The sequence below is a fragment of the Anaerosporobacter faecicola genome (genome assembly GCF_012070565.1).
In the GTDB taxonomy this organism is placed as follows: Bacteria; Bacillota; Clostridia; order Lachnospirales; family Lachnospiraceae; genus Anaerosporobacter; species Anaerosporobacter faecicola.
In genome coordinates this window covers 1-57671 of sequence record NZ_JAAQRO010000024.1, presented here as the reverse complement: position 1 = coordinate 57671, position 57671 = coordinate 1, and the positions used below count along the sequence as shown (strand labels likewise).

The window sequence follows — 57671 nt, the reverse complement described above, 5'->3', positions numbered from 1 at the left end:
GCGATTTTGCGCATTATGATGAAGAGATTGATAGTTTAATTACTTTACTCGAAGTTGGTAATGGTGAAGGAGCAATTGGTAGTGATGGTTACTTCCCTTCTTATGAATACTATACTCGTGCACTTGATAAGGGATGGCATGTAGCACCAACAAACAACCAGGATAACCACAAAGGATATTGGGGAGATGCCAATACGGGAAGAACCGTAATCCTTGCAGATAGTTTAACAAGAGATAATATCTACGATGCACTTCGTAACATGAGAACCTATGCAACAGAAGATAATGACCTTGAAGTACAATACACCCTGAATGGGGAAGTAATGGGAACTGTTTTAGAAGATACCCCTGCAGAAGCAGATATTAAGGTACAACTGAAAGATCCAACCGATTCTTCCATTGGTAAAGTAGAAGTAATCGTGAATGGTGGATTAAGTGTTGCTTCAGAGAATGTAACAAGTAATACAGCAAATCTGGAATTCAATCTTCCTGCAGATTATTCGTATTACTACATTCGAATTACACAACCAGATAAGGATACAGCAGTAACTGCTCCTGTTTGGGTTGGTAAAGTAGAAGCGGTTGGTATCTCGAGTATTTCAACAACGGCTGCATTAACAGTCAAAGGGGAAGCACTGGATGTTAACTTAGAATTATTCAATAATGAACCAGATGAATTACAGATTGATTCTATTACGTATAGTATAGAGGATGAAATCATTCATACAGTGGACCTTGCAAAAGCTGGATTAACTAGTCTTGCTTCTTGTACAACAGGAACATATTCCTTTGATTACACATACAACGGAACAGGCGGAGTTAATCTCTATGTTACTGTTAATGCAACATTACGTGGTGTTAGCAAAGTTTATAAGAGTGTATTACAGTTAACCTATGTAGCACCAAGTATGGTAACCAATGTCGTGATTGACGGTACCCATGATAACGATTATGTAATGGGATATTACGGTGCAAACATGTCAAACTTTACGAAGATTGCAGCAGATGAGAATGTCAAAGTGACCATCGTGAAAGATACCATGACAAAAGAAATTCTAGATACCTGTGACCTGTTAATCATCTCTGCACCAGCCAAGAAGAATGGTTCAGCAAATGCAGGTGCATTTACAATCAGCCATTTTGAAGATTCTTTCCTTGATTTAGTAAAAGAGTATACAGACCGTGGAGGCGAATTAATCGTCTGCGGAATTGCGGATTACCAAGATACAGCGGACTGTCAAACTTCAACAGAGCAGAACAAATTACTTTCCTATATTGGCGCCACTACTCGTATGAACAGTGATGAAGCATATGATGAAGTCAACAATGGTGGGCAAGCTTACCGTCTGTATCCAACAAACTATAATACAGAGTCCGCTTATACGCAGGGAGTTGTAGATGGACAAAAATACAGTGCATACAGTGGCTGTACCGTATTACTTGATAATGCAGCAGTGGAAGCAGGAAAAGCAGAATATCTGATAAAAGGCTTCGATACAACATACTCAATTGATAGTAAGAAGTTAGACAGCAATTACAAGGATATTGAAAAAGGAAATGCAATCTTATTAGCAAGAGAAGAGCTTGCTGGTGGTGGTAATGTATTCGTATCAAGTACGGTATTCATGTCTGATTTTGAAGTAAAAGCAGAACAAGATAATATATGGGATTTACCATATATCAATAAAACCATTATTGTAAATATTATTGATCATGTAAAGAAACAAATGGATTTAAGCAACATTGCAGATGTAAGAAATGGAACAATGGGTGATATCTATTGTGTAGAAGGAACAGTTACCGCTGGTACAGTATCAGGAAATGCATTCTTTGATACCATTTACATTCAGGACGCAACCGGCGGAATCAATATCTTCCCAATTAATGAAGGATTAATCGAAGTTGGACAGAAGGTAAAAGTAGTTGGTTCTTTGGATGAATATCTAGGCGATATGGAACTTCGTGTAATTACAGCAGAAGTGATTGATACGGAGAAGAACCCAATTGCACCTACGAAGATGACAACGAAAGACGCAATGGATTATCAAATGAATGGTGGTAAACTTGTTAAAGTAGAAGGTGTTATCACCAAGGTAATCTTAAAGAATGATATTGTGGAAACAATCATGGTTAAGGATTCCTCTGGTGTTGAGGCAAGAGTATTTATTGATGGATATGTATTGAATTCAGATGCCACAGGTCCTGCATTAGAGAGTTTTGTAAAAGCAGGTAATAAAGTATCTGCAGTTGGATTGGTTTCATACGATCCAGATGGAGAACGACTTCGTGTACGTGACCGTTCCGAGATTGTACTTGTATCACAACAAACAAGTGATAGCAGTGCATCAGGAAGTGAAGCGAACGATACAGATAAGGGCGTAACGACCGTAACAGAGGACAAAGAGAAGAATACGCAAACCACAACCAATGTAGTAACAGAAACGAATGCAAATAATACGACGATCGTTACAACGACAGAAGTTGTAATTGATAAAGAATCGGGTGCACAGATTTCTAATACAGTGAAAATCGAAGCAACTACACAAAGTCAAACACAAGATGCACAGGCAATCATCACAAGAGATGAAAAGAATGTTGTACAGAAGATTGATGCTGTTGTAGCTCCAAAAGAATTAAACAGTAAAGAAACAGAAAAAACAGCAATTCTTTCTACTACAATCGCAGAAGACATCCTTCTTGCAGCACAAGAATATGCAAGTGAAGAAGTACCAGTAGAAGTTACGATTGAATTACCATCTACTGATATTCATAAGCAGATTGATAAGAAAGATATCAATAAAGTACAGATTGTTGTTACCATTCCAGCTAGTATTCAAGAGCAAGAAAAAATCATCATTAATGAAATGAATATTACAAAACCAGTGATCAGTAATGCTAAAACAAGTAAAAAAGATATTGAAGTTATGATCACAGATGAAAAAGGAACGGAACAATACTCATGGTTGTTTAGTGGAGAAAACCTAAAGAAATCCAACAAAAAAGTTACGGATGTGAATACGGCAATCAACATTACAACTGTTGACCAGGTAGAAAAAATCGATGATCTTCTAGCAGAAAGTATGACAAAAGAAGAAAGAGAGACAGGTCTTGTACTTGATTTCCAACATAGCGGAATATTACCAACACAGGCATCTGTACGTATCTATGTTGGCGATACAATGAAACCTGGTGAAAAAGTTTACTTATACTATTATAATGAAAAAGCAACTACAGGAACAAAACGTAAGAATCAAGCAAGATTAGAAGCAACGAGCAAAGTGGCATACAAAGTAGACAAAGATGGATACACCACGGTAACGATTAAACATTGCTCTAGTTACGTATTGCTTCCAGCGAAGGCAAATACAAAAGTAGTTGCAACGTTATTCGAACAGATCAAGGCAGTGTCCAAGAAGACTATCAAAGTTAAGAAAACAGCAGACTTGGCACTAACGCTCCCAGTTGATGCGGAAGATGCAAAAGTTGTATATGTAAGCTCCAATAAGTCAGTTGCAACCGTTAATAAAGCTGGTAAAGTTACGGCAAAGAAAGCGGGAAAGACAACAATTACAGCGAAAGTAACGATTAATGGAGTAACAAAGAGTTATAAGACAACAGTAACTGTTAAATAACTTATCTGGGTGTCAAAAGCCTCTTTTGCCCCGCTGAAGTTTGTAGTGGTACATAAGGCTCTAAACTACAGAGCCAAAGTACCAACGACTTCATACAGTTGCTCATCAAACGATGTTCTACATTACATGAGAGAAGTTAATGCTTGTGTAAATTGACAAAAGAAAGTTTTACGAAGTGCTTTTAACACTTGAAATATAGCGCAAACTTCGCACCTGCAGTTTTTAAAGTGCGAAGCTTGCGTTTAATAAAAGTTGAAATTATGTGATGTAAGGAAGTTTCATGAAATTGAAGGAATATGAGAAGTTGTGAAGGAGAATAGCAGGTTATGGCGAAAGCAAATAATACAGATCTTCCCAAGAAAAGGATATCATTTTCGAAAGTTAGTTTGACAAAAATCATAACATTTCTTATTGCCTGTTTGGTAATTGGAGCTGTTGTTTTACATATAGATGATAGTAAGATTCAAAGCGAAGAAAAGAATATGCATTATTATAAAGGGGTCGTTCAGAAGGTTGTCGTTGATAATACCCAAGAAGACCCTGCTACAGAGGGAGTTCGAAGAGGTTCCCAAACGATTCAAGTCAAATTAACCAATGGCCCTTACAAAGGGAAAGTTGTTTCCATGGAAAATTATCTAAGTGCCCAATTCAATGTATACGCCAAAAAGGGAACAAAGATTATGGTTCGTGCCATCTTATATGAAGATGGTCCGAATTTCTCTGTCTATAATTATGATCGTTCCTTATTAATCTATGGATTTATCGGGTTGTTTATGGTCTTGCTTTGTGTCATTGGTGGAAGGAAAGGATTTTTTGCTTTACTAAGTCTTGTGCTAACCTTGTTAGCCGTGGTCAAGATTCTTCTTCCACTTCTATTACTGGGATACCCTACCTTACCTACAACCATTGGAATTATTGCATTTACAACAATCATCAGTTTCATCTTAATCGATGGAATCAACAAGAAAACATCATCTGCCATGATTGGTACGATAGCAGGAGTTGTGTTGGCAGGATTTTTAGCATATCTGGTAGGGAAAATTGGACATATCAGTGGGTATCAGATGCAGGAGGCGGAGTCTCTATACCTGATTGCGGGAGGAGACAGTGGAATACAGATAACCAATTTGTTAACAGCTGGAATTCTCATTGCTTCCCTAGGAGCAGTAATGGATGTTGCCATGAGTATTGCGTCTGCCATTCATGAATTGAAGGAAGTAAATGAAGAGTTAACGACCAGCCAATTGTTCCGCTCGGGTATGAACATCGGAAAAGATGCGATGGGGACAATGGCGAATACGTTAATCCTTGCATTTACTGGCTCCTCATTGAATCTGTTACTGATGATTTATTCTTATGGTATTCCCTATGAGCAACTGCTGAATACCGATAGTATTGCCATTGAGATTATACGCGGAATCGCAGGAAGTATCGGAATTGTGTTGACCGTTCCAATTGTTGCATTGATTAGTGCCAATATTGAGAAGAATAAAAAGCATAGATATACGAAGTAGAGTTTTCGATATGCGAAGTTTGCGTTAGTAATTTATCGATATAATAATTTGTGCATGTATTTGCACCTCCAAGTGACTTGTTAGAGAGACTGGCACTTGGAGGTCTTTTTTATGGTAGAGGAAATTGCAAACTGTACAAGAAGAAAACAATGGGATAAAATAGAAACAGATGATGGAATGCAGAGCAAAATAAACCGAGAGCGGAGAAGTAAAAGAAAATAGTAAAAGAAAACAGTAAAATAAAGGAACGCATTGATATAAATAGAAAAGCGAGGGGGCGGCAAGTGTATGTATAAGATTGTTATAGTTGAGGATGATGAGAATATACGAGAAGAGTTGCAGCAACTATTGGTGAATGCACTGTATGAAGTGAGTTGGATTGAGGAATTTCAAAGAGTTGCAAAACAGATTCTTAATCTGAATCCAGATCTCGTATTATTGGATATGAATCTACCGAATCAAGATGGGCTTGGAATCTGTGGCGAATTGAGAAAAACCTCCCAAGTCCCTATTATATTTGTCACAAGTAATGTTACATCGATGGATGAACTAAACTGTATAACCCGTGGTGGCGATGATTATATAACAAAACCATATCAGCCACCAATCTTACTAGCAAGAATTGCAGCGGTACTAAAGCGTTCTGCTCCCAAGAAGGAGGAGCAGGAAGTGCAGCTTACCTATCGTGAAGTTACATTGGAACTGTCTACGGGTAAGCTCAAGAGAGAGAATGTGAGTATCGACTTAACAAAAAATGAGATCAAAATTGTATATTATCTCTTCCGGAAAGCAGGATGCATCATTGCCAGAGAGGAATTGATGGATTATCTGTGGGACAACCAGATCTTCATTGACGATAATACGTTAAGTGTGAATATAACAAGAATACGTGCAAAATTAAAGGAACTAGGGGCAGGCGAATATATTACGACAAAACGTGGGCTTGGTTATCTGTTGGAGTAATACGTATCTTGCGGTGAATGCTTAAGGAAAAGCAAAATTCTTGTTGGCATTAATTGAAAGGAATGACGTAAACGATGAGTTTAGAATATGAAGAAGAGTTTGTAGAAAAGTTCTTAACAAAGAACAAAAGAGAGCGACTGTTATTTGAATTATCAAGTACTAAAAAGAGAGAACATGCAATTGGCCATTTTTGTCATAATACACTTGATTATATTGATGAAAACAAAATCGTTTATATGGGAAATACATTAAGTAATAGTGAACTAATCAAGAAACTTAGAAGTTACTCAATGAAATCATTGGTTTATATTATATCCTGGAATGAGAATCTTGATGGTAGTTTGATGGAAGTAGATAAAGCAATTAATGAAATTGAAGAAGAAGGAATGGCTTCAATTATTATGTTGGGTAATGCAATTTTAATTAAAACTGAGCAGGAACAAGGAGCGGCAGTTAACTATATCTTATACTCAAAGAATTAAGAAGACAGTTTTTGTATTTTCTAGATAAGCATAAAGGAAGGAGGTATATATGTTTAAGAAAATCAATGTAATTAAAAAGTACTTGGAGAAGGATTACAGCCATATATGTTAATTAATGACTCAAATTATTCCACTTATTTGTAATTCCAGTTGCTTCAAATCATCCTTTATAAATCAGCACTACTCTAATGAGTAGTGCTGATTTATTGTACAATTACTTATGTTTTAATAGTTTGTAGATACTTAATACAATATAAATAAAAAATAAAGTTAAAAATCCTGCTAATATAATATTAGTAATAGTAAGTTGTTTTGCAATATCAGCATTTTGCTCAGCTAAATATTCAATTGTTTTTCTTAATGCAGTATCATTAAACATGTCAATATCCTCCTAAAAAATATATATATTTACATTTTACATTATATGTAATATTATGTAAACATAAATTTTGAAGGAGGAATTAAATATGAAGAAATTCAAACTATTAACCTATTTGTTTATTGCATCCTTAATTATTATGCCTAGTAACTTGGTTAAGGCTGCTGAATCAATTCCTACTAATGAAGATATTTCAAATACTGAAGATGATACACTTGATCTTAGACTAGATAAAATAGTGGTACATACAGATTATAACACCGATGAAGTAAATGTAGTAAGACAAGCTACAATAGACGGTGTTACTACAGTTGAAATTGTGGACAAGAATACAAATGCATTAATAGAAACACTTACGGAATACGTAGAAGGTAGTACACAGAACCAGCTTTTAAGAGCAAGTGGTGTAAATTCTAATATTGTTGTTAAACGTGACCAATACAAGGGACCATTCGTACTTTCTTTTGTTATGCATCTTAATGTATATCAAAGTGGTTCATTCAGACAGATTAACTCAGTATTATCAAAAAATTACTATATTACATCATCTAGTAGTTTTACTTTAGAAAATGTTGATGCATCAGTATATGCCTCATCTTTTCCAACTACAGAAGTAAAATATTCTGGAAGTGGTGTCTTAACTGGAGAAGTTTATTTTGAAGCTGGACATTCTACGAGTAATGAAGGTGGATTTACTATAGGTGAACTCATAAGTGCTGGTTTTACAGTTAGTGAAGAGTCGTCTTCAGTATTTGGAATAAATTATTATGTAAGAGGATTTGTAAGTATATCTGGAACATATAGTGTTTATTAAGTTTAAAAAAAGGAAGGGGGTGTTGCAAAATGACTTTTTTAGTCATGGAGCAACGCTCCCTTGTTCTTTTCAGATATTTAATATTAATTTTATTACATAATCTAATTATACCACTAGCAGGTGCTTCGGCACCTGCTTTTTACTTTTTTACGCAAAAAGAGCCATTGCTCCATAGCTGATTTTACTCAACTATTTTGCAACAGCCCCTTCCTTTTCCTTTTGGCATCTAATGAATTTTCTTTCATTCTTTTCTACCAGTGTGTTTCTAGCATCCTAGTTATATACTTTTTTGTTTTTGAAGTCAATCAATTAAACCAAATAATTACAATAATACTATTGATAATTATATCACTGTGGTATATTATAGACTATATCACAGTGATATAAGGAGGGAGAATATGAAACTATTATTTGTTAATGCAAACTTAAACGGACATATTAACCCAACGCTTGGAATGGTTAAAGCGCTTACACAAAGAGGAAACCAGGTTGACTATTTTTGTTCTGCATCATTTTCAGAACAAGTGAATCAGATGGGAGCTAGAAGGATTGGATATAGTAACGACTTGGATATATTTTTTAAGAATTATCGTCCCACAGATAGGCATCCGTTTTACATGTTGCTAGAATATATTCTTCTATACGATGAGGTAGTGTTACCAGAAATCATGGATATTGTAGATCATGAGCAGTATGATATGATTATATGTGACTCAATCTTTGGAGGCGGTTGCTTCTTGAAACAGATGACAACAGTCCCAATTGTTTGCTCACATTCTTCTTTTGCTATGAGTAAAGCACCAATACCCGAGAGGATGTTTGCAAGAGGGTTTCATCCACAATTAGATCATTGTTATGAAATTGTAGCGCGAATTTGTGAAAAATATAATATACAACAACCATCATTAGAGCAAGTTTTCACAAGTAAAGGAGATTTGAATATTGTATACACTACTCGTGAATTTAATGGAGATGAGGGGGTAAATGAACCGGAATATATATTTGCAGGTCCATCAATCAATCGCCAGTTGGAAGAGTCTGATTTGGATTTATCAATATTAGATGACAAAAAACTGATCTACATATCATTGGGAAGCATTAATACAGACTTTTTGTATTTTTATAAAATGTGTATTGCTACATTTTGTGATACCAATTACTATGTGTGTATGTCAATTGGTAAGAAGATTAATCAAGCTGAACTCGGGGAAGTACCGTCTAATTTTATGGTGAATCGTTTCCTTCCACAGTTGGAAATCTTAAAGAAAGCCGATGTATTTATTACACATGCAGGTTTTAATAGTGTGAATGAAGCACTATATTATGGGGTTCCTATGTTGGCTTTACCACAAGTCAATGACCAACATATGGTGTCGAAACGTCTTGTCGCAATGCAACTTGGAATCACAGAAGATATTAAGGTACTGACGCCGGAATTGCTGAGAGATAAAGTAGAAGCACTTATATCTGATAAGAAAATAAAAGAAAATTGTATGCAGATTTCATTACAGATGAAAAATGCTGTTAAGACGGAGCAAGTGGTATTGAGATTGGAAGAATATATTAACTGAAACTTCGCAGTTCAATTTCAGTCCTGAAAGGTTATCCTAAGGCATTTTTCTGATGAAAGCCAGAAAACTCGACATAAGAAAAATAGGCACAAAATGAAATGACTTTTTGGCTCTTGTATCATAAAATAGGAGAAAATAAGAATGGCATTAACAAATAAATCAATGTATGCAATATTAGGTATATTGAATATATCACCAAGTACAGGCTATGATATAAAAAAGTATAGCGACAAGGTTTTATCTGGTTTTTGGAATGAGAATTTTGGACACATCTATCCAACATTGAAGAGGTTGTTGAAAGAGGAAATGATTGAAATCATTTCAACCGAAAAGGATAAAAAGGTGTTGTACGGGATTACTGAAAAAGGGAAAGAGGAACTCAAGACATGGCTCATAGCAGATACCGTGCAGCAACCAGTACGTTCAGAGTTTATGTTGAAATTATTGTTTTCAAGTAATCAACCAGTGGAAAAGATAATACAAATGATGAAAAACTATAAAGAAATCTATGTAGAGAATAGAATGAAATATCTCAAAATGCAAGCGGAGTTGGAACAAGGAATTAAAGAAGTAGCAGAGGAGAGGTGTTTTTTTCTTAATGCTGTACTAAGAAGAGGAATTCTATCGAGTGAGGCTGTTATTCAGTGGTGTGATGAGACGATAGAAGAATTGGAGATGTAGGTATGAAATTAGGTGATTTTTTAAAGGATAAACTGTTTGTACTATTGTTACAATTAGCGGGAATGCTTGCTTTGACTTGTTTCCTTCGACTGGTGGGGAATTCCTATGGTGTAATCTTTCTAATTTTGACAGCTTGGGTCATTGGCAATGTATTCGTTTATGGCGTAACGTATATACAGAGAAAGAAGTATTTTCAGGAGATTACACAATTACTCGATGAATTAGATAAACGGTATCTGATTGGGGAAGTAATGCCAAAATCCTATCGTATCGAGGATCAATTGTATCGACAAATCATTAAAAAATCCAACAAAGATGTTATTGAGAAGATTAACGAATTAAATGATGCCAAACAGGATTATAAGGAATATATCGAAGGCTGGGTACATGAGGTGAAGACGCCACTGGCTTATCTAACGTTATATGGAGCAAATCATAAGGAACAGTGGAACCAGACGGTAACAGCTGAATTGAATAAAATTGATACATACATCGACATGGTGCTCTATTATGCCAGACTGGATTCCGTTTACAAAGACTATCTTATTCAGAAGATGGATCTGGCGGAGGTGGTGAAGGACACCATCAGCAAGAACAAACCGTATCTGCGACAAAATCAAGTGCGCTTATCCATTGCATTTGAGGAAACGATTGTATCCAGTGATGCCAAATGGATTGCATTCATATTAAACCAAATCATTCGAAATGCCGTTCAATACAGGAGAAAAGAAGGGGCGGCTATTCTGTTTTCTACAGAAGAGAGAAAAGATTGCGTTGTGTTGACGATTGAAGATAATGGAGTGGGAATTAAGGAAGAAGAGTTAGGAAGAATCTTTGATAAAGGCTTTACAGGAAGCAATGGAAGAAAAGATCAGTCGAAAGCGACAGGAATTGGCTTATATCTATGTCAGAAATTAAGCGAACGAATCGGGATTAGGCTGCAGGTAGAGTCAAAAGAAGGAGAATATACGAGAATCCATATGCTTTTTCCAAGGTCTAGCCTTTTTGAGTAAGGAACAAGTTATCTTTCAAAACTGTAAGATAACTGTAAAGGTAACTCATACCATGATGTTCAATAATTCGTTATACTGTTAACAAGAAATCCAAAGAAAAGAGAAACAGCGAATACAGGATTCATGAAGGAGACAGAAACGGTTACTTGTTACGATAAAACGGTAATTAGAAGAGAGGTATGATTATGAGTGAATTTATTAGAATTTGTGATGTAGAGAAATATTATGGACAGAGTAATGCGGTTACAAAAGCAGTAAATCGGGTTAGTTTTACGGTAAATCAAGGGGAGTTCATAGGAATCATGGGTGCGTCAGGCTCAGGTAAAAGTACACTGTTGAATATGATTTCAACAATTGATACGGTAACTGCAGGACACATTTACTTTGAAGAGACGGATATTACAGAGATGAACGATGACCAATTGTCTGATTTCCGTATGAACAACCTGGGTTTTGTCTTCCAGGACTTCAATCTGTTGGATACGCTAACAATGGAGGAGAATATTACCCTTGCCATGTCGCTTCATAAAGAGTGGAGCGGTAAGAAGAATGAGATTGGAAAACGCTGTACGGAGATGATGAAGACGCTTGGAATCGAAGAGATTGCAGGTAAATTCCCTTATCAGGTATCCGGAGGACAGAAGCAGCGATGTGCCTGTGCCAGAGCATTAGTTAATGATCCAAAACTAATCTTAGCGGATGAACCAACTGGAGCATTGGATTCAAAATCTTCTCGTATGTTACTGGATACGTTTCAGAAGATGAACGATCAACTACATGCGACGATTTTAATGGTAACCCATGATGCATTTTCAGCAAGTTATTGTAAACGAATTCTGTTTCTAAAAGATGGAGAAATCTTTCATGAGATGATTCGTGGAACAAAAAGCAGAAAAGAGTTTTTGGGAGAAATCTTAGATGTGCTATCCCTTACAGGAGGTGACACTTCTGATGTTGAGTAAATTATCATTACGAAATGCAAAACGTTCTATGAGAGATTATCTGGTGTATCTGCTTACAATGATTATGGTAACAGCACTGATGTTCAGTTTTAATAGTATGATATTCTCAAAAGATGTAAGGAATATGTGTTCTCAGGTAATGATTCTCGCATGTATGCTAGGACTTGCAACATTTTTTATCATAATTATCATTGCTTGGCTTATCAATTATATGATTCGGTTTATGATGGAGAGGCGAAGCAAAGAGTTCGGTACGTATCTTTTGCTTGGAATGAAGAAAAAGACTATTTCAAAAGTGTATTTTCGAGAGAATATAATTTTAAGTATTGTTGCATTTGCATTTGGAATTGTAGTAGGGCTAGGGTTAGAACAATTTATCATGACAATCTTTTTCAAGATAATGGGCAGTAGTTATCATATTCACGTAGAGGTAAGTGTATGGGGGCTATGCATGACCTTTCTCTGCTATAGTGTATGTTTTCTGTTAGCATTACTACGAAGTCGGAAAAAGATTAAGAAGATGAATATCGCGGATTTTATGAAAGCAGAGAAGGAAAACCAATCAGTAGAAGAGAAGCATATGGGCTGGACTAGATGGTTACTGTGGCTATCAATCCTTTATTTCATACTATTTTATCGATATGTTTTCTTTGGAACCTATACACCATTGGGGTGGATCTCACGAATTGCAGGTTATGTAATCGCCATATATGGAACATATGTAGGTGTTGCTTCTTGGGTTTCCTGGTATGTGACCAAGAAGGGAAAGGGAATGTATCGTGGGACGAATGTCTTCTTATTACGTCAATTTTCTTCTAAGATAAAAACGATGCAGTTTACCATGGGAACCTTGAGTGTTTTGTTCTCTGTAGCATTGTTTGGATGTACATTTGCAATGATGTTCCATGATTATCAGAGAAAACAATTACCAGTCAAATTCCCATTTGACATCATTATACATAGTGAGGAAACAGACGAAGAGTTTTTAGAAGAACAGGAAACCATTGAGGAATGGGGATCAATACAGACAAAATTGGTTTATCGGGTTTATTCCAATGGAACAACGAAGATGAATGAGGATCTGCTAAGCCTAACCAATGTTCATGGAGAAGCATATTATCCATATGATACGTATATGGGAATATCTGATTTTAATACGTTGCGGCAAATGATTGATCTAGCGCCAATTTCCTTGCAGGATGATGAATATGCAGTCGCCATAAAAAAGGGAATATATAATCGGTTAAATCAAGAACAAAAGGAAAAGGAACTAGTATGTGGCAACAAAACGTTGCATCTAAGTGCCTACTATACAGAAGAATTCTCTTTAGATGGACAAAATGGAGCAGACTATGTGATTGTTGTACCAGATGATCGAATCAAACAAATGACACCAATGTATAGCCAAATGGCAGTGAAACTTGAACAAGAGGCAGAATATGGACTTCAAGAAGCATTACTTGCCGTTCGAAAAGAGAAGATTATAAAAAAAGAAGATGCAAAAAATGACACACTTGAAACTGCAAAAGATAAGGAAGAGGATGAGGAAGAGAGGGACTATGATACGTTCGAGTACGGGTATGGATCAAGCCAGGTGATGGTATATGTAAGTAATTGTATCGTTAAGAAAGATGTCATGATCGACATGCGATTTGTAATGTCTGCTTGTACCTTCCCTCTTATGTATATTGGATTTGTGTTCTTATGTGTAGCGTTGACTATTCTAGCGGTACAGCAATTAAGCGACTCCACCAAATACAAGTTCCGTTATGGTGTTTTAAGCAAGTTAGGATTGAATAAAAGACAGATTAATCAATGTGTATTTCGACAACTATTGCTGTATTACCTATGTCCAATCCTTATTTCTATTATAACAAGCTGTGGAATTGCACTATTTGCCAGTAAGAAATTCATCTTTTATACAGGTGTGGAGACATCAACGCTCCTGTATTATGGTGTAGCACTTGGCGTATTTGGTGGTTTTTATATCATTTACTTCCTTGCAACATATATTGGATTCAAACGAAACCTTTTCCTGAATTAGTGGATAGGACTAGACAACCCACCCAAGAAACGCTAAAATGGTAGCATTAAAAAACATGTATGAAATAGGGACATAGGTGTGGGTATGGAGAAAGTAAAAGAAATAACTGTCAGATTAGTAAAGGTTGTGTTGAGCAGAATATTTATCGTGGGTGTAATCTTAGCTTTACAAGTAGGTTGGATGATCCTATTTCTTGTAAAGCTAAGTGAATACTCTGCCATGATTTCGGCTTTATTCAATATCATTAGTGCTTTAGCAGTGCTGTATATTATTAATAAACAGGATAACCCCGCTTATAAGTTAGCGTGGGTTGTACCTATTCTATTATTCCCATTGCTTGGGGGACTCTTATATGCTTCTATGGGAAACAAGCAGCCGTCTAGAAGATTACGTGCTAAACTTGATGCAGAGTACAACAAAATGAATCCCAGTCTCGAGCAATCGGCAGAAGTATTGGAAGAATTGGAGAAATCCAATAAACAGGTTGCCCTGCAGTCCAGATACATTCATAAGGTAACCAATTTTCCAATCTATAAGAACACCACAGCCAAGTATTATAAATCAGGAGAAGATAATTATCCTGATATGCTACAGGAATTACGGAAAGCAAAACATTATATCTTTTTAGAATATTTCATTATTGACGAAGGAAAGATGTGGGATCAGATTCTTGAAATTTTAGTAGAAAAAGTAAAGCAGGGTGTGGAAGTTCGCTTAATCTATGATGATTTTGGATGTCTTCGAACACTACCTTATCCGTATTATCAAAAAATGGAGCGTCTAGGGATTAAGTGTTTTGCGTTCAATCCTTATATTCCAATCTTCTCTGTTGTTATGAACCATCGTGACCATAGAAAAATCCTTGTTATTGATGGACATACTGCTTTCACGGGTGGAATTAATCTGGCAGATGAATACATCAATCATATTGAACGATTCGGTTACTGGAAAGATGCTGGTATTATGCTAAAAGGGGAAGCAGTATGGAATTTTACCGTCATGTTCCTTCAGATGTGGAATGCCATGCGTCCAACGGATGAGGATATCTCTGTATTCAAACCACATATTCACTTCGATGAGGTATTTGAGTCTGATGGGTATGTACAACCATATGGAGATACCCCATTGGATCAGGAGGTCGTGGGTGAGAATGTATACCTAAACCTGATCAATGGAGCAACTCGCTACATTTACATGTATACGCCATATCTGATCATCGATAATGAAATGATGACAGCACTTTGTCTGGCTGCAAAGAAAGGGGTAGATGTTCGAATCGTTACTCCTGGAATTCCGGATAAGAAGTATGTCTTCTGGTTAACCCAATCCTACTATTCCCAACTGGTTCAAAATGGAGTGAAGATCTACGAGTATCAACCAGGTTTTATTCATGCCAAATGCTTCGTCTGTGATGATGAAGTAGCGACCGTAGGAACTATCAATATGGATTATCGGAGCTTGTACCTTCATTTTGAATGTGGTGTATTCTTATACCAGTCGAATGTTGTTAAACAAGTAAAAGAAGATGCAATGGAAGTCTTTTCGGTTAGTAAACGAATTACAGAGAAGGATTGCCATCGAAGATTGCCGATGCGACTCATTCAGGCAATATTGCGGTTATTTGCACCACTGATGTAAGACATATGGATTTACTTTGGAGATACAGTGCGTTTCTCATATAGAATGACACTGCCATTGGAAGCAGTTCCTATTTGTTGATAGCCCAGTTTTTCATAGAGATGTCGGTTTCGGAAGCAGAAGGTGGGTGTGGACAACTGCCAAACCGGATTCTCTGGAAACTGTTCCTCTATAAGATGCAGGGCAGCTGTGCCATATCCTTTGTTTTGGTATGCAGGCAGGATGCAGAAATCTTCAAGAGTAAGAGAACTCGCTTCCTCTTGGTGTAACCAAAAGATGCCGATGGGCTTGTCCTGCAATAGGAGTAGGTAACAATCATAATTCTCGAATAAACGAAGCGCTTCTGCTTCATCTGGAATACATAATCCTGTATACCAAGTACCGTAATACCAATCAGGAATTTGGTCTGGTACGGGAATGGATTTGCTGCGGTCGTCATCATAGGCCGCAGCTTTTATAGTTGCAAAGAGAAGACTGTCTTTGCTTTCTGCTTTTCGTAGGGAAAGCAGGTCTGTTGTTTCTACATTTCTCATAGTGGTTTTTCCTTTCTTGTATGTAACTCAAAATTGCATGTTTTGAACGAGTATCGTAATCATACCAACGACTCATATCACTCTGTAGTATAGATAAAAAAACGCGAAAAAAGTAGACTGTAAATCCATGAAATGGTAAACTATACTTAGATTGCATGAAAAATATATTTTACGGATTCGAATTGCGAAGTTGGAATTGGCTAGGGTTAGTCAGAAAGCAAAACCTTCTCGATTTTCCCAATGTACATATAATGAAAATCGTTTTCTGGGAAACCCTTTTCTGGAACGGAGGCATCCAGAAACCCTTCGCCAGTAAGCTGTTGTACATATACTTTCTTACAGACGAAAACCGTGTTCGCTTCCTCAAAGTAAGGGGTATCGATCGTGTGTTGAAGGGTTAGATTGGACTTCTTAATCTTGTCTTCGTCTCTTCCTGATACTTTACCAAAATAGGCTAGAATATCGTGGTAAGACGGAGAAAAGAAATTAAGGGAAAAGGTATCGGATTGTTGAATCAATTCCTGCGTATACCGTTGAGGTCGAACGAAGATAAAAGCCACAGGACCATAAGGATAGAGGACACCAATACCACCACAGGAGGCTGTCATGGCATTGGCTTTTTGACCAGCCTCAGTGGCAATAAGTGCCCAGTCTTTTTCAAACATAGGGAAGATACTCTGATTAAAATCATTCGCTTGTATTTCTTTAAAATTTTTCATAGTGTGTTCTCCTTTTCTTGATAAATGTGGCATCCCAATCGAATTTACTTTTTGATACTTTATTCTAGGCAAGTAGCGTAAATGCGAGGGGATTGCAAATGCTTTGTTTGATTCTTACATCATCATTATAATAAACAATCTGATAATGAAAAGTATGCACTTTAAAGTAAGATACTTACGGGGAGGTGAGTATTGCCATGGAGGAAGAAATTAAAATTAATTCAAAACCATTTGAATATACCCTTTCGTTGTTCAATGGAAAATGGAAGATGACCATTCTATATTGGTTGAGTCATTATCCACAAATCCGATATGGACAATTAAAAAGAGAAATCAAAGGAATAACACATAAGATGCTGTCACAACAGCTCAAAGAATTAGAACAAGATGGGATTATTGTTAGAAAAGAGTATGGGGAAGTACCACCACGTGTGGAATATACACTTTCTGATCGGGGCAAGACACTAATGCCAATCTTACATGAGATGTGTCGCTGGGGACATGAAAATATGCCAGAAAATAAAGATGAATTGTCCAATTAGATACAGACAACGAGATCCAATACATAAGAGTAACACGTCTTTTGTCATAAGAGAAAAGGCGTGTTTTTCTATATTACGATATACTCTATGAAGTTGTTGGTGCGTTGGTTCTGTAGTTTAGAGTTGGCTTTTGATACCTTGGCTAGATTGTCATAATTTCGTCATACTTTTAGCAAGCTTACGTAAGAGCTGTATGTTACCATTGTATGTAGAAAGAGCAAAGAGTATAGAAAGGATTGGTTTCATGTGGTTTAAAAAGTTACGATATCGAAAACGACAATACATAATGATTGGTAGTATTCTTCTGTTCACTGCAACAATTTTAACAATGTGTGTTGGCTTTGTTGGTGAGCTAGGAGCGTATAGCAAAACATGCTATACACGGAAAACTTGTCCAGACGTATATCTTTATACAGCGGGGAAATATGACTTGGAACAGGAAGTGGAACAAGAAGTGGCGCAGAATATAGAGAAAATCCACCAAGTGGATTGCACGATTTTGCAAGTTCCCATGAAAAGTAATGATAGGAATATTATGGTTAACACCAATTACCTGACTTCCGGTGAACAGTTTATGAAATTTGTTGATGCGGGGTATGTCACAATTGATAGCGGCAAGTCTGCCTATCCCAAAGAAGGAGAAGTATGGATCAGTAAAGCGCAGGCAAATCCAAACAGTATAGAAGTAGGGGATACCATTCAATTTGGATTTGATACAGTAGAAGAACTTACGGTATCTGCTATTTATAATGGTTCCTTTTATACAAAAGGGAAAGGAATCACGATTGTAAATGAAAGCTTTTTCAAGAAACATCAAATTGTAATGGACCGTTCTATTGATGCGGTAAATCTAAAAAACGCAACGAAAGAATATAGTAAGGAATTTAAAGAAGCAACGGGAGTTATTGGACAGGCCTACACAAGAGCGGAATTAATGAGCGAAGGAAGCAGCGGATCCTCTGTGATTGGTAAGGTAGGGATTATTGCTTCTGGTATAGTATTTATCTTAGCGTTGGCTGTCATTGGTTACTTTATTCGAACGACAATTATGAAAGAATACAAAAATATAGGAATCTACAAAAGTCTTGGTTATGAAACCAAGGAAGTTGTTAGTTTATATAAAAAAGGATATCTATTTGTTAGTGCCATTGCACTTCTCTTAGGAAGCTTGATTGCGTTACCATTGATCAAAATGGTTTGTTTGGCTGCAACAACGTATTTACCAGGGTTTGAGCTATCCCGTATAAGCGTAATCAGTGTGATTGTAATACCAATTATACTAGAAGGTATTTTATGGGTAAGTTTGAAAATTGTGTTCAAAAGATTGAATGAGATTACACCTGTTGAGGCAATTAAGGATGGGAATACAGCGAGTACCGACCAGATTAAAAAATCGGTTATTACCAATGCCAAATCTTCGTTTGCAATGGCAATCAATCATATGTTTCAATATAAAAAACAAAGTATAACGATTATTGCAGTTATGACATTTGCAATTACTATGTCATTCTTGTTTATCATGACGTATTATTCTTGCGATAATATGGATACAAACTGTAATGGTTGGTTTTCCATACCAAAGGGCGATTGTTATGTGGTAGGAAATATTGATGAGACGGTAATTGATTATCTAAAGCAGAATCAGGAGGTTAAACAGTTTGTCTATGGTTCGATTCTTCATACGCAGGTTGATGAGTTTATGGGTACCCATGATATTATAGGCTGCAAATTAATCATTTTAAATAATACGGCAGAGCAAATAACAAATATCAAACCTCTTCAAGGGCGTCTTCCGAGCGCAAAGGATGAAATTGCTTTATCGATTGTTTCAGCCAAGCAACAGAATCTAGAGATTGGAGATTACCTTACAATAACATTAAATAATATAGAAAAAGAATATTTGTTAACGGGATATTTTGGCACGATGGATGATGAGAATGAGGGTAGTATTAGTGGAATGTTAACATCGGAGGCAATGGAAGAGTGTTTTCCTACATATAGAGCAACATTAGCGGTGATTACCCTAAAGAAGGGCGTGGATATGCAAGCATTCCGTAATCGTATGGAACAGGAAGTACAAGGGGTGAGTGTGGATCAAGTATACATGGCACTTTCAACATCAATTAGTTCCATTGAAGACATGTTACGAAATATTTGTCGAATTCTAATTATAATATTCCTATTGTTTGGATTCGTTATTATCCTTAATGTATTGCTTATGCAGACGACAAATTGCCAAAGACAGTATGGGATTTTGAAAGCACTTGGATTTACTACGGGATATATTATACGGCAAAACTTATGGGAATATGGAATCTTAATGACGATTAGTACAGCAATAGCCACGATCTTGCATAACCTGTTTAGTACAGCGTTACTTAATATGGTATTACAGATTAATGGAGCGAGAAACTATACACCATATACCGTTACGCTAGCGTTAGGTGGATTGGGCATGGTATGTGTGGTTACAATTTTGTTATCATTACCAATTAAGAAGATTGCACCAAAGAATTTGATGGAGGAGTAAACGATATGAAAAAATGTATTATTCAAACAAAGGATCTTTGTAAATCCTATATTAATGGAAAATCAGGTAATCATGTTTTGAAAAATATAAGTGTTACATTCTATGAAGGCGATTTTACAATTATAATGGGATCGTCGGGAAGTGGGAAATCTACATTGCTATATTCTATTAGTACAATGGATAAGCCAACTGGCGGTAGTGTGAATCTGCTAGGACAAGATATTACGAAAATCGGAGAACAGGAAGCGGCAAGGATTCGTAATAAAGAGATTTCCATGGTGTTCCAAAGTATTAATCTTCTTCCGGATTTAACAGCAAAAGAAAATGTAGCATATCCAGGATACCGCGTAGGGAAAAAACAAGAGATTAATGAAAAGGTGGATGAACTATTTGCATCATTTGGGTTAACGGATCAAAGCAATAAACACCCAGCAGAGATGTCAGGGGGACAACAACAACGTGTTGCAATAGCCAGAGCATTGGTTACGTCTCCGAAGATCCTTTTTGCAGATGAACCGACGGGGGCATTGAACTCCTCTTCCTCAGAACAGGTTTTGGATCTCATGACAGAGATTAATGAGCAAGGACAGTCAATAATTATGGTGACCCATGATATTAAAGCTTGTGCAAGAGGAAATCGCCTTCTTTTCTTATCCGATGGACACATAACAGGGGATATCACATTGGGAAAATATAATCCAGAAGAAAAAAAGGAGAGAGAAGAGACAATCTTTCAATTCCTAAAGGAGCATAATTGGTAAACATGCTGATTGGAGAAAATAAAAATAAACGGTGTTCGGATGGAACGATTCTATCTGTTAGGGGAGATTTATGCTATACTAGCAATATAGTTGCAACAACTTATCGTATTTAGCAGCGAGAAGAATGTCATAATCCATTGGTAGGATTATGGTGAGGAAGAACAGCTCATATAGGGGGGATTCGATGGCAGATAAGATATTACTAGTTGAAGATGATCAAGACCTTTCAGAACTAATGAAACTATTCCTTGAAAATGAAGGATATGAGGTAATTATTATACACTCTGGTATGGAAGCGATGGAAGCAGCAAAAACGGAAAAACCAATTCTTGTTATACTGGATCTTATGCTTCCAGGTGTGAATGGCATTCATGTATGTCAAAATATTCGTACCTATTCGTTTATACCAATTATCGTAATTTCTGCAAAGAAATCAGATAGTGACAAGTTAATCTCATTGGGAATGGGTGCAGATGACTATCTTACAAAACCATTTTCTATGGTGGAACTGGTTGCGCGGGTTAAATCACAAATTCGAAGATATACGACATTTACAAATGGAGGAGAGAAGGAAAAAAGCCAAAATCCGATTCGTGTATTCGGAGACCTTGTGATAAATATAGATGAGTTTTCAGTTACCATGAATGGGAAGGAGCTTTCTTTAACCGTAAAGGAATTTAAGTTAGTCGATTATTTTACAAGAAATGCGAATAAAGCCCTAACAAAAGAACAGATTATGGAGAGTGTGTGGGGAACGAATGAGTTCCTTGAAGAGAATACCATAGCAGTACATATTGGAAGATTGCGTGAGAAGTTAGCAAAAGAGGGTGTATATTGCATTAAGACAGTCTGGGGGGTCGGATATAAGTGGGATATGGAACGAACAAATCTTTCATAAGAAGGCATAGAGATTGTAGGGCAATTGACCAAATCTTATATAAAAAGGGACTGGGAGTATTATTTATAAGTATACTTTTGATTTTATCCAGTATTCTTGCAACCAAATACCTTTACAAAAGGAAGGTAGCAGGAGAGGTTAAGGTTGATTTGGCTTTAGCAGTGCAAGCAGCAGAAAAACAGGAGTATCAAGTATTAAAAGAATATGCATGTGCGATTATTGACACAAAAGGCAAGGTACAATTTTCTACCTTGCCTGATTTTGTTGTAGATCAACAGATCAATCTTCATCGGTTAGCAATATTACAGAAAAAGGAAGATATGAGTACGTATGTGTATTCCTCTCCGATTATATGTGATACAGTGCAAAGCGGTACGTTACTTATAGAATTACAGTGTGACAAGTTGACATATGATCCGTTAGGACTTCTTTTTGTAGGAATAGCGATTGGATTATTTGGTATATTCCTTGTACAGATGCTAAAGATATATAAAATACTGCGAGGAGATATCTTTCAACCAATCTATGAACTAGATTTTATTACGAATAAAATTGCGCATGGAGATTATGATACGAAGATAACATATCAAGCAAACACAAGCATTGGGGTATTGTGTCAACAGTTAGAATTAATGCGGGAAGAATTAAAACTAGGGAGAGAACGGGAATGTAGTTTAAGAGAAAAAGAAAAATTGATAACGGCAAGTTTATCACATGATTTAAAAACACCAGTAGCTACAATCTTTGGTGCAGCAGAGGCCATTAATAAGGGAGTAGTAAAAGAGAAAGAAATGCTCGAACATATATCGACAATTATAATGAATAAAGCGAATTTCCTGACAAAGATGATTAACGATATATTGGATTCAGTATCCGTTGAACTTGATGAACAATCCTTTGCTATGGAAGAGACCTACATAAAAGAATATATGGAGACCATATTGGTTGAATTAAGAGAGGATGTGGAAACTGCAGGAAGAACACTAGAAGTAGGAACAATTCCAGAAATGCTGCTGATGATATCTAGGGAACGAATGCAGCAGGTTATGCAGAATCTTGTAGGGAATGCAATTAAATACACAAATGAAAATGGAGTGATCCATATTCGGTTTCGTACAACGAATGATTATTTTATTGTGCAAGTAGAAGATGATGGACAAGGAATTGCAGCATGTGATATCCCATTTATATTTGATAAGTTTTATCGGGGAGAAGAAGCTAGAACCCAAAAAGAGACATCTGGTTCTGGACTAGGACTGTATATTGTTAAAAGTGTAATCAATAGACATGGAGGAATGGTGGAATGTGACAGTGTATTAGGGAAAGGAACAACAATACAATTTACCTTACCAAAGATAATTACATGAGATCTAATTCTTGAGGTAAGAAGTATGAATACATGAAAAAAAATCTTGACAAATACTATATGAACCAATATACTTTGATTATCAAAGTAATTTGTAAAAAAAGTTTTGACTTAATAGAGGGATACTGGCATAATGAGTATGTATCGTATCATGGTGTATCTATTAAGGAATGGCAGAAAGGCATGGTACATGACATGGAGATGAGATTTGTCAGTACAGGAAGTTACCTACCAGAACAAGTAGTAGATAATGATTTCTTGTCTCGTATCGTTGATACAAGCGATGAATGGATAAGTAGCCGAACCGGGATCAGACAACGAAGAGTTGTTACTGCAGGGGAAGGAACCGCATGTATGGCAGCAAAGGCAGCAACAAAAGCAATAACAAGAGCTGGTATTGATCCACAGGATATTGATCTTATACTTGTGGCAACAATGTCACCGGATAACTATCTGCCGAATACGGCTTGTGAAGTGCAGGCTGAAATAGGAGCAGTGAATGCTGTTTGTTATGATCTGAGTGCAGCATGTACAGGATTTATCTATGCGTTAAATACGGCATATGCATTTATCAAAGCGGGAATCTACAAAACTGTGTTGATCATAGGATCAGAGGTACTATCTAAGATGCTAGATTGGAATGATCGGTCCACGTGTGTTCTTTTCGGAGACGGAGCTGGAGCAGCGATTGTTCAGGCGACGGACATTGGTCTATTTGAGTCTATTTTGGGTTCAGATGGAAAACGAAAAGATGCGTTAACATGTGCTAGTCGATACATAGTAAATCCATTGGTCTCGAAAGCAATATCACTATCTGACAAGGAATCTTTGGACTATGTGAGGATGGAAGGTCAAGAAGTATTTAAGTTTGTTGTCAAGACGATACCAGGGACGATACAACAAGTAATAGAAAAGGCTGGATGTACGAAAGAAGAGATTCGTTATTATGTATTACATCAAGCGAATCAACGAATACTGGAGTCAGTTGCAAAGAAACTGAAGGAACCAATAGAGAAGTTCCCAATGAATCTAGATAAGTATGGGAATACATCTTCAGCAAGTATACCAATATTACTTGATAAGATGAATAAGAAAAACAAGTTGAATCGAGGCGACAAGATTATCTTGTCGGGATTTGGTGGTGGACTCACATGGGGAACCACATTAATTGAATGGTAGTTTAGGAGGAATTAGAGATGAATTTAGAAGAATTAAAAGAATTAGTTGCAGATCAATTAAACGTAGGTGTAGAAGAATTAAAAGATGAAACAAGTTTCATTGATGATTTAGGTGCAGATTCCTTAGATTTATTCGAACTTGCTATGGCAATGGAAGAAAAATTCGACATTGAAATCCCAAGTGAAGATTTACCACAAATCAAAACGGTTGGTGATGCAGCAAAATATATCGAAGCAAAATTAGCATAAGAACAAGAAATAGAATATAGGAACAAACTGCCCTATGGTCAGAGTAAGGGAATACAAATGAAAACTTATTCTGCTAATTAGGGCATTTTTATAAGAAAACAAGAAAGGATATGTAGGTGTTTGTATGAGTAAGACAGCATTTCTTTTTCCAGGCCAGGGTGCACAATATGTGGGAATGGCAAAAGATTTTTATGAACAGATAGAAGAAAGTAAAGATATATTTGAACGTGCGAATCAAGTATTAGACTTTGATGTAATCAAGATGTGTTTTGAAGAAAATGAGGAACTTAATCTGACAGAATATACGCAAGCAGCAATGCTTACTGCCTGTGTAAGTATATTACAAGCGGTTAAGAAAAAGGGAATCAAAGCAGAGATCACGGCAGGTCTTTCACTCGGTGAGTATGCAGCATTAGTTGCTGGAGATGTACTTTCTTTCGAGGATGCCGTTAAACTGGTACGAAAAAGAGGAATCTACATGTCAAGTGAAGTGCCAAGCGGAGAAGGAACGATGGCTGCAATCTTAGGACTTGATGCAGAAACCATAGAAAAAGTCTGTAAGGAAGTGGAAGCGCAGACAAAGCAGTGTGTACAACCGGCAAATTACAATTGTCCAGGACAGATTGTTATATCAGGAAAGAAAGAAGCCGTTTTAGAGGCATGTGACCGTCTAAAAGAAGCAGGTGCAAAGCGAGCGCTAGAACTAAAGGTAAGTGGACCATTTCATTCCGCATTGTTACATGGAGCAGGTGAAAAGTTAGGAAATGAACTGAAGAATGTCAAGGTTAATCCAATGACCATTCCATATATGTGTAATGTGAAAGCAGAAGTTGTAACAGATGTTGCAGAGACCAAGGAATTACTAGAAAAGCAGGTGTATTCTCCTGTACGTTGGCAACAGACAATGGAACGCATGATCGCGGATGGTGTTACAACATTTGTTGAGATTGGACCAGGTAAGACATTAAGTGGATTTTTAAAGAAGATTGATAAAACCGTTACGGTTATTAATATAGAAAAATTAGAAGATCTGGAGAAATTGGAGGACATCGTATGCTAGAAGGGAAAGTAGCATTGGTTACAGGTGCAAGCAGAGGAATTGGACGAGCAATTGCAGAAGAATTGGCAGCACAAGGTGCTTATGTGATTATTAACTACAGCGGCAATGAAGCAGCAGCAAAAGAAGTACTTACCAGTATAACAGATACAGGAAAACAAGCGAAGATCTATCAATGCAATGTTGGACAATACGAAGAAGTAAAAAAAATGATTGATTATATCGTGAAAGAACATAAGACTATCGATATCCTAGTGAATAATGCAGGTATTACAAGAGATAACCTATTGTTAAAAATGTCAGAACAAGAATTTGATGACGTGATTACTACGAATCTAAAGGGAGCATTTAATACCATCAAACATGCATCCCGATATATGTTAAAGCAACGTAGTGGCAAGATCATCAACATCTCTTCTGTTTCTGGTATTGTTGGAAATGCTGGACAGACCAACTACAGTGCAGCCAAAGCGGGTATTATCGGGATGACAAAAGCTGTTGCTAAGGAACTTGCCTCAAGAAATATTACGGCAAATGCAGTTGCTCCAGGGTTTATCCAAACAGATATGACAGATCTGCTATCTGATGCGGTAAAAGAGAAGGTTGCAGAGACAATTCCTCTTAAAAAGATGGGGCAGCCTAGAGATATTGCGAAGATGGTGTCTTATTTGGCATCAAGCCAAGCAGATTATATTACCGGTCAGGTATTTCAAGTTGATGGTGGAATTGCAATATAGGGGTTTGACTAATCACACAAGTCTATAAAAATCAAGGAATACAAAAATTATGGGAAGTGTTTGGAGGCAATCTCGAAAACATGGAACAGTTAATAATCTTGAATAAAAAGAAAGGTTGTCACATTCTGTATAAGATGTTGTGACCATATCGTTAGCCGATATGAAGAAGGAATAATATGAAGAAAAGAGTTGTTGTTACAGGTATGGGTGCTGTTACCCCAATTGGTAATTCGGTAGAAGAATTCTGGGCGAATATTAAAGCAGGTACAGTAGGAATTGATGATATCACAAAGTTTGATACAGAGAATTATAAAGTAAAACTTGCAGCGGAATTAAAGAACTTTGATCCTACTCTTTATATGGATCGTAAGGAAGCAAGAAGAATGGATCCTTTCTGTCAATATGCCATCGCTGCTTCTGTTGAAGCAATGAAGGACAGTGGGTTGGAAGTGACAGAAGAGAATGCAGAACGGATTGGTGTCATCATTGGTTCTGGTATTGGTGGAATTGGTACGATTGAAACTGAGAATAAGAAGTTATTAGAAAAAGGACCAGGTAGAGTTTCTCCACTTATGATCCCTATGGCAATTGGCAACATGGCAGCTGGTAATGTTGCAATTCGCTTTGGTCTTAAAGGAAAATGTACAAGTGTAGTAACGGCATGTGCTACAGGTACACATTCCATTGGAGATGCATTCCGTACCATTCAATATGGAGAAGCAGATGCAATGTTAGCTGGTGGATGTGAAGCTGCAATTACCCCACTTGGTGTTGCTGGATTTATGAACCTTACTGCATTAAGCGAAGCAACGGATAAAACACGCGCTTCCATCCCATTTGATGGAGAGAGAAGTGGTTTCGTTATGGGAGAAGGTGCTGGCGTTGTTATGCTTGAAGAATTAGAGCATGCCAAAGCAAGAGGTGCGAAGATCTATGCAGAATTAGTAGGTTATGGTTCTAGTTGTGATGCATTCCACATTACTTCCCCAGCAGAAGATGGAAGTGGTGCTGCAAAAGCAATGACAGATGCTATCAAAGATGCAGGAATTCAAAAAGAAGACGTTGATTACATCAATGCACATGGTACTAGTACAAAGTACAATGACTTATTCGAGACAAGAGCAATCAAATTAGCATTGGGTGACAGTGCTAAGAATGTTGCAATTAATTCTACAAAGTCTATGATTGGTCATCTACTAGGTGCAGCAGGTGGAGTTGAATTCATTACCTGTGTGAAAACCATTGATGATTCTTACGTACATGAAACAGTTGGTTACAAGGTAGCTGATCCAGAATGTGATCTTGATTATGTTACTGGAAAAGGTAGAGAGATGGAAGTAAATTATGCATTATCCAATTCCCTTGGGTTTGGCGGACATAATGCTAGTATAATAGTTAAAAAATATAAGGACTAACGAGAGGATCAGTTAACGGCATAAGCCGTTTGGTTGGTACATCGTAAGAAGAAGGGAGCTTCAAAATGCTAGGAATTAACGAAATTAAAAAGATCATACCACATAGATTCCCAATGCTATTATTGGATCGTGTTGAGAATTTGGTTCCAGGAGTTGAGGCAGTAGCATATAAAGCAGTATCTTATAATGAACCATTTTTTCAAGGACATTATCCGGAAAAACCAGTTATGCCAGGTGTGTTGATCATTGAGGCGCTTGCACAGACTGGAGCAGTTGCAATATTAAGCTGCGAAAAGTATGCAGGAAAACTTGTTTATTTTGGAGGAATAACAAAAGCGAGATTCAGAAAACCAGTAGAACCAGGTTGTATCTTGAAGTTATTTACGAAGATCACGAAGGTAAAAGGACCGGTTGGTGTTGGTGAAGCAAAAGCTTACGTAGAAGATGAGCTTGTAGCAGAAGGAGAACTTACCTTCTTCTTGCAGTAGTTTTTATGGTTAGGGTGTCAAAAGCCAAGTTTTGTTAAAGGCTTTTGGCACCCTAATTAGTTTATAATTTATACACTCTCATTAAGCATATTGTATATTATAGAAAAAAACCAATCCTGTCCTACTCGGTGACAGGATTGGTTTTTTGATCCAAACGAATAATGCTATATGTATAGTGACCCCAAGCGAATACGTATAGTAGAACATGCCATTTGTCCAACCCTCCATTACTGAATAAGTAAGAACCATACGTGATCAGACTGAGTAATATGGATAAGGCTGCATATTTGATATAGTGCTTGTTAATAAAACATAGAATAAGTAATACAAGATCAAGCGCATAGGTGTAGCGTTCGTGCATAGCCGGTAAGAATGGAAGACATGTCCATAGGAACCAACAAGCAGTATTCAGATATTCCTCCATGGTTGCAAGCTTCTTCTTGTTTTCTAGAATTGTATAGAGACCTAGACCACATAAGATGATTGTTATAATGATGGAACCTGTATGTAAGGTGTCATAGTTATCGCCTACTAAAACCCAAAAGCTAGATACATTTAGCCACATGTTGTGATACGTATCGGCTTGCTCTTGATATATTCGAAATGCATCTAAGATATTTCGGCCATTCATATAAGCGATTATTCCAGAAAACCAAAAACTGAATAGAGAAAGTCCGAATAAAAGAATGCTGAATTTCTTCTTATAGATGTAATAGCAAAGAAGAAAAGGTAACAGAAAAATTGTCTGTAATTTGAATGCCAAACCCAAACCGAAAAATAAAAAAGCAAGGGTGAACTTTTCTTTATATAGATAGAGTAAGGTCAATATAAGAAATGCCGTATAGATGCTATCACATTGCCCCCAATAAGAAGAATTTAATACAACCGTTGGAAGAAAAAGAACCACGGTATAGGCAACATTAAATTCAAAACGAAAAGATTTTTTTTCTTTATATGTTGCAATAAAAGAGCCTATAGATAGTGCCAAAACGTAATCAAAAAGAATGGATAACATTTTATAAAGATATACACAATTAATTTTCAAATATGTCATAAATGAAATGAGGGTTTGATATAAGAGATTATAATTTCCTATGCGTGTGTCTAGGCTTGATAGACCCCCACTTTCCTTGATGTTATTATACCATGGAATTAGAAAAACGGACATATCATTCGACATAAAATCAAATCCTACAATTCGTATTACCAAAGCAAGAACGCTAATAATATAGAAATATAAAATGTGACGTTTTTCTTCAACTACACCTAGAATAGTTTTTTCAATATTATTCATAATACCTCCTTTGCGACGTAGATGATTTCCTGTTAGCAGGTTATTCTTTTTTTGTTCGTTCACTTATTATGTAACGTGGTCGAGCTTTTACTTCCATGTAAATCTTGCCGATATATTCACCAATTACGCCCAGACATACCAATTGTATGCCACCAATAAAGCAGATAATACAGGTAGTACTTGCCCAACCAGTGATTGCATGACCAGTTAATTGAGATATTACAGCCCAGATTGCACCAAGAAAGCTTAGAAAGGATACGAGAATGCCAAGTCCCATGATCAAACGAAGAGGTTTTATACTTAGACTTGTAATTCCGTCAAATGCTAAGGATACCATTTTGCGTAAGGGATAATGGCTTTCTCCAGCCATTCGTTCATGACGTTCATAATATACACTTGTACTTTTAAAACCAACCAAAGGAACCATTCCTCGCAAGAATAGGTTTACTTCTTTGAAATCTGCAAGTTCTTGCAATACACGGCTGGAGAGAAGACGATAATCTGCATGGTTATATACGACTTCTGCACCCATAGCATTTAGGAACTTGTAGAAAGATTGGGCCGTGAATTTCTTGAAGAAAGTATCCGTATCTCGCTTACTACGTACTCCATATACCACTTCGCACCCATCAAGATAAGCATCCACCATTGCTTCCATAGCAGATATATCATCTTGTCCATCACAATCAATGGAAATGGTAATGTCACAATGGTCTTTGGCTTCCATTAATCCAGCCAATACTGCATTTTGGTGTCCGCGATTCCTACTCTGGCGGATTCCTATGTAATGTTCGTCCTTTTTGGCAAGTTCCATAATGATGTTCCAAGTGGTATCTTTGCTTCCATCATCAATGAACAGAATTCTACTTTGCTCATCAATCTTTTCCTTACTTATAAGGGTATGTATTTGATCTAAGAATAACCCAGAGGTAATTGGTAAGACGCTTTCCTCATTGTAACAAGGAATGATAATGTATAGTATGGGCTTCATGTGGGTGCTCCTCTCAAGAATAAGTGAATAGGTGATTAGTACGAAGTTTGAGTTAATTTACAAAATTAGCCTCTGCTTATTTTACAATAAATTCATATGCTTTGCAAGAATACGGCAGACGAGCTATGACAGTTTTGTAATAAATATAGCGATTCTATTACACGTGGTATAGCTTTTACTGTGTGATGATTGAGTTTGAAGGATATATGTAATACAATTAGTATAGAATTGGAGGAATCAAAATGAATGGGAAAAGACAGCAAGAAGTTCAAAAAAAGAGTAGGAAGATAGGAAAATATGCCGTGCTACTTCTACTCTGTGTGATTGTTGGAAGTGTCATTTATGGTGCATATCGAATTAATCACAGTTATCAACCAAATGCTCTAGCAGAGGAAGCATTGTTAAATGGTAGTACAGTAGAGGTGATCAAAGGGGAAAATATTGCATTTGTACCGAAAGTGGAAGCAACGAAAGGGTTTATCTTCTATCCAGGTGGTTTAGTGGAACCAGAAGCATATGCTCCGTTGTGTCGTGGAATTGCAGAACAAGGGTATCTGGTAGTAATCGTACCAATGAAATGGAATCTGGCAATTCTCTCACCTAATCGAGCAAATAGCGTGGTGAAGGAGTATCCAGACATCAAAACATGGGCAATCGGTGGACACTCACTTGGAGGGGTAATGGCAAGTTCCTATGCAGGAAAACATGACACGATTGCTGGTGTTGTATTCTATGCCGCATATCCAAAATCAGATGAACTAGTAGACAAAGAGTGTAAGGTGTTGAGCATATATGGAAGTAAGGATGGCGTAGCAGATCAGAAGAAGATAAAAAGCGCAAAACTTCCAAAGGATGCTACATTCATAGAGATTGAAGGGGGAAATCACAGCTATTTTGGAAGTTATGGTTTGCAAAAAGGAGATAAGGAAGCAGAGATAGCACCACAGCAGCAGACAGAACAAGCGGTATCGGCGACGGTGGAGTTCCTTGAGATGTTGCCGTAGGAAGTTACCGGTTTTTCGGTCCATTTTGTCAATATTATTAGCTTCTAAAACGATAGCGGTATTATATAATAGTCCGGCTTTATCATATTCATTTAGTTCGGAAGTATAATGAGTAACTCAAAATTCGCAGTTCAATTGCTGAAAATGCCTTAGGATAACCCTTCAGGGCAGCAATTGAACTGCGAAGTTTTAGATACCCTGCTGTAAGCAGGTTTTAATATCATCCTCAGGATTGCTGATCATGTGCAGATCAAAGGTATCTACTAAATATTGCAAAACATTAGGACTGAAAAAGGCAGGTAATGTTGGTCCAAGATAGATATTTTTAATACCAAGTGATAATAATGCAAGTAGATCGGCAACGGCTTTTTGCTCATACCAGGAAATAATAAGGGATAGTGGCAATGCATTTACATCGGTTTGGAATGCGTCAGCAAGTGTAACAGCAATTCGTATGGCAGAATATACGTCATTACATTGTCCGATATCAAGTAAACGAGGGAGACCAGCAACTTCTCCAAAATCTAACTTGTTAAAGCGGTATTTACCACAAGCTAACGTCATGATAATACAGTCTTGTGGCACTAGTTTCGCAAACTCTGTATAATAGTTACGACCCGGTCTGGCGCCATCACAGCCGCCAATTAAGAAGAAGTGACGAATCTGTCCATCTTTTACTGCTTGTACAATTTGATCTGTGTGACTTAGTGTAGCATGATGACCAAAGCCCACAAGAATTTCATGAGGTTCCTGGTCTTCTGAAAATCCACCTAATTCCAATGCTTTTTCAATAATTGGTGAGAAATCTTTATACCCATTTTCATCTTTTGGAATGTATTGAACGCCATCCCATCCTACTACATTGGTGCTATAGATACGATCCTTGTAGGATTCACGAGGTTTCATCAGACAATTTGTGGTCATAAGAATACAGCCTGGAATCTTATCAAATTCGGATTGCTGATCCTGCCATGCGCCACCGAAGTTACCAATAAGATGAGGGTATTCTTTTAATTTTGGATATCCATGGCATGGAATCATCTCACCATGTGTATAGATATTGATACCCTTATCCTTTGTCTGTTCCAAAAGCATAGATAAATCCTTTAGGTCATGACCGGATACAATGATAAATGGGCCTTTTTTTATGTGTACATCTACCGTATGAGGGAAAGGATTCTCGTACGTTGAGGTATTGGCATCATCCAATACTTTCATTACTTCGATGGCATTCTCACCTGTTCGTAAGGTTAACTGTATGAGTTCCTCTACAGTTTTCTCGTCATCTGTTATTTCTTCTAAGGCAAGAATGTAAAAGTCATCTACTTGATCACTATAATACCCTAATTCTCTTGCCTGGTGTCCATAAGCGCTGATTCCTTTTAATCCATAAAGAACAGTTTGACGTAAGGAACGTATGTCAGGGTCTAGTGATTGGTCAAACATAATTCCTGCTATATTGGCATCTTTCAACATTTCTGATTTGGTTTCAGGCAAATTGTAAGTTACATGTGCGGTAGTTGATCCAATCTCACCAATTTTTTGGCGGTAGTATTCCTTTATTTTTTGGGATTCTTTTAGTAAAGCTACGTGAACCTGGGCATCGAAGTTTACATTCGTCAATGTGGTGAATAGGCAATTCTCAATAAAAGAGACAACGTCCTTCTCCACATGATCGCCCTGATCAATTACTTTTTTTGCATAACAGCTGATTCCTTTGAGCTGGAAGATTAAAAGATCCTGTAGGTTTGCAATCTCAGGGGTCTTTCCACAAACACCCATTTTCGTACAACCTTTGCCGCCAGCCGTCTGTTCACACTGATAGCAGAACATTGCATAATTTAAATCCATATTATTTCCCATATTACTTCCTTCTTTCTAGAGTGTAAGGTGATAATGACTTTTGATCATTACACATGCACCAATAGTTCATTACTTTGCAACTTATGCAAGCACAATAGGAAATGACATTTCGGTCTTTCCATCATCATAGTATGGTGCCATAGACCGTTAATTATGTAATTTTGGAAAGAATGGATAGGTAAGGTTGCGAAATGCGTGCATTTGTCCTATTCTATAGATAAATGAAATCACAAGGTCATCTGATGTCTGAAAGAACATAGGGACTAAGATTAAATGAAATGATGGGAGAAAACGATAATGAATATAGAAATCACAGTAGCAAATAAAGAAACAGGCTTTATTATTAAGAACATGTATCCACTATACCTTCATGATCTCGCTGGAATCCATGGTACGTTACCCAATGAATATGGAATATTCGAAGAGGGGGAGGTAAAGACGTTACAGGAAGAATATGATATCCAACAGATATGGTTTGAACACCCAGAGGTATTGTTCCCTTACTTACTACGAGTAGATGGCATTCCTGCTGGATTTTGTTTAGTTGGAAGTGGTCGTTATGTACCAAAAGGAATTGATTATTATATCTATGAGATGTTTTTACTTAGCCCATTTCGGGGAAAAGGAATTGGGGAAAAAGCGGTTTTGTCCATACTGAATAAGCATCATGGAAAATGGATGCTGTTCACACAGTCCACAGAGAATAATAAACGAGCGCAAATGTTTTGGAATAAGGTTTTAACTACCTATACCGATGGAACGTATGATGTGAAGAAGGAACAGATTGATGGACAACCCAAATTGGTGTACACATTTGAGAAATAAAAGATGTAAAGCCGGAATCCTTAAGCAGAATTCGTAAAGGATTGGCTGTGAAATGATGGAGAACCTTCCTAAGGAACTTGCATGTTGCCTGTAATCGGGTGTAAAATGAAAGAAATAATGTACAAGAAAGGAATAGATAAAATGGCAAAAGAATTATTGGCAAGAAAAGATGTTCCAGTGGAATTAACATGGGATTTATCACTAATCTATAAAACGGAAGAAGATATGTATGCCGATGTTGCAAAAGTAGAAAAGCTGAGAGATCAGATTGTGGAATCCTATAAGGGAAAATTGAATACTGCGCAAAATATTGTTGCTTGTCTTGATGAATATCGCAAATTAATTGAATTAGTAATTTTAGTTGAACATTATACAGATTTAGCAGTTTCGGTAGATTACTATGATGGAAAAAATCAAGATCGAAATAGTAAGATTGGTCGAATTATATCCGCAACATTGAGTGCTTTAAGTTTTGTTGAAAGTGAAATTGTAGAACAAAAAGAAGAAGTTATCGAAGAAGCAATTGGAATGGCAAAAGAAAGTAAGAACTTCCTTAAGGATATTCTTAGAGGTAAACCACATAAATTACACCCAGAAGCAGAGCGAGTACTGACTGCTATTGCACCGACGCTTAACTCTCCTTATGAAGTTTACAATGTAACAAAATTAGCCGATATGAAATTCGATAACTTTACAGTTGATGGAAAAGAATATCCATTAGGATACTCTTTGTTCGAAGATGATTACGAATATGATCCTCGTACAGATGTAAGACGTGCTGCTTTTACTGCATTCTCTAAAAAGATTAAAGAATATGAGAATGTTACAGCAACTGCTTATGATACAACCGTGCAACAGGAAAAGATCATGGCAACATTAAGAGGGTTCGATTCGGTATTCGACAGCTTATTATTCTCACAAAAGGTAAGTCGTGATCTGTATGATCGACAGATTGATACGATTATGGAAAAACTTGCACCTCATATGAGAAAATATGCAAGATTGATCAAGAAACTGCATAATCTAGATCGAATGACATATGCCGATTTGAAACTCCCAATTGATACGGACTATAGTCCAAAGGTAACCATTGAAGAATCGAAAGAATATATCGAAAAGGGGTTATCCATTCTTGGAGAAGACTATGTGAAGATGGTTCAAACAGCATACAAAGACCGTTGGGTAGATTTTGCACAGAACAAAGGAAAATCTACGGGAGGATTTTGTGCTAGCCCATATGGAAGAAATTCATTTATTCTTCTTACTTGGAATGAAAGAATGTCTGATGTATTCACCCTTGCACATGAATTAGGACATGCTGGACACTTTAAGGCATGTAACAATGCACAATCGATCTTTGATACAGAAGTGTCAACGTATTTTGTAGAAAGTCCATCTACGATGAATGAACTTCTAATGGGACACTATCTATTAAAGACAAGTACAGACGAACGTTTCCGTAGATGGGTATTGTCCAATATGGTAAGCAATACATATTATCATAACTTTGTAACCCATTTATTAGAAGCGGCATACCAAAGAGAAGTGTATCGAATTGTTGATGCAGGTGGAAGTGTTCAAGCAGATACATTAAGTGGTATTATGAAAGATGTATTAACAAAATTCTGGGGTGATGAAGTGGAACTTACAGAAGGTGCTGAACTGACTTGGATGCGTCAGCCTCATTACTACATGGGCTTGTATTCCTATACATACAGCGCAGGTCTTACTATTGCAACACAAGTATGTAAACGTATCGAGACAGAAGGTACGAAAGCAATCGAAGACTGGAAGAAGGTATTGGCAGCAGGAAGTACCAAGACACCAGTGGAATTAGCGGCGATGGCAGGAATTGATATTACAACAGATCAGCCATTACTTGATACTATAGATACCATTGGTTCGATGATCGATGAGATTTATGAGTTGAGTCATTTAAGTGAGTAAATCTTACAATCTGTGTACCAACGCTACTTGCTCATGTTTAGCAGGTCAACTAGTCACTTAATTAATTAGAATTGAAATTTGCATGAATGAAGAAGATGGGGCTATCGCACTAAGTACTTAGAGCGTAGCTCCATTTGCATGCAAAAAACAATTGCCAGGCTTCTTCATTTCTGTTCCTATTAGACTACTTAGGAATGCCATAAGTTTACACCTATAAACTTTATTACATTTACTTTTATTACACCATACATGAATGATATCACCACGTTTTGTATAATATCCTCTTGAGATGGCATTCTCTGAATTGTATTGTTTTCCGTCAATCCAATAAGAATATCAAAATTACTTTATCCTAACCTACTCACATTGGATAGTCCCAATGTGAGTAGGTTTTTCAAATCTAAGGAGCAGGTATAGAATAGTGTGAAACCATTTTAATTGTTACATTATATTTACATATTTATCATGGAAAAAATATCTAATTTATCTTGTTATACCTTGACATATATCGAGCATCTATATATAATAAACATATATAGATGCTCGATATATCATGAGGAGGTAAAAATGATGGCTATTGATAAAGCATTACTATCAGGAAGTACGTCAATGTTAGTTTTAAAGTTACTAGAGGAAAAAGATTTATATGGATATGAGATGATTGAATCACTTCGTACTCGTTCAAATAATGTATTTGAACTGAAAGCTGGAACGTTATATCCGTTACTACATTCTTTGGAGGATAAAGGATTTCTAATAAGCTATGAAAAAGAAATCTCTGGAAAATCTAGAAAGTATTATTCTATAACGAAAAGTGGAATTAAGCACTTAAAACAAAAGAAAGAAGAATGGAATGCGTATTCAAAGGCAGTGGTAGGAGTACTTTCTTGTGTAATGGAGGGGATGTAATGGATATAGAACAATATCTTAAAACTGTAACGGAACAAATCCGATGTGATAAAGCAAAGGATATGGTTGCAAGAGAATTGATGGATCATATTAATGATCAGAAAGAAGTTTACATAGAAGAGGGAATCGTCGAAGAAGAAGCATACAAAAAAGCGGTTAATGAAATGGGAGACCCAGTAGAAGTAGGAATTGCCTTAGATCGTATCCATCGACCTAAGATGGACGTAACGATGTTGATCCTCGTTCTAATATTAAGTTTAGTGGGTACAACACTTCAATACCTAATGATAACGAATATGGGAAATGGTTTTTATCAATATAATCTACATACGCAAATCATATATGTTATAGTAGGGTTTTTAACGATGATGTTATTTTGCTTTATTGATTATACAAGCATTGGATTATATGGAAAACTAGGAGCGGTAGCAATGATTTTATTATTACTTGTTAGCGCTACAAACGGAGTATTAATAGATGGGCAGAAAGGATATTTGCGATTTTTAGGAACGACAATTAGTTTACATCAATTAGTTTTTCTTTATGTTCCCTTGTTTGGAGGAATCCTGTATTCTTACAAAAATAAAGGAAAGATTGGATTTTTTAAATCATGTTTATGGCTTGGAATACCTGTCCTATTAACGTTTAAGATACTTGAATTATCATTATCAATATCATTATTCTTGATTATGTCATTGCAGATGTTGTTTGTGACCAAAAGAGGGTGGTTTAGTGAATTTAAAAAGGCAAAGGCATTAATCATTACAATTATAATGGGATTACCAATAGCAATAATCACGTATTTAGCCTTTTATGGTGCTACCTATCAGAAAGCAAGATTACTATCTGTGATTAATACGAAGAGTGAGTTTAGTTATTTATTGAATTTGTTACGAAAGCTTTTGTTTAGCAGTAATTTAATAGGAAAAAGCACAAAAGGAATAGAAGCATCAGTGTATGGTCTTCCAAGTGATTATATCGTAACATATATATTCTCGTATTACGGTATAGTAGCAGCAATTATTTTATTGTCGGTATTAGGAGTATTTATCTATAAAGTAATTATAAATAGTACTCGTCAAAAAAATCAACTTGGGCTTGCTATTGGAATAGGCTGTAGTTTAGCTTTGACAATTCAGATTATACTTTATGTATTAGTTAATTTAACGATATTGCCAACTATTGCAGTTTACCTACCGTTATTTTCTTATGGTGGAACTGGTACAATTGTTACATATGCACTAATTGGGATTCTAATGAGTATTTATCGTTATCAGAATGTACTTGCAAGAAACCCGATTATAGTGCGCAAACGTAATGTTTCAAAGGAATCGTCGATCTAATGTCTGTCTTTTCAATATGACTTAAAAAAAGGTATAAACAGGACTTATATATTAAACTTTTGATATGAATTATTATAGCGATATGTGTATACAAAACCTGCTCACATTTTAATTATGGTAATGTGAGCAGGTTTTTTTTAGTCTAATGAGTGGGTAAATAGGAATATAAAAATAAATGAAGATGTAGATACAATGAAAAATGAAGTTATAAAAAAATGAATTGAACTTTTGATAGGAAGGTGCTATACTAGTTAAAAATAACTTTGAACTTAAACGAAAATATTGAACTTTAAATTGAACTTCAATTTGTAAAACGGTTGTAAAAGGGTTGGTGAGTAAAGATGGAGCAAGGAACATTTGCAGAAAGACTTAAGTATGCGATGGATAAGCAGGGCATGAAGCAAGTGGATTTAATCCAGTTAGCTGTAGAAAAAGGCGTGAAATTGGGGAAAAGTCATGTAAGCCAGTATGTTAGTGGGAAAACGGTTCCGCGAGCGGATATGATCCGTTTTCTTGCAGAGGCACTGCATGTAGAAGATAAATGGCTGAAAGGGGAACAAGTTTCTGTTGGTACAGAGATTACCCGGAGTGGAGATGCCAAACAGATTATCGTGGAGTCGAATAATAATAAGAAAATAGGGGGAAATAAAATGCGTGAAATTAAAAAATCTACAAAACTTGATCATGTACTATATGATGTAAGAGGTCCTGTTGTAGATGCAGCAACCAAAATGGAGGAAACAGGAACCCATATATTAAAATTGAACATTGGAAATCCTGCTCCATTTGGTTTCCGTACACCGGATGAGGTGATCTATGATATGTCTAGACAGCTGACAGATTGTGAAGGGTATTCTTCTGCAAAAGGCCTTTTCTCAGCGAGAAAAGCGATCATGCAGTATGCACAGATCAAACAGATTCCGAATGTATCTGTGGAGGATATCTATACAGGGAATGGTGTCAGCGAGTTAATTAATCTGAGTATGTCAGCATTGTTAAATGATGGAGATGAAATCCTAATTCCATCGCCAGATTATCCATTATGGACAGCATGTGCAACATTAGCGGGAGGAAAGCCCGTACATTATATCTGTGATGAAGAATCCGAATGGTACCCAGATATGGCAGATATTAAGAAAAAGATTAGTGATAGAACGAAAGCTATTGTTATCATTAATCCGAATAATCCAACAGGTGCACTGTATCCAAAAGAAGTTTTACAACAGATTGTGGATATTGCAAGAGAGCATCAGTTGATTATATTCTCTGATGAGATCTATGATCGTCTTGTAATGGATGGGGAGGAACACATCTCCATCGCTTCGTTGGCACCAGATTTATTCTGTGTAACATTTAGTGGTTTATCAAAATCACATATGATCGCTGGATACCGTATTGGCTGGATGGTACTTAGCGGAAACAAGAAGATTGCTAAGGATTATATGGAAGGAATCAATATGCTCTCTAATATGAGATTGTGCTCTAATGTACCAGCACAATCTATTGTACAGACTGCACTTGGTGGTCATCAGAGTGTGAATGACTACATTATCCCAGGTGGAAGAATATACGAACAAAGAGAGTATATCTATAAGGCATTAAATGATATTCCAGGTGTTAGTGCAGTGAAACCAAAAGCTGCTTTCTATATCTTCCCTAAGTTAGACATTAAAAAGTTCAATATTATGAATGATGAAAAATTTGCTTTAGATTTATTAACCGACAAGAAGATTCTAATCATACATGGTGGTGGATTCAATTGGAGCCAACCCGATCATTTCCGTATTGTTTATCTGCCTCGGTTGGAAGTATTAGAGAAAGCAACTGGGGAATTAGCAGATTTCCTTAGTTATTATCGACAATAAGAATATGATGTTTTGTAAAGCAGGCGTTCGGTTACATAGGTAACTGGGTGCCTGCTATAATAATACCGAAACCAAGGACCAAAGGCGAAAAATTGCTAGAAAAGAATTGCTAAAGTGCACAACTGTAGTATAATACGGTTGTACATAGAAACAACGTTGATAAAGAAAAGAGGAAACAGTATGGATACAAGAATAGAAGAAGCAGTAAAGAGAAAACATTGCGGGTTTAACTGTGCGCAGGCAGTTGCATGTACCTATTGCGATTATACAGAGTTAGATGAAGGAATGATGAAGAATGCGACCCAGGCATTTGGCGTTGGTATGGGAACGATGGATGGTAGTTGTGGTGCGATAGCGGGAGCTGCAGTTGTTCTTGGTATGGCGAACAAAGATCAAAAAAAAACCTTTGGCGATATTCGTACCATCATGACAGAGTTCAAGGACAGGAATACCACGGTTACCTGCAAAGAACTAAAAGGGTTGGAAACAGGAAAAGTAATTCGTGATTGTGATGATTGTATTCGTGACGTTGCAGAATTCTTAGAGCAGACCCTACAAAAACAATAAAGAAACATAAACCCTATATTTCTGGTAATACTAAATCATCAGAAAGGTAGGGTTTTTTTATGTTTGAATCGATATGGAAGGAAGAATTAATAGAAAAACGGCCACAACTTGAGGGAAATAAGCAAACAGAAGTAGCTGTGATCGGAGCAGGATTGGCTGGAATTTTAATTGCCTATTATCTACAGAAAAATGGAAAGAAGGTAATTGTTTTAGAAGCGGATCGAATTGGTAGTGGAATGACCAGCAATACCACGGCTAAGATTACATCCCAACATAACCTAATTTATAAGAAACTAATTACGAACTTTGGACAGGAAAAAGCCAAGGAATATGCAGAATATAATGAACGGGCTGTGAAAGAGTATGAAACATTGATCAAGGAATTACAGATTCCCTGTGACTTTGAGAAAAAAGATTCCTATGTGTATAGCAAGGAGGAAACGAAGTTGTTAGAGGAAGAACTCCAAGCGGCAAGGAGTCTAGGAATTAATGCAAGTATTACAACGGAAACGGCATTACCATTTCCTATATACGGAGCGGTGAAGTTCCCAGAACAGGCACAGTTCCATCCAATAAAATTCGTGAAAGCCCTTGCACAACATTTAGAAATCTATGAAAAGACAATGGTAAAGAAACGAAAAGGAGAACATCTGCTTCAAGTAAGTGTATGGGAGGATGAGAAGGAATGTGAGTATGAGGTACAGGCGGATACGATCATACTGGCAAATCATTATCCCATGGAAAAGATAAAAGGCTTGTATGCACTGCGTATGTATCAGGAGCGAGAGAAAATATTGGTAATAGAGGAGCCTCATGCATTACCTTATGGAATGTATGTTGCCGCGAATAATAAGGGGTATTCTTTTCGAAAGTACGACAAGTATGTAATCGTAGCGGGAAAGAATTATCGCCCAGGAGAGCAGACTGAGCAGGATGCATTCGCGGAGATGGAGAACGAGGTGAAGCAATATTATTCACAGGGAACAATTGCATACCATATGGTAAATCAAGATTGCATCACCTTAGATAAAGTTCCCTACATTGGTCGATTAACCAAGGGAATGGAAAATGTGTATATCGCCACTGGCTTTAATAAATGGGGTATGTCCCATGCAATGGTTTCTGCACTGCTCCTAACAGAGATGATCTGTAAAGGGGAAGATAAGAAAAACTCCATATTCCGTCCAAATCGTTTTGCCTATAAGGCAAGTAAGAAGGAACTAAAACAGCATATGGTTACCGTAATCCGACAGATTGCTTTAAAACCAGTTCAAGTTCAAAAGAAGATAGTAGATCAAATTGAACCTGAGCAAGGGCACATATTGAAGAAAAATGGGAAACGACTGGCTGTGTATAAAGAGAAAGACGGAACCGTCTATAGTTTTCATGCCAGATGTCCTCACCTAGGTTGCTTACTAGAATGGAATAAGGAGGAACAATCCTGGGACTGTCCATGCCATGGCTCTCGATTTACGAAAAAGGGAGAATTAATCAATGGTCCGGCAAAGAAAGATATGAAGCAATAACAGGATTATACGCTGTCCTGAACAGTTATAAATTGTTTTATGGATTGATGAAAGAAGAATGTTGGTTTAAACTTGATATAAAGCGATACACGACAAATAGACGTGTTGACCCGCTAAACAGGAGCAAGAAACGCGGTAGCGCGGACTGCTCTTGTTTAGAATTACGAGAGCCCCCAAGCAACGGAGCAATTCGTGTATCAAAAAGGGCTATATAAGCTTTGTATTGAATGAAAAAACAAATGAGGGAGTTGATTCATATGAAAACAGAAGAATTCAAACAGCGATTAATTCAGGAGATAGCAAAATGTGAAAAGGTGAAGGGGATTGGACAAACGGGTGATTTGAAGGCACCATTAATTCCGAATCAAAGTGATATTGACCTTTTTGTGATCTGTTCCACAGTCCCTACAAAAGAAGAGCGTTTGGAGCTCTATGCTTCATTAAAAGACGCGTATTCAAGGTTGGATATGGAAGTTGCCAATGGTGGAATCTGGGGATATGGCGATATCTTTATCTGTAATGAGATTGATGTAATGCCAATGTATTATACCATTGATGAGATGGAGGGGTACTTAGATGAAGTACTTGCGGGAAAACATATTGAGAAAGAGGGAAGATTCTATCCAATAGGCAGATTAGCAAGTATCGAATCCTTACATATTCTGTATGAAGAAGAACAAGCGTGGACAAGGATTCAGGAAAAAGTGAAGGCGCATCCTAAGACCTTGTTTCAAGCCTGGTATCAAAATAATATAAACCAAGTATTAGATGAAGAAGATCTAAGTAGAGTGGTTCTAAGAAAAGAAGTACTCTTTTATCATCAAGTGTTAGAAGAAGCACTAGACCGTCTATTACAAGCATTATATGCGGTGAATAACTGCTATTTTCCAAGTAGAAAGAGAACAGAAAAAGCAATTGCATCTTTTGACATTAAGCCAGATAATTGCTATGAAAGACTGCTTACAATTATTAAGAATGCCACAAGCGCTGATACGATAGAAGAATCTGTTAAGGAATTAAGAGCAATTACAGCTGAAATTAAGCTGTTAGGAGATGAAGGAAAGCTTTCGATAGATGAAGTTTCATGCTAATGCACCAAAGCATACAGTTTCCAATTTACCAGTCTTTGCATTTGTATCCTAATAAACCCTATTTTTCTGGTGATACTAAGTTATCAGAAAGGTAGGGTTTTTTTATGTTTGAATCGATATGGAAGGAAGAATTAATAGAGAAACGTCCAGTCGATTAACCAATGGAATGAATAAGGTGTATATTGCCACTGGCTAGATAGATTGATTTATGCTATTGACATTTTCTGCACTTTGCTATATATTAAAAATACTTTATAAAGTGTCTTTAATATATAGAAAGGGAAACAAATAAGTAACGGATTAGAGCGGAAATCGGGCTTTCCAGTAGCATAGTAGCGCTTATTTGTTTTAAAAAATGGTGGAGATTGCATGGAAAATAGCACAGCACATTTTCAACTTGTAAAAAATCAAAATAAGAAAATTATACGAAACATATTACGACAGTGTAAGCAAGCAATTGGAGTGTCCGCATTAGCAAAGGAAACAGGTCTTTCCTATCCAACGGTATTGAGCTTGCTAAAAGAACTAATGGCAACGGGAGAAGTAAAGGAAATTGCAGAAACCGTATCCCAAGGAGGAAGACCTGCAGCACAGTATATTCTGAATTCTATGTATAAGTGTGGTGCAATCCTGATCCTAGAGGAGGAGGTAATTGCTTATGTAATTGTAGATGCATTTGCCAATGTGTTAGAGCAAGGAACGTTTGTGATGGATAACAAAAATATCACGATAGATTGGTTAATGCAACATATAAAACCCCTAAAAGCAACATATGAAAGTCTTGCAACCATAGCGATGGGGATTCCAGGAATTGCTGTTGAAGGAGAAATTCGTAGTTTAGATATATTTCCAGAATTGCAGGGGAAGGAGTTAGCAGATACCTTAAAAAAAGAATATGGGATACAGCTGGTTGTAGAAAATGATAGTAATGCAATGGCATTATCACAAATTAATGGGAAGGAATCCTTTGCACAGATTGTATACCTACGTCATTGTGTTGGTGTAGGAATTGTTATTAACGGAGCACTATTCCGTGGAAAAGATGGATGTGCTGGAGAGATGGAACGTATATGCCCGAATTTGCTAGATCCGATTATTGCAATGAGCGATGTGATCAAGTATATAACAGGTGTACTCAATTTAGGAAAAGTATATATAGCATCAGATTCTCCATTAGAAGTTGAAAAAATAAGAAGTGAATTAGCAATGCATTTTTCCTACTGTCATATACCAGAGATAGAGATAATTCATAATGCAGAAGAAATATATAAAAAGGGATTGATTGAGAGGTTATTAATTATATGGAGAGAGGAAATCGTATAAAGATTAATTCTGGAATAATCAAGGAAACTACAATAATGGCATTTCCCATTATTGTACAGGGACTTGTATTTCAGTTGCAATCATTAACAGATAAAGCGTTCTTAGGAGAGATTGAAACAAAGTATGTATCAGCCATTGGCTCTGCCCAGTTGCCATTACTTGCAACAATGGATGGAATAGTTGCAATTGCAATTGGATTAACAATTATTGTTTCACATTTGATTGGTGCCAAGAAAAAGCAAGAAGCGATAAAATACGTAAAAACGGCGATGTTCTTTAGTTGGCTAATTGGAATGTTATTTTTTATGGGATGGGAAATATTTGCACACCCAATTTTACAATTTTTCAAAGTAGATCCAACGATTATCGGGTATAGTATCCAGTATGTTAAAATCTGCGCTTCCTTTTTCCTTGTACTTGGTATTGATACTTCATTAAATGCCATGTTACAGGGAATGGGAAAAACAAAAATTATCATGTATTCAGGAATTGTTAAGGTAGTATTTAATATCGTACTTTCTTGGATCTTGATTTTTGGAAAGTTTGGTTTTAAGTCATATCATGTTGCTGGGGCGGCATTAGGAACCGTTATTTCGAATTACATAGCTTTTGCATTTTGTTTTGTGTATTGTGTCATAGTGAAACGAAAAGAATTTGGGTTTGATGGATTCACGAGGAAGGATATCACAGTACGTTATTATAAGAAAGTACTGGCGCTTGGTGCACCTGCCTGTCTGGAATATTTGTTATGGAACTTCTCGAATCTGATACTGGTGAGGTTCATTAATGAGTTTAGCTATGTATGCATGTCAATCTATACGGTTACATTTGGTATTCAGTGTATTGTATATGCGGTATTTTCAAATTATTCAAAAGCAGCGCTTACACTAATCGGACAAAGCCAAGGGGCGAAAGATTATAAGAAAGCGAGGGATGTCTTTTACAATTGCCTGTTGATTAATCTACTAATTGTACTTGTAGCAGCGATTATATTCTTAATCGGTTCAAAGAATATTCTTGGTATTTTTATTAATGAAGCCAATATTGTAAATATGGGAGAGAAATACCTTTGGTTTATTGGACTAATTATGATTTCCCAAAGCGTAAATGTTGTTTGTGGTAATGCAATAAAAGGAAATGCAAATACGCAGTGGATGCTTCTATCACAAATCTTAGGTTCAACAATTGTAATTAGCTTATCGATTCTATTGGTTAAAGGATTTCATATGAATATGGTAGCAATCTATCTCGTAATTTTTATTGATGAAACAATTAGAGGACTGATTAATTATCTATATTATAAAAAGAAATATATTTGTTCTACAGGTACTTTACATAGTGGAGTAAAAAGTTGAAGAAGAGTATGGCAGATAACGAAGAAAAGGAAGCTATTTTTACTGAATGTAAATGGACAAATGAAGCATTTACAAAAGGGTGTATTGAATTAGCTAAAAACATGGAAATATTATGATGATTAATTACGAAGATATGAAGTGGAAATGACACAAACCGCTAGCACTTAAAAGTTGTACAAGCCATAAAAAAGGTATATACTAATAATATATTATGAATCAGAATCAATTACAGCAATGGGTTTGTTCTGATTCATTATTAGTATTTCTTTAGTAAAGGGGGATTGCGTATGTTTAGAAAATTAAAGAAGGAACAGAAAACGCAACATAATGTAGAATATAGGAGGGGTTTGGTATTCTAGTCCCTCCTAAATGAGGAGGAAAAGAATGAAAATTATATCGTTTACCAAGCAGTATGTAGAAGAAGCAGCAAGTCTAGCGTTACGAAATTACATGGAGGAGCAGAAGGTTACACAAGCGTTACCTTGTATGGAATCCGTTCCAGATCTATCGTATTTTACAGAAAATGGACTAGGTGTTGTTGCTTTAGAACAGAACAAAGTAGTTGGTTTTCTAGGTTGCTATAATCCTTGGGAGGAGGCATTTGATTCACTGGCTACGGGAACATATTCTCCCATTCATGCCCATGGTGCTGTCAAAGAAAACCGTATACGAATTTATCAACAGATGTACCAAGAGGCAGCGGATTTATGGGTACGGAATAAGATTACATATCATGCCATTGGTCTTTATGCTCATGACCAACAGGCAACCGAAGCATTTTATACATATGGATTTGGACTTCGTTGCGTGGATGCAATTCGTAAGATGGAGTGGAGTGAAGATTTTAAGGAAGATTCCATTCAGTTTGAAGAGTTAGCAGCAGAAAAACGGGAGCAGGCGAACCCTTTGCGAAAGCTGTTAAGTGAGCATATGGGAGAAAGCCCTTGTTTTATGTATAGCAGTGAAGAAGAGATTCAGCAGTCCTTATTGCATATAGAACAGGAAAAAGAACGAATCTTTGTGGCGAAAGAGGGAGAAAAGATTGTTGCATTTTTAAAAATAGCGGATGAAGGGGAGAACTTTGTTACGAATCACAAACAGATGAAAAATATATGCGGTGCATTCTGTTTGGAAGCGTATCGAGGACGAAAGATTTATCAAAGGTTGATTGGATATGTGATTTCTAAGTTAAGAGCAGAAGGGAATCAGTATCTGGGTGTGGATTACGAAAGCTTCAATCCTACAGCAAACCGCTTTTGGCCAAAATGTTTTACGCCGTATACCAATAGTTTGGTTCGAAGAATTGATGAAGGCGTCTTAAACAAATATAAGTAAGGTGACGCAAACTTCGCAGTTCAATTGCAGCCCTGAAAGGTTATCCTAAGGCATTTTCAGCAATTAATATGATATTTTTTGGCGACAATTGAACTGCGACGTTTGCATAAATAATTATAAAAAGAAGGGAGAACTGGGTATGAATTGTCCAAACTGTAACAAAGAAATGAAAAAGGGGTTTTTATTTACATCAAAGGATGGAGCATTCAGTTTTGCAGAGAAGATACCAGGCGTATTTGAAAATGCAAAAAAAGCAGAAGGATTTGTGGAGATAACTCCATTAAAAGCAGGTCACAGAGCAAATATTGAAGCAAATATCTGTGAAAACTGTAGAAAAGTTGTAATTGCGTATTAAGCTAGTTGGGTCGCAAATAGGTAAGCTTGAATCATGGATAAATGAATCATAGCTAAAGTAGAGGTTGGAGAGTATATATAATGGATGAGGATAAGAAGAGAAAGAAAAGTAGAAAGAAGATTATAACATGTATTCTGATTCTAGTTGGGATAATTGTAGCTGCATGGATCGGACTAAATGTGTATATGCGATTTGCAACCCCAAAAAAGTACATGATAAAAACAGAGAATCATATTGATTTTCAACCAAACCTGGAATGTTCCGGTTTTTCTTCGGCATATGTATTACGAAGTTTGGGGGTTAATGCAGATGGAATGGAGCTGTATCAACAGATACCCAATAAGAATCCCGACGGTACTGTCACAGTTGATACGTTGGCTGCCTTCCTGAGTCAAACGTATGACGTGAAAGTTTGCAACGGAACCATATGGCAATTTAAAAATGAAATTAGTAAAGGTGTTCCTGTTATCGCATTCGTGCGCATATCTCCAGACTCCACATATTATCATTACCTGCCAATTGTGGGGTATGATGAGGAGAATGTCTATGCAGCTGAATCGCTACGCAATCTGTATAATGCAGAAGAAACGTATTATAACAGGAAAATTCCATTGAAGGATTTTATGAATATGTGGGACACAGAGGTTGTAACAAAGAATACCTATATTACGATAGGGTTGAAAAAATAGATATAAGATTGTAAAAGTTAACTTAAGGGTTAACGGTACAAAAATAGCGAATTACAAACTCATGCAGAGATGTAATTCGCTATTTTTGGGTTTGTCCATGAAAATGAGGTTACCATACCCCTACGTTGTGCAGAAATATTTTGTATAATGAAGGGAATTGCCATAACCGCATTAGAATCTTTTTATTGAATAAGCAGTTGTAAAAGATAGAGAACAATTACAAAGCCAAAATTAATTGCAGAGAACTTAACAATATATCCTTTCACTTTCTCTGGATTATGTTTCTTAAATTCCGTAAAGGTAATTAAACTAGCCAGGGAAGCAATTAAAGTACCACAACCACCAATATTTACAGCTGGCAACAAGCTAGCATAATCGGAGGTAAAGTGTGAAAGTAACACGGCACTCGGAACATTACTAATAAACTGACAAGATAGGATTCCAAACAACAACGTGTTTTTAGGAAGTAGAAACTCGAAGAATTCACGAACAGCAGGAATTCGAGCCATATTTCCACTAAATACAAAGAATACACAGAAAGTTGCAAGGAGTGGGTAATTCACTTCTTTGATAGCATCCTTGTCCAGATACAAGAGAGCAAGGGTAATAAGCAAAGTTCCCCAGGTAAATGGGAAGACACGAAATACGATCAGGATGCTGGCAATAAAAAGAATTGAGTAGAGGGTCGTTCGTTGCTTATCCAGAGCATAATGTTCGTCTTTCTTAAGTGATAATGGCGTTGGTTTCACAAAAAGACAACATACAACAATCAAAACAGTTGCCGCTAAGAAAGAAGGCAACATGATTGTAATAAACTCCATGGTATCGATATGAAAATAAGAGTATAAATACAAGTTTTGTGGATTGCCGAAAGGTGTAACCATACCACCTAGATTAGCCGCTATGTTTTGCATAATGAAAGTAAATGCCATTGCTTCTTTGTGATCCGTACTATTTAAAACAAAGAATCCAAGAGGCAAAAAGGTAAGGAGTGCCATATCATTTGCAAGTAACATAGAACCAACAAAAGTAATGAAGACAAGACCTAGGGTAGCATTTCTAAGGTTGTGAAGCTTCAAAACGATATTCTTACTGATAATTTCAAATACGTGAATATGTGAAAATGCACTGACCACAGCAAGTGTACAGTATAGGGTGGCAAGTGTACGCATATTAAAGTATCCAAGGTATTCTCCGTCCACTGGTACGAAGATACAGGTAATTACCATGGCAATGGTAGCAATGGTAAGGACTGCTTGGCTTTTTGCAAATTGGTAAAGGATGTTTAAAAGATGCCAAGGGGAAAGGAATGTTTTCGTTTGTTGAATTGGCATGACCACGGAGGGGTCTTTTTGCTCTATATATGTATGTTCTTTCATGAATAACCTCTTTCTTATTATACTGCACCAACCAAGAAGCAATGCAGTATTAATTTCTGTATTATTATAATACCAACATAAGATTTTAGCAGATAAAATCGAAAATGCAATATATTTACACTAATTTATTAAATAAACAAGTGGGTAACAGAAGTTCCTTGCAAGTCAAAGCAAACGCAACTACATAACATAGATCAACGAAAAGATGAATTTTAGAATTGAAAAATGGAGAAAATCATGGTATGATTCCCGTACAAATACGGCTTTCTGCGTTTTATAAAAAACGACAAATGGAATCCCATGAGAAAGGAAACACCATGATCAAAGTAGAGAACTTATCCTACTCTTTTCCAGAGAAGGAATTATATAATAAGATATCATTTACCTTAGAGGAGGATCGGCATTGTGCCTTTATTGGAACAAGTGGGACAGGAAAAAGTACCTTACTGGATATGCTGATGAACCAAGAAGAGTATCTGTATGATGGGAAAATCATATTGGATCCTACCTGCCGAATTGGTTATGTTAGCCAGTTTGATAAGTTAGCAGAACTACCTGATGTGACAGTATTCCAGTATCTAAGTGAAGAGTTCGTGAAGAGACAGGAACGAGTGGACAATCTGTGTAAAAAATTAGAGACAGCAACAGATTGGGAAGCACTGATGGAGGACTACCAGGAAGCATTGGATGCCTTTCAAGCAATTGACGGGGATAACTATGAGAGTAATATAACGAAAAAACTCAATCTTGCAGGCCTAGGGAAATGTAAGGACCGACCAGTGTCTATGTTAAGTGGCGGAGAACGAAAACTTCTACAGGTTATGAAGGAGATGCTGTCTGCACCAAATGTATTGCTGATGGATGAACCCGATGCATTTCTTGATTTCGAACACATCAATGGACTTGTGGAACTGATTAATGCACATAAAGGAACAATGTTAGTTATCACTCACAACCGTTATCTACTCAATCATTGTTTTGATAAGATTATGCAGTTGGAAAACACCCAGTTACAGGAATTTGATGGTCGGTATATGGACTATACTTGTTCCCTATTACAAAAGAAGATTGAGATGCAAGAAATGGCAATGGCTGATGTGGAGGAAATCGAGCGTAATAAGAAGATTGTTGAGAAACTTCGTAAGGAAGCAACGGTGTATACCTGTGCTTCTAGAGGGCGCGCGTTGCATGCCAGAGTATCCTTGTTGGAACGATTGGAAGCAAGACAGATCAAAGAACCATTTGTGGAAATCAAACAGCCGGAGATTCATTTTAGCCAATTGGAGGAACAAGAGGAGTTTACGGCAATTACAGTGAAGGATTATAAAGTTTCTTTTGATGAAGAATTATTACAAGATGTGAATTTTGAAATCAAATCCACGGATAAAGTGGCATTGATTGGTGGCAATGGAACAGGAAAGACAACGTTGCTGCGTGATATTTATCAGAATGATAATGCTTCCATTACACATGCAGAGGAATTACAAGTAGCATTCTTGTCCCAATTACAAGGAGAAATGTTGACAGAAACGAATACGATAGCAGAAGAATTCTATGCAATGGGAATGGATTCAAATGACCAGATTGAACAATATCTGAAAAAATACGGTTTGCAGGAGCATATGCATACACCAATTAAGCTATTATCTGGTGGGGAAAAGAACTTGATTCAATTAGCGAAGATAGGGATAAGTTCGGCGAATTTCTTGCTTCTTGATGAGCCGACCAGTCATCTCGATCTCTATGCCCAGGCAGCGCTTGAGGAGGCGATTCGGGAATATGCAGGTGGCGTTCTTATGGTATCCCATGATTTCTATACCATAGCCAATTGTATGGATTATGTCTTAATGATTGAAGATAAAACCATTCGCCGAATGAGCATTCGAAAGTTCCGGAAAATGATTTATGCAAATCATTTTGAGAAAGACTATATTGAACTGGAACAGAAGAAAAAGACAATTGAACTGAAAACAGCAGTTGCACTGAAGGAACGGAATTTTGCTGTTGCAAAAGTATTGACAGAAGAGTTAGAATTAATTAATCAGTTGTTATAAAAGTAGAAGATTGAAATATAGAATTCTTAAAATCAAGCAGCGTTTTGGAAGTAAGAAAACGATGGAAAGAAAGAGCGAATGATGACTGGAAGTGCGGATACAAGAAAAGAGTATACAAAGCAGTCCGGATCGTGAGATTAGGAAAAAGAGGGGAGATTACAAATGATTGAAATGGGTAACGTACGAATTGAAACAAAGAATCTAATTATAAGGAATTTTGAATGTACAGATGAAGCCGATTTGTGTGAATATATGCTTCAGCGTGTGGATGCGGAATTTGAAGGATATCCTGATTTTACCGCAGAGAAAGTCAAAGAAGAGATTACCTTCCGTTCAGGAAGCGATGAATTCTTTGCAATTGAATTAAAAGAAGAACATAAAGTAATTGGGAATGTGTATTTCGGTAAGAGAGACTTTAATACCCGAGAATTGGGTTATGTTCTTAATACAAAATACCATCGAAAAGGATTTGGATCAGAAGCCTGCAAAGCAATGGTAGAATACGGTTTTGACAAAGGCATTCACAGAGTATATGCAGAATGTGCACCGCAGAATACAGCTTCGTGGAAACTCATGGAGAAGATCGGACTTCAGAGAGAAGCCTTCTTCAAAAAGAATGTATCCTTTCATCAAGATGAACAAGGGAATCCAATCTACTGGGATACTTATGTCTATGCGACATTAAATCCTAATGAACTTGTATAGAACGGGGAAGGTATATCGTTTCTTATCAGACGATGCCAAACATTACATGCGAAATCATTGTTTGTGCAAGTGGAAAAAGTGAATTTTGTCAGAATAAGAGAAAGAAACAGGGAGGATATTATGATCGAGAATACAACAATGTATCCAGAGAATAAGAAGGAATTATATCCATTGGTTTGCTCCCAGGTGGAGACTTTAGTAGGAGATGGAACACTTGTTATATCAGACCTTGCGAATGTTTCAGCCATTTTAATGGATGCGATGCCGGATCTTAATTGGGTAGGTTTCTATCTGGAAAAGGAGAACATTCTGCATCTTGGACCATTTCAGGGGAAATTAGCTTGTACGAAGATTGCATTGGGAAAGGGTGTCTGTGGCACAGCAGCCCAGACAGGACAGACACAGCTTGTGATGGATGTACATGCATTTCCTGGACATATTGCATGTGATAGTGCTTCAAATTCAGAATTAGTTATTCCTATTCATGTTGGTGGGAAAGTGGTTGGGGTACTGGATATTGACAGTCCTTCACTTGCTCGATTTGATGAACAAGATCAAAAAGGGTTAGAACAATTGGTTCATATTCTTGAAGAGAAATGTGCATGGAACCAGTTTTCCTTATAAACGCAAACAGAAGTTGCGTAAATGCAAACACTGTTTGGTGTTGTGATATAGGGAACTTTGCTATAATAACCACGTGATCATAGAGGGGAAAGGATAATTCTAACCCTTACACCATTATATGGCTTGAAAAATGATCAAATCGTGGAAAGGGTAAGGTGGTTAATATGAGTTTTGCTGAAAATCTGAAAACACTACGCAAGGAAAAACAACTTTCACAGGAAGACCTGGCAGAGCTTATGGGAGTCAGTCGACAAGCAGTATCGAAATGGGAACAAGGAAGTGGATATCCGGAGATGGAGAAGCTCCTTCTTCTATCAAAGAAGTTAAATGTTTCATTGGATTATCTCTTGTTGGAAGAGCGTATGGCAATTCATTCAGAGGATGAGGCGGAGGAAAGACGGAATATCCTTGAGAAGAATACAATGGAAACCGACAAGGAAGCGCAAACAGATAAGGAAGTACAACAGGTCGTGAATCGTAGTGGAACGATTACAATCAAGTCCTATGATGATCGAACCATTATGAACTGCTACAAAGTGTATGCTTCAAAGGTGTTGTATAAACCAAGAGAGGATGAGCCGAAGTTCTGGCTCCTAGGGGTAAACAACGGAGACTTCTGGGGAGAAAAGACAGAAGTACTGGGTTGGTATGAAAAGGAAGAAGATATACAAAAAGAGATGAAAGCAATCGGGAACGCCATTAATCAAGGAATTGCTGTGTATGAACTGCAGTATGCGGTAAAAGTTAAGAATAAGAGATTGCGGGTAAAAATCGAAAAGTCAGAGTAAAGCAAACATCGTATTGCTCATTGGTCTGGTGTAGAATTCATGAAAACACTTTAATTGTCTACATGAATTCTACACCAGTTTTTATTTACTAGTTTTTTACCTTTCAGAAAGGTTTTAGAATAGAAAAATAAAAAAATATATCTTAAAATAAAAATATGAAAAAAGTTGAAGATAAAATAGAAAATGTTTCGTTATAGTATTTGTGAAAGTAATTGATCAATTACAAACGCAAACTTCATACTTGCATATATGGAACGAGTATATGATTTCTATCGTTTTCAATGTGTGAAATTTGAGTTACAAATTATAAAAAAGGAAGATCAATTGAACATATTCCTATAAAAAGAGGGGGGTGGATAAAATTCGTTCGCAAGAAAAACTTAGAGCATGGATGGAGGAGTATCAGAATTTGATTTTCTCTATTTGCTGTAAGATGACAGGGGATTATTTTATTGCAGAGGATTTGACACAAGAAACGTTTTTATCCGCTTACCGGAATATGGATTCTTTTGATGGGGAAAATCTGAAAGCATGGTTGTGTCGAATCGCTACCAATAAATGTCTTGATTATGAAAAGCAGGCAGCACGAAGGGTGATACCTTCGGAAGAAACAGTATTTGCCAATATAGCATCAGAGCAAAACCTGCCAGAACAAAGTATGATGGAAAAAGAAGTGATACAGCAGTTACGGAACATGTGTGAGCAGCTAAAGCCACCCTATGATGAGATTGCAAGTCTGTATTTTTGTGAAGAACAAAAAGCAGAGGAGATTGCCCGACTGAAAGAGAAAAATCTTAAGACGATACAAACGCAGATCTATCGTGCAAGGGCAATGCTTCGGAAATTGTACAGAAAGGAGCATAGATGATGAATCCAATGGAGAACAAAGAACATAAGGAATTATCGGAGGAAGAGTTACAACGTTTCATTGCACGCGTTGAGGAAGAAGGATTAATCAAAGCACCAGAGTATATGCAACAACGTGTACTTCAGCAACTTGGTCAGGAACAATTGGTGAATCGATCATCTTCTGGTTCTATACAATTTATAACCTATGCAATGAAGGTAACCGTAGCAGCTGCAGCGGCAATCGCGTTGCTGATTTTGATGCCAATGGCTGGAGAAGGAAAATTATTCGGAGAAACTGGGGAGTTTGAAGATAGTCGATATGAACAGCAGATGGATTCATATAATGACAATTCCAACGAAAACAATTCCAATGAAGATACTTCTGAGAATCAGAAGAAAAAGGAAAAGAAAAGTGCCTACGATTCAACCAATGAATTCTGTAGCATGATTTTGAAAAAAACAAATCAATTATTCGGTAAGGAGGATTATTAGATGACACAGAAAAAAAGTCGTTTTTGGACATTTTGCTTCTCCTTTATCCCAGGGGCAGCAGAGATGTATATGGGATTTATGAAAATGGGGTTAAGCTTAATGCTTATATTCTTTGGTTTATTCGCAGTCGGTGTTACCATTGAACTTGGACCGTTAATGTTTTTACTTGTCGTAGCTTGGTTTTACAGCTTCTTTCATGCACATAACTTAGCAGGGATGTCCGATGAAGAGTTCTATGCAGTAGAAGATACGTATCTATTCCCTACTGGGGAAAATGAATCACACGGTGAATATTTACGCACATACCGTAAACCGGTTGCCTTTGTATTAATTGCAGTTGGCTGTATGATGCTTTGGCGTTCCTGCATGTCACTATTTATTGGATTTTTACCAGATGAACTTTACTATTCTGTACAACGTTTTTCCTATCGTTTACCTCAACTTTTTGTTGGAATTCTAATTATCTATCTAGGTGTAATCATGATTCGAGGCAAGAAAGTGCAGATTGATCAGGCATATAAGAATACAGAGGAACAAAGTGGGCTACAGAATCAACAGAATTACCAGAGCATGCAGACACCACAGTATATGCAAAATCAACAGAGCGTGGAGACACCACAAGATATGCAGAAAGATCAAAGCATGGAAAATCCACAAGATTTGCAGAATGTGCAGAGGATACTAATAAATCCTATAGAAGAGGAGAAAGAGGGAGAATAGATTGGAAGCAACAACAGGAATGAAAAAAATTAGGAGGCACCGAGTTGGAAGCATCACATTTGGTGTAATGCTCCTTCTATATGGGGTGTTATTCCTTACGCATACATTTGTAACAAGCATCGATTACCAATTCATTTTTCGTTTATGGCCACTAACATTTATTCTGCTTGGTGCAGAAGTATTAATATCCACGAAAAAGGAACAAGACCGTTTTATCTATGATAAGGCAGCCATCTTCTTACTAATCATACTTACACTATTTGCGGTAATGATGGCAGGAGCAGACTGTTTGATGCAGGATTATGAATTTTGGAGAGGGAGATACGTACGGTTTTAGTTAGATTGGAGTAATGCCTAATCATTTCTCCCTTAAATTAAATACAGTATAGATAACCTGATTTACTAGAAATAGTACATCAGGTTATTTTAATATAAGCTTGTCCAATCGTAAATTGTATGATAGCTTATAAAGTAAGTGTATGGTGCAAGAGTCAATTCTCGATAATGATATTAACACTACAAGTAGAAAAAACAAGACGTATTGATCCTTGTATCAAAGAAAATATCAATATTAATTTAGGGGAGAAGTTCTATGATTTACTTAAGGAAATTTGTTGTTCCAGACGCAGAGCAGGAATCAGATTTTACCATGTCTGTTCGTAGAAATTGTTATTCAACGTTTTATCCGTTTCAAGTATTGTCCAAACACCGTCTAGAGGAAATTGAATTTGATCCGATTACAATCTTCTATGGGGGGAATGGTTGTGGGAAATCTACGGCTTTGAATGTGATCGCAGAAAAATTACAAGTAAAGAGAGAGTCTAGCTTTAATCAATCCAACTTCTATCAGGATTATGTGGATTTGTGTCAGGCAAGTTTGCTAGAGGATTTACCAGAACATTGCCAAATCATCACAAGTGATGATATCTTTGATTTTATGCTGAATATTCGTGCGGTAAATGAAGGCGTTGATACGAAAAGAGAAGAATTGTTTGAAGAGTATATGGATGCCAAGTATGCCAAATTTCAATTCCGTACCATGGAGGATTATGACAAACTTAAGAAAGTGAATCAGGCTAGAAGCAAGACACAGTCGAAGTTTGTAAGGGATAATCTGATGAACAATATTAGAGAATATTCTAATGGAGAAAACGCCTATCGGTATTTTATTGGGAAAATAGAAGAGGATGGTCTCTATCTGTTAGATGAGCCGGAAAACAGTCTGTCGCCAGAACGGCAGTTGGAATTAAAGAAATATTTAGAAGAGTCAGCAAGATATTGTGGATGCCAATTTATTATCTCGACCCATTCCCCATTCTTACTGGCGCTAGATCATGCAAAGATCTATGATTTTGATGAAGACCCTGTGACAGTCAAACCTTGGACACAATTAAAAAATGTTCGTACGTATCATGATTTCTTTAAGCATCACGAAGGGGAATTTTAGCACAAAATGTGGTAATAGGATACAAGAATTAAAATTTTATTGATAGTGTCAAATGATTTATGAAAAAAATGAGCAAAGAAAAAAGGCTCAGATGAACCTTGAAAATTGCAGATATTATAGGTTGTGGTAGCTTGCCGCCACCCTTGACAGCACGAAAAAGAACTG

General features: G+C 36.8%; 53 protein-coding genes (1 of these 53 running past the window's edge). 46 read left to right on the top strand and 7 right to left on the bottom strand.

The features are described 5' to 3' along the window. The 4 genes from HBB17_RS20690 to HBB17_RS10990 form a co-directional block, all read left to right on the top strand. Positions 1-3632: the final stretch of a CehA/McbA family metallohydrolase gene (locus HBB17_RS20690; RefSeq protein WP_167957548.1), read on the top strand. Its footprint begins 3637 nt before the window's first position; only the last 3632 of its 7269 coding nucleotides appear in the window; its start codon lies beyond the left edge, outside the window; it ends in the stop codon at positions 3630-3632. Between the two features lie 326 nt (positions 3633-3958). Continuing rightward, positions 3959-5146 (top strand): YibE/F family protein, encoded by a 1188-nt coding sequence (locus HBB17_RS11000; RefSeq protein ID WP_167957547.1) that lies wholly within the window; start codon positions 3959-3961, stop codon positions 5144-5146. Between the two features lie 288 nt (positions 5147-5434). Beyond that, positions 5435-6109, top strand: a complete 675-nt coding sequence (locus HBB17_RS10995) for a response regulator transcription factor (protein WP_167957546.1) — start codon at positions 5435-5437, stop codon at positions 6107-6109. 74 nt (positions 6110-6183) lie between these two features. Further along, positions 6184-6591: a hypothetical protein gene (locus HBB17_RS10990; RefSeq protein WP_167957545.1), complete on the top strand. Its 408-nt coding sequence runs from the start codon at positions 6184-6186 to the stop codon at positions 6589-6591. 214 nt (positions 6592-6805) lie between these two features. Here the strand turns inward: HBB17_RS10990 and HBB17_RS10985 are convergent, their stop codons facing one another. After that, positions 6806-6970: a hypothetical protein gene (locus HBB17_RS10985; RefSeq protein ID WP_167957544.1), complete on the bottom strand. Its 165-nt coding sequence runs from the start codon at positions 6968-6970 to the stop codon at positions 6806-6808. An 88-nt stretch (positions 6971-7058) separates the two neighbouring features. Here HBB17_RS10985 and HBB17_RS10980 point away from each other — a divergent pair, with 88 nt between their 5' ends. The 7 genes from HBB17_RS10980 to cls all read left to right on the top strand — a co-directional run bounded on the left by HBB17_RS10980 (position 7059) and on the right by cls (position 15693). Then, positions 7059-7784 (top strand): hypothetical protein, encoded by a 726-nt coding sequence (locus HBB17_RS10980; protein WP_167957543.1) that lies wholly within the window; start codon positions 7059-7061, stop codon positions 7782-7784. Positions 7785-8182: 398 nt separating this feature from the next. After that, positions 8183-9355 (top strand): macrolide family glycosyltransferase, encoded by a 1173-nt coding sequence (locus HBB17_RS10975; protein WP_167957542.1) that lies wholly within the window; start codon positions 8183-8185, stop codon positions 9353-9355. Between the two features lie 141 nt (positions 9356-9496). After that, entirely contained in the window at positions 9497-10036 is a 540-nt protein-coding gene (locus HBB17_RS10970; protein ID WP_167957541.1) for a PadR family transcriptional regulator, read from the top strand. A gap of 2 nt (positions 10037-10038) precedes the next feature. Then, the gene (locus tag HBB17_RS10965; protein WP_167957540.1) at positions 10039-11049 is read left to right on the top strand and encodes a sensor histidine kinase; all 1011 of its coding nucleotides are present in this window, start codon (positions 10039-10041) and stop codon (positions 11047-11049) included. Between the two features lie 185 nt (positions 11050-11234). Beyond that, on the top strand, positions 11235-12011 hold the full coding sequence (locus tag HBB17_RS10960) for an ABC transporter ATP-binding protein (protein WP_167957539.1): 777 nt from the start codon (positions 11235-11237) through the stop codon (positions 12009-12011). Continuing rightward, complete coding sequence (locus HBB17_RS10955; RefSeq protein WP_167957538.1) at positions 12001-14055, top strand: ABC transporter permease; 2055 nt, start codon at positions 12001-12003, stop codon at positions 14053-14055. The genes HBB17_RS10960 and HBB17_RS10955 overlap by 11 nt, the downstream gene beginning before the upstream one ends. A gap of 84 nt (positions 14056-14139) precedes the next feature. Next, the gene (gene cls / locus HBB17_RS10950; RefSeq protein WP_167957537.1) at positions 14140-15693 is read left to right on the top strand and encodes a cardiolipin synthase; all 1554 of its coding nucleotides are present in this window, start codon (positions 14140-14142) and stop codon (positions 15691-15693) included. An 11-nt stretch (positions 15694-15704) separates the two neighbouring features. Here cls and HBB17_RS10945 read toward each other — a convergent pair whose 3' ends face one another. Beyond that, positions 15705-16226, bottom strand: a complete 522-nt coding sequence (locus tag HBB17_RS10945) for a GNAT family N-acetyltransferase (protein ID WP_167957536.1) — start codon at positions 16224-16226, stop codon at positions 15705-15707. Between the two features lie 206 nt (positions 16227-16432). Continuing rightward, on the bottom strand, positions 16433-16945 hold the full coding sequence (locus tag HBB17_RS10940) for a flavin reductase family protein (RefSeq protein ID WP_167957535.1): 513 nt from the start codon (positions 16943-16945) through the stop codon (positions 16433-16435). Between the two features lie 197 nt (positions 16946-17142). Here HBB17_RS10940 and HBB17_RS10935 point away from each other — a divergent pair, with 197 nt between their 5' ends. The 11 genes from HBB17_RS10935 (at position 17143) to fabZ (ending at position 28166) form a co-directional block, all read left to right on the top strand. After that, positions 17143-17487: a winged helix-turn-helix transcriptional regulator gene (locus HBB17_RS10935; RefSeq protein ID WP_167957534.1), complete on the top strand. Its 345-nt coding sequence runs from the start codon at positions 17143-17145 to the stop codon at positions 17485-17487. A 244-nt stretch (positions 17488-17731) separates the two neighbouring features. After that, positions 17732-20017: an ABC transporter permease gene (locus tag HBB17_RS10930; RefSeq protein WP_167957533.1), complete on the top strand. Its 2286-nt coding sequence runs from the start codon at positions 17732-17734 to the stop codon at positions 20015-20017. Between the two features lie 5 nt (positions 20018-20022). Next, on the top strand, positions 20023-20778 hold the full coding sequence (locus HBB17_RS10925; protein ID WP_167957532.1) for an ABC transporter ATP-binding protein: 756 nt from the start codon (positions 20023-20025) through the stop codon (positions 20776-20778). A 184-nt stretch (positions 20779-20962) separates the two neighbouring features. Then, complete coding sequence (locus HBB17_RS10920) at positions 20963-21676, top strand: response regulator transcription factor (protein ID WP_167957531.1); 714 nt, start codon at positions 20963-20965, stop codon at positions 21674-21676. Further along, positions 21646-23043: a sensor histidine kinase gene (locus HBB17_RS10915; RefSeq protein WP_167957530.1), complete on the top strand. Its 1398-nt coding sequence runs from the start codon at positions 21646-21648 to the stop codon at positions 23041-23043. Before HBB17_RS10920 ends, HBB17_RS10915 begins: the two co-directional genes overlap by 31 nt. A 194-nt stretch (positions 23044-23237) precedes the next feature. Further along, complete coding sequence (locus tag HBB17_RS10910; RefSeq protein WP_167957607.1) at positions 23238-24221, top strand: beta-ketoacyl-ACP synthase III; 984 nt, start codon at positions 23238-23240, stop codon at positions 24219-24221. Between the two features lie 17 nt (positions 24222-24238). Then, entirely contained in the window at positions 24239-24469 is a 231-nt protein-coding gene (acpP, locus tag HBB17_RS10905) for an acyl carrier protein (protein WP_167957529.1), read from the top strand. Positions 24470-24593: 124 nt separating this feature from the next. Further along, entirely contained in the window at positions 24594-25529 is a 936-nt protein-coding gene (gene fabD, locus HBB17_RS10900) for an ACP S-malonyltransferase (RefSeq protein WP_167957528.1), read from the top strand. Further along, complete coding sequence (gene fabG, locus HBB17_RS10895) at positions 25523-26263, top strand: 3-oxoacyl-[acyl-carrier-protein] reductase (protein ID WP_167957527.1); 741 nt, start codon at positions 25523-25525, stop codon at positions 26261-26263. The genes fabD and fabG overlap by 7 nt, the downstream gene beginning before the upstream one ends. Before the next feature lie 176 nt (positions 26264-26439). Continuing rightward, positions 26440-27678 carry a beta-ketoacyl-ACP synthase II gene (fabF, locus tag HBB17_RS10890; RefSeq protein ID WP_167957526.1) on the top strand — a complete coding sequence of 413 codons (1239 nt, stop codon included), beginning with the start codon at positions 26440-26442 and terminating at the stop codon, positions 27676-27678. A 65-nt stretch (positions 27679-27743) separates the two neighbouring features. Further along, positions 27744-28166 carry a 3-hydroxyacyl-ACP dehydratase FabZ gene (gene fabZ / locus HBB17_RS10885; protein ID WP_167957525.1) on the top strand — a complete coding sequence of 141 codons (423 nt, stop codon included), beginning with the start codon at positions 27744-27746 and terminating at the stop codon, positions 28164-28166. 121 nt (positions 28167-28287) lie between these two features. On the opposite strand, the gene HBB17_RS10880 is transcribed toward fabZ, so the two are convergent. Then, positions 28288-29460 (bottom strand): hypothetical protein, encoded by a 1173-nt coding sequence (locus tag HBB17_RS10880; protein WP_167957524.1) that lies wholly within the window; start codon positions 29458-29460, stop codon positions 28288-28290. A gap of 40 nt (positions 29461-29500) precedes the next feature. Further along, positions 29501-30451, bottom strand: a complete 951-nt coding sequence (locus HBB17_RS10875; protein WP_167957523.1) for a glycosyltransferase family 2 protein — start codon at positions 30449-30451, stop codon at positions 29501-29503. Positions 30452-30693: 242 nt separating this feature from the next. Here HBB17_RS10875 and HBB17_RS10870 point away from each other — a divergent pair, with 242 nt between their 5' ends. Further along, positions 30694-31455: an alpha/beta family hydrolase gene (locus HBB17_RS10870; protein ID WP_167957522.1), complete on the top strand. Its 762-nt coding sequence runs from the start codon at positions 30694-30696 to the stop codon at positions 31453-31455. Positions 31456-31644: 189 nt separating this feature from the next. Here the strand turns inward: HBB17_RS10870 and hcp are convergent, their stop codons facing one another. Continuing rightward, positions 31645-33318: a hydroxylamine reductase gene (gene hcp / locus HBB17_RS10865; protein ID WP_167957521.1), complete on the bottom strand. Its 1674-nt coding sequence runs from the start codon at positions 33316-33318 to the stop codon at positions 31645-31647. A 297-nt stretch (positions 33319-33615) separates the two neighbouring features. Between hcp and HBB17_RS10860 the strand changes: the two genes are divergently transcribed. From HBB17_RS10860 to HBB17_RS10800, 13 genes are all read left to right on the top strand, one after another. Beyond that, the gene (locus HBB17_RS10860; protein WP_167957520.1) at positions 33616-34143 is read left to right on the top strand and encodes a GNAT family N-acetyltransferase; all 528 of its coding nucleotides are present in this window, start codon (positions 33616-33618) and stop codon (positions 34141-34143) included. Between the two features lie 141 nt (positions 34144-34284). Continuing rightward, on the top strand, positions 34285-36090 hold the full coding sequence (gene pepF, locus HBB17_RS10855) for an oligoendopeptidase F (RefSeq protein ID WP_167957519.1): 1806 nt from the start codon (positions 34285-34287) through the stop codon (positions 36088-36090). Between the two features lie 570 nt (positions 36091-36660). Next, positions 36661-36999: a PadR family transcriptional regulator gene (locus tag HBB17_RS10850; protein WP_167957606.1), complete on the top strand. Its 339-nt coding sequence runs from the start codon at positions 36661-36663 to the stop codon at positions 36997-36999. Then, positions 36999-38342: an FtsW/RodA/SpoVE family cell cycle protein gene (locus HBB17_RS10845; protein WP_167957518.1), complete on the top strand. Its 1344-nt coding sequence runs from the start codon at positions 36999-37001 to the stop codon at positions 38340-38342. The genes HBB17_RS10850 and HBB17_RS10845 overlap by 1 nt, the downstream gene beginning before the upstream one ends. 341 nt (positions 38343-38683) lie before the next feature. Then, positions 38684-40207, top strand: coding sequence for an aminotransferase class I/II-fold pyridoxal phosphate-dependent enzyme (locus HBB17_RS10840; RefSeq protein ID WP_167957517.1), 1524 nt, complete (start codon positions 38684-38686; stop codon positions 40205-40207). Positions 40208-40387: 180 nt separating this feature from the next. Continuing rightward, complete coding sequence (locus tag HBB17_RS10835) at positions 40388-40774, top strand: C-GCAxxG-C-C family protein (RefSeq protein ID WP_167957516.1); 387 nt, start codon at positions 40388-40390, stop codon at positions 40772-40774. A 59-nt stretch (positions 40775-40833) separates the two neighbouring features. Further along, positions 40834-42300: an FAD-dependent oxidoreductase gene (locus HBB17_RS10830; protein WP_167957515.1), complete on the top strand. Its 1467-nt coding sequence runs from the start codon at positions 40834-40836 to the stop codon at positions 42298-42300. A gap of 257 nt (positions 42301-42557) precedes the next feature. After that, entirely contained in the window at positions 42558-43391 is an 834-nt protein-coding gene (locus HBB17_RS10825; RefSeq protein ID WP_167957514.1) for a DUF4037 domain-containing protein, read from the top strand. Between the two features lie 369 nt (positions 43392-43760). Next, entirely contained in the window at positions 43761-44714 is a 954-nt protein-coding gene (locus tag HBB17_RS10820) for an ROK family protein (RefSeq protein WP_167957513.1), read from the top strand. Next, positions 44693-46069, top strand: coding sequence for an MATE family efflux transporter (locus HBB17_RS10815; protein WP_167957512.1), 1377 nt, complete (start codon positions 44693-44695; stop codon positions 46067-46069). Before HBB17_RS10820 ends, HBB17_RS10815 begins: the two co-directional genes overlap by 22 nt. A gap of 384 nt (positions 46070-46453) precedes the next feature. Next, positions 46454-47404, top strand: a complete 951-nt coding sequence (locus tag HBB17_RS10810) for a GNAT family N-acetyltransferase (RefSeq protein WP_167957511.1) — start codon at positions 46454-46456, stop codon at positions 47402-47404. A gap of 139 nt (positions 47405-47543) precedes the next feature. Next, on the top strand, positions 47544-47759 hold the full coding sequence (locus HBB17_RS10805; protein ID WP_167957510.1) for a PF20097 family protein: 216 nt from the start codon (positions 47544-47546) through the stop codon (positions 47757-47759). Positions 47760-47839: 80 nt separating this feature from the next. Then, the gene (locus tag HBB17_RS10800; protein WP_167957509.1) at positions 47840-48448 is read left to right on the top strand and encodes a C39 family peptidase; all 609 of its coding nucleotides are present in this window, start codon (positions 47840-47842) and stop codon (positions 48446-48448) included. 182 nt (positions 48449-48630) lie between these two features. Here the strand turns inward: HBB17_RS10800 and HBB17_RS10795 are convergent, their stop codons facing one another. Continuing rightward, entirely contained in the window at positions 48631-49827 is a 1197-nt protein-coding gene (locus tag HBB17_RS10795) for an SLC13 family permease (RefSeq protein WP_238483732.1), read from the bottom strand. Between the two features lie 242 nt (positions 49828-50069). Here HBB17_RS10795 and HBB17_RS10790 point away from each other — a divergent pair, with 242 nt between their 5' ends. The 10 genes from HBB17_RS10790 (at position 50070) to HBB17_RS10750 (ending at position 57506) form a co-directional block, all read left to right on the top strand. Next, positions 50070-51881: an ABC-F family ATP-binding cassette domain-containing protein gene (locus tag HBB17_RS10790; RefSeq protein WP_330588203.1), complete on the top strand. Its 1812-nt coding sequence runs from the start codon at positions 50070-50072 to the stop codon at positions 51879-51881. 162 nt (positions 51882-52043) lie between these two features. Beyond that, positions 52044-52586: a GNAT family N-acetyltransferase gene (locus HBB17_RS10785; protein ID WP_238483731.1), complete on the top strand. Its 543-nt coding sequence runs from the start codon at positions 52044-52046 to the stop codon at positions 52584-52586. Positions 52587-52618: 32 nt separating this feature from the next. Then, positions 52619-52741, top strand: coding sequence for a hypothetical protein (locus HBB17_RS20630; RefSeq protein ID WP_274380782.1), 123 nt, complete (start codon positions 52619-52621; stop codon positions 52739-52741). Next, a complete protein-coding gene (locus tag HBB17_RS10780) occupies positions 52707-53210 on the top strand; it encodes a GAF domain-containing protein (protein WP_167957508.1) in 504 nt (167 codons plus the stop codon). The genes HBB17_RS20630 and HBB17_RS10780 overlap by 35 nt, the downstream gene beginning before the upstream one ends. A gap of 164 nt (positions 53211-53374) precedes the next feature. Further along, positions 53375-53998 (top strand): helix-turn-helix domain-containing protein, encoded by a 624-nt coding sequence (locus tag HBB17_RS10775; RefSeq protein ID WP_167957507.1) that lies wholly within the window; start codon positions 53375-53377, stop codon positions 53996-53998. A gap of 352 nt (positions 53999-54350) precedes the next feature. Further along, a complete protein-coding gene (locus HBB17_RS10770; RefSeq protein ID WP_238483730.1) occupies positions 54351-54866 on the top strand; it encodes an RNA polymerase sigma factor in 516 nt (171 codons plus the stop codon). Further along, positions 54863-55339: a hypothetical protein gene (locus tag HBB17_RS10765; RefSeq protein WP_167957506.1), complete on the top strand. Its 477-nt coding sequence runs from the start codon at positions 54863-54865 to the stop codon at positions 55337-55339. The genes HBB17_RS10770 and HBB17_RS10765 overlap by 4 nt, the downstream gene beginning before the upstream one ends. Beyond that, positions 55340-56059 (top strand): hypothetical protein, encoded by a 720-nt coding sequence (locus HBB17_RS10760; protein ID WP_167957505.1) that lies wholly within the window; start codon positions 55340-55342, stop codon positions 56057-56059. Between the two features lie 19 nt (positions 56060-56078). After that, positions 56079-56396, top strand: coding sequence for a LiaI-LiaF-like domain-containing protein (locus HBB17_RS10755; protein WP_167957504.1), 318 nt, complete (start codon positions 56079-56081; stop codon positions 56394-56396). A gap of 255 nt (positions 56397-56651) precedes the next feature. Beyond that, positions 56652-57506 (top strand): AAA family ATPase, encoded by an 855-nt coding sequence (locus tag HBB17_RS10750; RefSeq protein WP_167957503.1) that lies wholly within the window; start codon positions 56652-56654, stop codon positions 57504-57506. Positions 57507-57671 lie beyond the last annotated feature (165 nt).

What these genes read in the sequence shown, in the direction of transcription:
- HBB17_RS10825 (WP_167957514.1), top strand. Translation starts at nt 42,558, where the DNA reads ATGAAAACAGAAGAATTCAAACAGCGATTAATTCAGGAGATAGCAAAA.
- HBB17_RS10955 (WP_167957538.1), top strand. Translation starts at nt 12,001, where the DNA reads ATGTTGAGTAAATTATCATTACGAAATGCAAAACGTTCTATGAGAGAT.
- HBB17_RS10820 (WP_167957513.1), top strand. Translation starts at nt 43,761, where the DNA reads ATGGAAAATAGCACAGCACATTTTCAACTTGTAAAAAATCAAAATAAG.
- HBB17_RS10845 (WP_167957518.1), top strand. Translation starts at nt 36,999, where the DNA reads ATGGATATAGAACAATATCTTAAAACTGTAACGGAACAAATCCGATGT.
- HBB17_RS10830 (WP_167957515.1), top strand. Translation starts at nt 40,834, where the DNA reads ATGTTTGAATCGATATGGAAGGAAGAATTAATAGAAAAACGGCCACAA.
- HBB17_RS10975 (WP_167957542.1), top strand. Translation starts at nt 8,183, where the DNA reads ATGAAACTATTATTTGTTAATGCAAACTTAAACGGACATATTAACCCA.
- HBB17_RS10810 (WP_167957511.1), top strand. Translation starts at nt 46,454, where the DNA reads ATGAAAATTATATCGTTTACCAAGCAGTATGTAGAAGAAGCAGCAAGT.
- hcp (WP_167957521.1), bottom strand. Translation starts at nt 33,318, where the DNA reads ATGGGAAATAATATGGATTTAAATTATGCAATGTTCTGCTATCAGTGT.
- HBB17_RS20630 (WP_274380782.1), top strand. Translation starts at nt 52,619, where the DNA reads ATGCCAAACATTACATGCGAAATCATTGTTTGTGCAAGTGGAAAAAGT.
- fabD (WP_167957528.1), top strand. Translation starts at nt 24,594, where the DNA reads ATGAGTAAGACAGCATTTCTTTTTCCAGGCCAGGGTGCACAATATGTG.
- HBB17_RS10785 (WP_238483731.1), top strand. Translation starts at nt 52,044, where the DNA reads ATGATTGAAATGGGTAACGTACGAATTGAAACAAAGAATCTAATTATA.
- HBB17_RS10960 (WP_167957539.1), top strand. Translation starts at nt 11,235, where the DNA reads ATGAGTGAATTTATTAGAATTTGTGATGTAGAGAAATATTATGGACAG.
- HBB17_RS10995 (WP_167957546.1), top strand. Translation starts at nt 5,435, where the DNA reads ATGTATAAGATTGTTATAGTTGAGGATGATGAGAATATACGAGAAGAG.
- HBB17_RS10930 (WP_167957533.1), top strand. Translation starts at nt 17,732, where the DNA reads ATGTGGTTTAAAAAGTTACGATATCGAAAACGACAATACATAATGATT.
- HBB17_RS10850 (WP_167957606.1), top strand. Translation starts at nt 36,661, where the DNA reads ATGGCTATTGATAAAGCATTACTATCAGGAAGTACGTCAATGTTAGTT.
- HBB17_RS10790 (WP_330588203.1), top strand. Translation starts at nt 50,070, where the DNA reads ATGATTCCCGTACAAATACGGCTTTCTGCGTTTTATAAAAAACGACAA.
- fabG (WP_167957527.1), top strand. Translation starts at nt 25,523, where the DNA reads ATGCTAGAAGGGAAAGTAGCATTGGTTACAGGTGCAAGCAGAGGAATT.
- HBB17_RS10965 (WP_167957540.1), top strand. Translation starts at nt 10,039, where the DNA reads ATGAAATTAGGTGATTTTTTAAAGGATAAACTGTTTGTACTATTGTTA.
- acpP (WP_167957529.1), top strand. Translation starts at nt 24,239, where the DNA reads ATGAATTTAGAAGAATTAAAAGAATTAGTTGCAGATCAATTAAACGTA.
- HBB17_RS10935 (WP_167957534.1), top strand. Translation starts at nt 17,143, where the DNA reads ATGGAGGAAGAAATTAAAATTAATTCAAAACCATTTGAATATACCCTT.
- HBB17_RS10815 (WP_167957512.1), top strand. Translation starts at nt 44,693, where the DNA reads ATGGAGAGAGGAAATCGTATAAAGATTAATTCTGGAATAATCAAGGAA.
- fabZ (WP_167957525.1), top strand. Translation starts at nt 27,744, where the DNA reads ATGCTAGGAATTAACGAAATTAAAAAGATCATACCACATAGATTCCCA.
- HBB17_RS10795 (WP_238483732.1), bottom strand. Translation starts at nt 49,827, where the DNA reads ATGAAAGAACATACATATATAGAGCAAAAAGACCCCTCCGTGGTCATG.
- cls (WP_167957537.1), top strand. Translation starts at nt 14,140, where the DNA reads ATGGAGAAAGTAAAAGAAATAACTGTCAGATTAGTAAAGGTTGTGTTG.
- HBB17_RS10755 (WP_167957504.1), top strand. Translation starts at nt 56,079, where the DNA reads ATGAAAAAAATTAGGAGGCACCGAGTTGGAAGCATCACATTTGGTGTA.
- HBB17_RS10970 (WP_167957541.1), top strand. Translation starts at nt 9,497, where the DNA reads ATGGCATTAACAAATAAATCAATGTATGCAATATTAGGTATATTGAAT.
- HBB17_RS10875 (WP_167957523.1), bottom strand. Translation starts at nt 30,451, where the DNA reads ATGAAGCCCATACTATACATTATCATTCCTTGTTACAATGAGGAAAGC.
- HBB17_RS10860 (WP_167957520.1), top strand. Translation starts at nt 33,616, where the DNA reads ATGAATATAGAAATCACAGTAGCAAATAAAGAAACAGGCTTTATTATT.
- HBB17_RS10760 (WP_167957505.1), top strand. Translation starts at nt 55,340, where the DNA reads ATGACACAGAAAAAAAGTCGTTTTTGGACATTTTGCTTCTCCTTTATC.
- HBB17_RS10840 (WP_167957517.1), top strand. Translation starts at nt 38,684, where the DNA reads ATGGAGCAAGGAACATTTGCAGAAAGACTTAAGTATGCGATGGATAAG.
- HBB17_RS10775 (WP_167957507.1), top strand. Translation starts at nt 53,375, where the DNA reads ATGAGTTTTGCTGAAAATCTGAAAACACTACGCAAGGAAAAACAACTT.
- HBB17_RS10870 (WP_167957522.1), top strand. Translation starts at nt 30,694, where the DNA reads ATGAATGGGAAAAGACAGCAAGAAGTTCAAAAAAAGAGTAGGAAGATA.
- HBB17_RS11000 (WP_167957547.1), top strand. Translation starts at nt 3,959, where the DNA reads ATGGCGAAAGCAAATAATACAGATCTTCCCAAGAAAAGGATATCATTT.
- HBB17_RS10990 (WP_167957545.1), top strand. Translation starts at nt 6,184, where the DNA reads ATGAGTTTAGAATATGAAGAAGAGTTTGTAGAAAAGTTCTTAACAAAG.
- HBB17_RS10940 (WP_167957535.1), bottom strand. Translation starts at nt 16,945, where the DNA reads ATGAAAAATTTTAAAGAAATACAAGCGAATGATTTTAATCAGAGTATC.
- HBB17_RS10920 (WP_167957531.1), top strand. Translation starts at nt 20,963, where the DNA reads ATGGCAGATAAGATATTACTAGTTGAAGATGATCAAGACCTTTCAGAA.
- HBB17_RS10800 (WP_167957509.1), top strand. Translation starts at nt 47,840, where the DNA reads ATGGATGAGGATAAGAAGAGAAAGAAAAGTAGAAAGAAGATTATAACA.
- HBB17_RS10780 (WP_167957508.1), top strand. Translation starts at nt 52,707, where the DNA reads ATGATCGAGAATACAACAATGTATCCAGAGAATAAGAAGGAATTATAT.
- HBB17_RS10880 (WP_167957524.1), bottom strand. Translation starts at nt 29,460, where the DNA reads ATGAATAATATTGAAAAAACTATTCTAGGTGTAGTTGAAGAAAAACGT.
- HBB17_RS10910 (WP_167957607.1), top strand. Translation starts at nt 23,238, where the DNA reads ATGGAGATGAGATTTGTCAGTACAGGAAGTTACCTACCAGAACAAGTA.
- HBB17_RS10835 (WP_167957516.1), top strand. Translation starts at nt 40,388, where the DNA reads ATGGATACAAGAATAGAAGAAGCAGTAAAGAGAAAACATTGCGGGTTT.
- pepF (WP_167957519.1), top strand. Translation starts at nt 34,285, where the DNA reads ATGGCAAAAGAATTATTGGCAAGAAAAGATGTTCCAGTGGAATTAACA.
- HBB17_RS10805 (WP_167957510.1), top strand. Translation starts at nt 47,544, where the DNA reads ATGAATTGTCCAAACTGTAACAAAGAAATGAAAAAGGGGTTTTTATTT.
- HBB17_RS10750 (WP_167957503.1), top strand. Translation starts at nt 56,652, where the DNA reads ATGATTTACTTAAGGAAATTTGTTGTTCCAGACGCAGAGCAGGAATCA.
- HBB17_RS10980 (WP_167957543.1), top strand. Translation starts at nt 7,059, where the DNA reads ATGAAGAAATTCAAACTATTAACCTATTTGTTTATTGCATCCTTAATT.
- fabF (WP_167957526.1), top strand. Translation starts at nt 26,440, where the DNA reads ATGAAGAAAAGAGTTGTTGTTACAGGTATGGGTGCTGTTACCCCAATT.
- HBB17_RS10765 (WP_167957506.1), top strand. Translation starts at nt 54,863, where the DNA reads ATGATGAATCCAATGGAGAACAAAGAACATAAGGAATTATCGGAGGAA.
- HBB17_RS10985 (WP_167957544.1), bottom strand. Translation starts at nt 6,970, where the DNA reads ATGTTTAATGATACTGCATTAAGAAAAACAATTGAATATTTAGCTGAG.
- HBB17_RS10925 (WP_167957532.1), top strand. Translation starts at nt 20,023, where the DNA reads ATGAAAAAATGTATTATTCAAACAAAGGATCTTTGTAAATCCTATATT.
- HBB17_RS10945 (WP_167957536.1), bottom strand. Translation starts at nt 16,226, where the DNA reads ATGAGAAATGTAGAAACAACAGACCTGCTTTCCCTACGAAAAGCAGAA.